Below are 57,522 nucleotides of genomic sequence, written 5' to 3'. Positions count from 1 at the left end.
GCCGGGCATCTTCCTCACCCGGGCGCTCGTCTACCTGGACAGCCGGGGCATCGACGGGCTGATCAACGGACTGGCCGCGGGCGTCGGCGGTGGATCGGGCCGGCTCCGGCGGTTGCAGACCGGCTTCGTCCGGTCGTACGCCACCTCGATCCTGACCGGCGCGCTGCTGGTGGTGGCCGCCTTCCTGGCCGTACAGGCGGGGTGGTTGGCGTGATCGACCTCTTGAGGCTGTCGGCCTCTCAGGCGGCCGTCGCCGGCGGACCGCACAGTGACGACGGAGGTAAGGCCGCATAATGTCCGACTTCCCGTTCCTCTCGGTGCTCACCGTGGCGCCGCTTGTCGGCGCCGTGGTCGTCGCCCTCCTGCCGCGCAGCCGGCCGACGCTGGCGAAGCAGGTCGCGCTCGGCTGGTCGCTGCTGGTGCTGGCGCTGTCGGTGGCCATGTGGGTCACCTGGCAGGTCGACGGTCAGCGCTTCCAGTTCCGCGAGTCGTACCCGTGGATCCCGAACTGGGGGGTCAACTTCACCTTCGCCGCCGACGGCATCGCGCTTGTCATGCTGATGCTGATCGCGGTGCTGGTGCCGCTGGTGATCCTGGCCTCCTGGCACGACGCCGAGTCGTCCAAGCGGTCGGTGCCGGTCTACTTCGCGCTGCTGCTGGTCCTCGAATGCACGATGCTCGGCGTCTTCGCCGCCGCCGACGTCTTCCTGTTCTACGTGTTCTTCGAGGTCATGCTGGTGCCGATGTACTTCCTGATCGGCAGCTACGGCGGCCACCAGCGGCAGTACGCGGCGGTGAAGTTCTTCCTCTACTCGCTTGTCGGTGGCCTGTTCATGCTGGCCGCCGTGATCGGCCTGTGGGTGGTCGGCGGCAAGACCTTCGACTGGGTGGCGCTGTCGGAGGTGGACATCTCCACCGGCGCCGAGCGCTGGTTGTTCCTCGGGTTCTTCATCGCGTTCGCGATCAAGGCGCCGTTCTTCCCGTTCCACACCTGGCTGCCGGACGCCGGTGGCGCGGCCCCCGCCGGTGCCGCCGCACTGCTGGTCGGCGTCCTGGACAAGGTCGGCACCTTCGGCATCCTGCGGTACTGCCTGCCGCTGTTCCCCGACGCGGCCCAGTGGTTCGCGCCGTGGGCGCTGGGCCTGGCGGTCATCGGGATCATCTACGCGGCGCTGCTGGCCGTCGGGCAGAACGACCTGAAGCGGCTGGTGTCGTACACGTCGATCGCCCACTTCGGCTTCATCGGCGTGGGCATCTTCGCCTTCACCACCCAGGCGGGCACCGGTGCCGTGCTCTACATGGTCAACCACGGCCTCGCCACCGGGCTGCTCTTCCTGGTGGTGGGCATGCTGATCGCGCGCCGGGGCTCGGCGCTGGTAAGTGACTTCGGTGGCGCGGGCAAGCTGGTGCCGGTGCTGGCCGGTGTGCTCTTCTTCGCCGGTCTCGCCTCGCTGGCACTGCCCGGCACCGCGCCGTTCGTCTCCGAGTTCCTGGTACTGATCGGCACGTTCACGGTGAACAAGCCGGTCGCCGTGATCGCCACGCTGGGCATCATCCTGGCGGCGGCGTACGTGCTGTGGATGGTGCAGCGCACCACGCAGGGCACCCTCAACCCGGCGCTGACCGAGATCGACGGCATGAAGCGCGACCTCAACCTGCGCGAGAAGGTCGTCGTCGCCCCGCTGATCGCGCTGATCCTGGTGCTCGGCTTCTACCCGAAGCCCGTGACGGACGTGATCAACCCCGCCATCCAGGCGACCATGGAGGACGTCGGCCGGACCGACCCGGCCCCGTCGGTAGACACCGTGCAGGAGGCGATCCGGTGAGCGCGAGGAGTGAGCTTGCGAGCCCCGCAGTCGCGAACGAAAGGCTGGTCCGGTGAGCGCGAGGAGTGAGCTTGCGAGCCCCGCAGTCGCGAACGAAAGGGCGGTCCAGTGACCGAGCTTGAACTGCCGCCGATCGACTACGCGGCGATCGCGCCGATCCTGATCATGCTTGGCGCGGCGGTGGTCGGGGTGCTGGTCGAGGCGTTCGTGCCCCGGCGTCTGCGGCATCCCGTGCAGCTGCCGCTGGCGCTGCTTGCGGTTCTCGCGGCGTTGACGATGGTGGTGGTCAACGCCGACAAGCGGGTGATCACCATCGGGGTGATCGCCGTCGACGGGCCGACGCTGTTCCTCCAGGGCGCGATCCTCGCCCTGTCTGCGGTGGCGCTGCTGCTGCTCGGCGAGCGGGTGGTCGAGCGGGGCGGTGCGTTCGTGGCCCAGGCCGCGGTGACCGCCGACTCGCCGGAGGACCGCCAGCAGGCGGAGAACGCCGGCGGCGCGGGTGAGGTGTACCCGCTTACCACCTTCGCGATCGCCGGCATGCTGATCTTCGTTTCGGCGAACGACCTGCTGACCATGTTCATCGCGCTCGAGGTCTTCTCGCTGCCGCTCTACCTGCTCTGCGCGCTGGCCCGTCGTCGGCGACTGCTGAGCCAGGAGGCGGCGATGAAGTACTTCCTGCTCGGCGCGTACGCCTCGGCGTTCTTCCTGTTCGGCCTGGCGCTGATCTACGGCTTCACCGCCGGTCTGGGCGACCGGCAGGCGGGCGTCGACTTCGCCACCGTCAACGCGGCCGTGGCGAACTCGACGGCCAGCCCGGTGCTCCTCTTCGCCGGTATGGCGCTGGTCGCCATCGGTCTGCTGTTCAAGGCGGCCGCCGCGCCGTTCCACGTCTGGACGCCGGACGTCTACCAGGGTGCGCCGACGCCGTTGACCGGGTTCATGGCGGCCTGCACCAAGGTTGCCGCGTTCGGTGCCCTGCTGCGGGTGTTCCACGTGGCCTTCGAGGGGGCCCGCTGGGACTTCACCCCGGTGCTGGGCGCTGTGGCGGTGCTCACCATGCTTGTCGGCGCGCTGTTCGCGGTGACCCAGACCGACATCAAGCGGCTGCTGGCGTACTCGTCCATCGCCAACGCCGGCTACCTGCTGGTCGGTGTGCTCGCGCCGGGCAGTGAGGGCCTTTCCGGCACCATGTTCTACCTGGTCGCGTACGGTTTCACGGTGTTGGCCGCATTCGCGGTGGTGACGCTTGTGCGCGACGCCGACGGTGAGGCGACCCACCTGTCCCGCTGGGCCGGGCTGGGACGGCGGTCGCCGGTCTATGCCGCCGTCTTCACCTTCGTCCTGCTCGCCTTCGCGGGTATCCCGATGACCAGCGGCTTTACCAGCAAGTTCGCGGTCTTCGGCCCGGCGCTGGACGGCGGGCAGGTGTGGCTGGTCATCGCGGGTGTGTTGACCAGCATGGTGTTGGCCTTCCCGTACCTGCGGGTCGTGGTGCTGATGTGGCTCTCCGAGCCGGGTGACTCGACGCCGACGGTGGCCGTTCCCGGCGGGCTCACCTCGGCGGCGCTGGTGATCGGGGTGCTCGCCACGCTGGTGCTCGGCGTCGCGCCGTCGCCGCTGCTCGATCTCGCGTCCTCCGCCGCCGACTTCGTCCGGTAGCGGCTGACCTGCCGATCGAGGGCCGGTCCACGCTCTGTGGGCCGGCCCTCGCCGTGTATCCCCGGTCCGGTGCAGGTAGAACGTGTGTGGCATGGTGGAGGCGTGGTGATTAGGGGTGGCGAGGGTTCAGGTGTCACCGGCTCCGGTGCTCGCCGGAGCCGCTCCAGCGCGGGTCAGTTCGGCGCGCTCGGGCTTCACCTCGCCGATCCGCGCAGCGAGGAGTCCGTACTCGGCGTGCTGGCAGCGGTGGAAACGGAGCTGTTGGCCAGCATCGCCAGCGCCGACCCGTTCGTCACCGAGGCGGCGCGGCATCTGGTGGAGGCCGGCGGGAAGCGGTTCCGGCCGCTGCTGGTGGCCCTGGGCGCCCAGTTCGGCGATCCAACCCGAGCCGAGGTCGTCTCGGCGGCCGTGGTGGTGGAGCTGACCCACCTGGCCACGCTCTACCACGATGACGTGATGGATGAGGCATCGGTGCGCCGGGGCGCGCCCAGCGCCAACTCCCGGTGGACCAACTCGGTGGCCATCCTGGTCGGCGACTACCTCTTCGCCCGGGCCGCGGACGTGGCGGCCGAGCTGGGCCCCGAGGCGGTACGCCTGCAGGCGCGGACGTTCGCCCGGCTGGTCCACGGCCAGATCGCCGAGACCGTCGGCCCCCGGGCCGACGACGATCCGGTGGCGCACTACCTGCGGGTGATCGCCGAGAAGACGGGCTCCCTGATCGCCACCAGCGCGCACTTCGGCGCCCAGTTCAGTGGGGCGACGCCGGAGCACGTGGCGGCGCTGGCCGGGTACGGCGAGACCATCGGGGTGGCTTTCCAGCTCTCCGATGATCTGCTCGACATCGCCAGCGAGTCGACGGAGTCGGGCAAGACGCCCGGCACCGACCTGCGGGAGGGCGTGCCCACCCTGCCGGTGCTCTACGCCCTCGCCTCCGACGACGCGGACGCCGCGTCGGTGCGGCTGCGGGAGATCCTGGCCACCGGGCCGCTGACCGACGACACCCGGCACGCGGAGGCGCTCGGCCTGCTCCGCGAGAGCCCTGCTCTCAAGCGCGCCCGCGAAACCGTCCGCAGCTACGCCGAGGACGCCCGCGCCCAACTGGCACCCCTGCCGGCCAGTCCGGCCCGCCACGCCCTCGAATCCCTCTGCGACCACATCGCCGACCGCACCAGCTGACCCACCCCCACCTCCATCGGCGTGATCAAGAAGTTTTGGTCGCCGTCCGCGCGGATCCAGACGCAAACTTCTTGATCAACCGCTTGGGCGCGGGTGTGGGTCAGCGGGGGTGGGGAGTAGGCGGGTGGCCGTCAGCATCAGGGTGGCGGCGACGAGCATGGCGACGGCGGCTGCCAGCCACATCGCGGGGTAGCCGGCTGCGGCGGCCAGGGGGCCGAGGGCGAGCGGGCCGAGGCAGCCGCCCGCGTACACCCCGGTCTGGGTGATCGAGGTGGCCGCGGCCGGTGCCTGCGGATGCAGTTGGACCACCGCGAAGTTCATCAGCCCGGGCCAGGACCAGCCGAGACCGAAGCCGAGCACCACGCCCACCACCAACGGCCCGGGGCCGGCCACCGCGAGCAGGCCCAGCCCCACCGCACCGGCCACCAGCAGAGCGGCGATCACCGCGATGTGTCCGCCGGTGCGTCGGTCGGCCAGCCAGCCGACCCCGATCCGCGCCGCCACGCAGACCGCGCTGCCGAGGGTCAGGGTGAGCCCGGCCATTCCCGGACCGAGACCCCGATCGACCGAGGCGTCGACCACGAAGGTGCCCAGCGCGTTCGCCGCACCCGCGGCCAGCGTCGCGGCCACCCCGACGAGCACCAGTCCCGGGCTCGCGCCGCCGGTCCGTCCGGTGCGCCGCCGTGCGGGCTGGGCGCCCTGCGAGGGTACGGCCGGCAGCGCGGCCAGTGCGGCACCGGCTGCCGCCACGAAGGCCCACCGCCAACCGACGGTCAGCGCGACGGTGGGCACCGCCACGCCGGCAAGCAGGGTGGAGACCGGGATGGCCGCCTGCTTGACGCCGAACGACAGGCCCTGCCGACGGGGCGGGACGTGCCGGGCGAGCAGGGCGTTGCTGGACAGTTGACCGAGTGCGTTCGCGGTGCCGGCCACGGCGAGCAGACCGACAAGCACCGGATACGACCGGGCGGCCACCGCAACGGCCAGCAGGGAGCCAGCGGACACCACGATGCCGGCCCGGGCCACCACGGCGGCACCCCACCGCTCGACCAGCGCGCCGGAGGGCACCGAGGCGAGGGCACCGACCGCGAAATAGACCGCCACGACGAGTCCCAGGCCGGCGGGGGAGAAGCCCAACTCCTCCCGCATCTGCACGGCGAGACCGCCGACCAGAAAGACCGGCAGGACACAGACGATCGTGACGGTGACCGCGACCGCACTGGCCCGGACGGGCCGTGCGACAGTCGCCGAGGTACGTGGAGGGGCGATGTGGGTCATGGTGCGGCCAACCTACGCCAGCCGCATCTCGGCAACAGAAAGTGCGGTGCACCTCACATCGCGTACTCGATTACCTTGGATCATCCACCCGATCAGGCGTTTCGCGGCGGGCCGCTTTTTCATATGGTGTAAGTCCCCGGTGGCGGAGGTGGTTGTGCGTGACCCCCTGGCGGAACCTTCGGACCTGATCCGAAGTGTCTCCCGCGCGCTTCGAGTGCTCGAGTCGGTCGGTCGTGCCCCGCGGGGCCTGACGGTCAAACAGATAGCCCGCCGTTGCGAGCTGACCGTGGCCACCACGTACCACCTGGTCCGCACCCTCGCCTACGAGGGCTATGTGATCCGTCGGGAGGACGGCACGTACATCGTGGGTCTGGAGGTGGCCGACCGCTACCGCGAGCTGGTCGCCGCGTTCCGCGGCTCACCGGCCATCGGGGAGAGCCTGCGGCGGGCGGCCCTGGAGACCGGCTGGAGTCACTTCCTGGGCCGGTTCGTGGGTGGCCAGGTGGCGATCACCGCCGTGGCGGAGGGACACCGCTCGCCGTACCTGGAGGATCTCGTCCCCGGGTTCGACGAGGGCGCGCATGCGACCGCGCTCGGCAAGGCCCTGCTCGCCACGCTCACCGCCGAGCAGCGCCAACGTTACCTGCGCGAGTACGGCATGCGTCCGTTCACCAGCGCCACCCTCACCACCCCGGAGGCCTTCGAGGCCGACCTGTCGGCGGGGGACCGACGCGGGATGCAGCTGGAGTTGGGCCAGTTCCGGCAGGGCGTGGCCTGCGCCGCCGTACTGGTGTGCCCGGACAAGGACATGGAACGGCGCACGGTGCTGGCCTGCGCGCTACCGGCCAGCGAGATGATGACCTCCGCCCGGGTGGTGCGGACGAAACTGCTCACCGCCGCGCGCGCCATCGCCGACGGCCTAGCCGCCGACAACTGACCCTCGGCACCTGCCGAGACGGCCCCCTCCCTGGTGGGGAGAGGGCCGTCGGATGGGCGGCCGGCGCGATGCCGGATCGGGGTCAGCTACCGACCGGTCCGCCGTCCAGCCGCCAGGTCACCACCACACCCGGCTTGGCGTAGTCGCCGTCCGGCCAGGTGGAGGCCGGGTTGTCGACCGTGGCACCGGTGATCTCACCCGGGTGCTGCACGGCCACGAAGACCGAACGCTCGTCTTCGGTGAAGAACGGGCCGCAGGTTTCCGCGCCGACCGGCACCGTCAGGAACTGCTTCAGGTGGCCCTTCTCCGGCCCTTCGATGGGCGTAGCGAAGAGCCCGTCGTTGCTGCCCAGGGCGTTGCCGTCGGTGGAGATCCACAGGTTGCCGGCCCGGTCGAAGAGCAGGTTGTCCGGGCAGGAGATCGGCGACACCTTGGTCTTGTCGTACCCGGCGAAGTAGGTCGACGGGTCCGCCGGGTCGCCGCAGACGATCGGCAGCGACCACCGGAACGTGTCGGAGGTGTTGTCCCCCCGGTCCTCGACCAGTTCCAGGATCTGCCCGTGCCGGTTCGCGGTACGCGGGTTGGCCTCGTCCGGCGCCGGGTTGCTGCCGACCCCACGGGCGGAGTTGTTGGTCAGCGCCACGTACACCTTGCCGGTGCGCGGGCTGATCTCCACCTCCTCGGGGCGGTCCATCTTGGTCGCCGCGGCCTTGTCGGCGGCGATGCGGGTGAAGGTCAGCACCTCGGCGGCGGTCATGCCGTCCACGTAGGAGCGGTTGCCGCTGACCAGCTTGATCCAGCGGCCCCTGCCGTTGAAGGCGCCGTCGCTGGGCAGGCTGCCGGAACCGTCGATCTCACCGGCGCTGGTCTGGTCGAGCTTGGCGACGTAGAGGGTGCCCGACTCCAGCAGCGTCAGGTTGTGCTTGCGGGCGACCCAGGAGTCACCCTTCATGAACTTCTTGTCCGAGACGAACTTGTAGAGGTAGTCGAAGCGCTCGTCGTCGCCCATGTACGCGACCACGTGCCCGCTGCGCGCGACGATGACGTTCGCGCCCTCGTGCTTGAACCGGCCGAGCGCGGTGTGCTTGCGCGGGCGGCTCTCCGGGTCGAACGGATCGATCTCCACGACCCAGCCGTGCCGGTTGGCCTCGTTGGGGTGCTTGGCGAGGTCGAAGCGGTCGGCGGCCCGGTCCCACTTGCGGCTGCCGCTGGGGTAGCGGGCGGTGGTGGAGATGCCGTAGCGCGCCAGCCGGGCCTTCTCCGACTCCGGCGCCGCGTCGCCGCCGACGAAGTACTGGTTGAAGTTCTCCTCACCGGACAGCACGGTGCCCCAGGGGGTGACGCCGCCGGCGCAGTTGTTAAGCGTGCCGATGACCGTACGACCCTTCGGGTCGGCGGCCGTCTTCAGGAACGACGAGCCGGCGGCCGGGCCGGTCAGCTCGAACTTGCTGCTCAGCGCGTCGACGCGGCGGTTGTACGGCCGGCGGCCGGAGTCGACGACCTGCCACTGGCCGGTGCCGGCGACCCGCTCGATCTCCACCACGGACATGCCGTGTGCGGCCATCGCCACCTTCACCTGCTCGACGCTGAGCGCGTCCTGGCTGGTGAAGCCCGGGAACATCAGGTCCTCGTTGGTGTACTCGTGGTTGACCACCAGCAGCGCGCGCTTGCCGCGCTTGTCCAGCGGCAGCACGCCGACGAAGTCGTTGTTGTAGCCGAACTGCTTGGCCTGCGCGGCGGCGGTCTGCCGGCGCAGGTTGAACTCCGGCGCACCGGGCACCACCGGGTCACCCCAGCGGATGACCACGGCGTGGTCGTAGCCGTTCGGAACGACGAACGTGTCGAGGGTGTTCGGCGGGATCGGCTTGAAGCTCAGGGCACCGCTGCCCGGGCGACGGCCGGCCGCCGCCGGCTGACCGGCCGGGGGCACCGGGGGGACCGGGGCTGCGGCGGCGGGAGCCGCGCCGGCCAGCGCGCCGGCCGCAGCGCCGCTGAAACCGAGCACCAGGGCGCCGACCGCCCCGGCGCGGACCACACCGCGGCGGCTGACCTCGGCGTTCACCACATCACCGAAGTACGGGTTGTCGGAGGTGTTGGGTACCGGGTGGTCACAGGCGTTGCCGCAGCGGTAGAGGCAGGTCATGGCGTCGCGGCTGCCGTGGCGGGGGGTGCCCAGCAGCGGGAGCAGCCGGGGACGGTCGCTCATGGGGAGGATCCTCCTGAGGGTCGGTGCACGTCGGTGCAGGTCACCGACGCGTACCCGCCGGACGCTAGGGCGGCGCGGTGAGCGCGGGTCAGCGTCGATGTGAACCAGCGATGAACTCCACCTCGGGAATCCCAGGTTTGAGCTGGGAATGAACCGATAGGCGTGACAGCACGTATCTCTGGTCGTAACACCGCGCCCGCTCGCGCCGAGAGCGAGGAGAAGACCATCAGCGACCACGACGCCCACCTGCTGCGCGCCCTGCATGACGAGCATGCCGAGGCGCTGTACGCGCACGCGCTGCGGCTGGTCAACGGCGACCGGCAGCGCGCCGAGGACCTGGTGCAGGAGACGCTGCTGCGGGCCTGGCGGCACCCGGAGTCGCTCGACCCCCGGCGCGGTTCGGTACGTGCCTGGCTCTTCACCACCGCGCGCAACCTCGCGATCGACGCCTGGCGGCGGCGATCCACCCGGGTCGGCGAGGTCTACACCGACGAACTGCCCGAGCCGCCGGAGGTCGTCGACGAAACCGAGCGCGCCGTCGAGGCGTGGACGGTCGCGGAGGCGCTCAACCGGCTCAGTCCCTCGCACCGCGACGTCCTGGTGGAGTGCTTCTACCAGGGGCGATCGGTTTCCGAGGCAGCCTCCCGGCTGGGCGTGCCGCCGGGCACGGTGAAGTCCCGCACCCATTACGCGCTGCGCTCCCTGCGGCTGGTCCTGGCCGAGATGGGGGTGACCGGATGAACCGTTGCGAGTTCGCGTACGACGACGGGGCGTACGTGCTTGGTGCGCTCTCCCCAGCCGACCGCGTGGCCTACGAACGGCATCTCGTCGACTGCCCGGCCTGCCAGCAGTCGGTTTCCGAGATCGCCGTGCTGCCCGGCCTGCTCGGCCGGCTGGATCCGGCCAGCCTGGAACAGTTCCTGCCGCCGCCGGAGAACCCCCGGGTGCCCGAGCTGCTCAACGCCGCGCGGGACCGCCGCCGCCGCGAGCGGCAGGCCAGCCGGCTGCGGTACGCGGTCATCGGGCTGGCCGCCGCCGCGTTCGCTCTGGTGGTCGGCTTCGGGGTGGCCACGGTGCTGCCCGGGCAGGGCCCGAACGCGCCGGGCGGCCAGGTGCGGATGGTGCAGATGCAACCGGTCGCCGGAACGGTCCCGGTGCACGCCGAGATCGGCCTGACCGGCACCAACTGGGGCACCGAGGTCACCATGCACTGCGGCTACGACGAGCGGGCCGGGTACGGCAAGGCGAACGCCTTCCGGCTGGTGGCGCACGCCGGGGACGGTTCGCAGGAGCAGATCGGTTCCTGGCTGGCAGCACCCGGCGACGACCTGCGGATCACCGGGGCGACCCGCTTCACCAACGCCCAGCTGGTCCGGCTGGAACTGATCCGTGCCGACGGCACTCCCGTCCTCGCCTACGAGGTCCGCTGAGCCGGAACGACAGCGGCTGGCTGGTGACCTCGGCGGCTGCTGGCCGGTGGCGACCTCAGCGGCTGGTGGCGACCGCCGCCGTGGGTGGCACGGTGCCGTCCAGGCGCAGGCGGCGGGTGTGCCGCGCCTGGCGTACCGCGTCGGCGGTGAAGACGATCAGGGCGAGCCAGACCAGGGCGAAGCCGGCCAGCCGGGCCGGCGGCATCGGCTCGTGGAAGATCAGTACGCCGCAGCCGAGTTGGAGGATCGGCGCCACGTACTGGAGCATGCCGAGCGCGGTCAGCGGCAGCCGGTTGGCGGCACCGGCGAAGAGCAGCAGCGGGATGGCGGTCAGCGCCCCGGCGAGCACCAGCAGGGCCGTGTGTCCGGCCGAGACGTGGCCGAACGCGGCGTCACCGGTGGCGGCGAGCCAGCCGAGGTAGCCCAGCGCGGGCAGCGACAGCACAGCCGACTCGACGAACAGGCCCTCCGCTGCGGGCAGGCCGAGGCGCTTCTTCACCAGGCTGTACCCGCCGAAGGTGAACGCCAGGATGAGCGCGAGGTACGGCAGCCGGCCGTAGTCGACGGTGAGCACGGCCACGGCCAGGGCACCGACGCCGAGCGCCAACCATTGCGCCGGGCGCAGCCGCTCGCGTAGCACCAGCACCCCGAGCAGGACCACGACCAGCGGGTTGATGAAGTAGCCGAGGGCGGTCTCCACCACCCGGTCCGAGTTGACGCCGTAGATGTAGGTGAACCAGTTGACCGCGATCAGCGTGGCGGCGGCACCGATGCCCGCCAGCGTCCGTGGCCGGCGCAGCAGGGACCGCAGGAAGCCGACGTTGCGCAGCGCCACGAGCAGCAGTGCGACGAAGGCGACGGACCACACCACCCGGTGCGCCAGGATCTCCAGCGGGCCGGCTGGGCGCAGCAGCTTGAAGTAGAGCGGAAAGAACCCCCACAGCAGGTAGGCACCAAGTCCGTAGAGGTAGCCGAGGCGGAGCGACGTCACGGCTCCACCGTAAGGGGCGTCCGGGGTTGTCGATCCTTGCTGGTGAGCGGGCTCACGGCCTCGTCGCGCTGGTCCGCCCGCACCCGGCCGGTGGGTGACCACCGGCCGGGTCGGCGGTGTGTCGGGAGGCGGTCAGTCGCGGTCGAGGATGGCGCCGAGGATCCAGGTGACGACGCCGACGAAGAGCGCCCCCAGCACCGCGGCCGGCCAGAAGCCGTCGACGTCGAAGGGCAGCCCGGCCTGATCCGCGATCCAGCCGGTGAGCAGGAACAACAGGCCGTTGACCACAAGTGCGATCAGGCCGAGGGTGAGCAGGTAGAAGCCACAGCCGACGGTCTTGATAATCGGCTGTAGCACCCCGTTGACCACGCCGAAGATGACCGCGACGAGGACCAGGGTCAGGATCGTCTCGGAGACCGATTCCGTGTCGAGCGAGATGCCCGGAATGAGCAGTGTGGCCAGCCAGAAGGCCACCGCCGTGGCGCCGACCCGGATCAGTAGACCTTTCAGAAAACCCATGGCGGGCATGGTGCCACGGCGGGCGCGTGGGCGGAACCCGCGAGATCATTGTGCCCGGCGCAGAGCCCGGCCGTCGATGAGCTGCGCCTCGATCGGGGTGCAGGCGAGCAGCGCCCAACGCAGGGCCCGCCGGTTGACCACGGCGACCATGTCGTGCCGGATCCGGGTCAGCAGCTCCGCCGCGTCGCCGAGCCCCAGCGCGTTGCCGGCGACGGTGGCTTCGGCCGGGCTGAGCGGCTGGAACACCGCCAGGTCGGCCCGGCCCAACGCGTCCGCGTCGGCCGGGGCCAGCACGTCGCGGACCAGCAGCGTGGTGTGCCAGGCCGTGCCTGGCCGTGGACCGGCCGGCGCTGGCGCGTCCAGCACCACGAGCACCGGGGCCAGCGGCGTGCCGGATGCTCCCGCCACCGGGCGGTCCGGCGGTGTCAGCGGAACAGGCCCGCCCGGCCCGCCGGTGCCCCGGACGAACCGCTCCCAGGCGTGCGGCCGAGCCGTCTGGACGATCACCCGGGCACCGAGTGCCATCGCGCGCACGGCGATCAGTTGAGCGGCGGGCACCCCACCGACGAGCACCAGTCGGGTGCTCTCCGGCCGGAACAGCCGGACGGTGACGGCGTGGCCGTGCCGGTTGACGCCGAGCATCAGTCCGGCGGCACCGAACGGCAGCTCCCGCTCCAGGTCGTCGCGACCGAACGACACCTCCCGCTCCGGTCTCCCGGCAGCGGTCAGCGTCGGCGCCCCGGGCAGAGCCAACGGCAGCGTTGCGGCGAGCCCAGCCAACTGCCCGCCGTCGAGCCGCTCCACCGCCGCGCCGTCGGCGGCCACCGTCCGCCGCAACTGCCGGGCCGCCTCCGACAGCTCGGAGGGCGTCGCCGCGGCCAGCCGTACGAGCAGCCCAGTGGCTGCCGGCCGCTCCGTCCCGGTGTGCAGCGACACCGTGATCGCGGTCGCCGGCAGCCCCCACAGCCGGGGCACGAGCGTGGCCGTGTCCCCGCCCGGCCATCGACTCAACCGGAAGGTGGTCTGCAGCAGGCCGCCGCAGCGGACCGCCTGCCAGGACTCCCGCACCGGCCGTCCGTCGTGGTGGGCGAACTCGGCGAGCACCCGCCGGATCGGCTGCTCGCCCATCGGTCGCACGGTCAGGGGCCGCAGCCGTCGGACGAGCCGCCGGACGGTGCCCCCGAGAGTGTGCCGCAGCGCCTCCTCCGGCCAGCCCGGCGCCCGCGACACCCGTACCGCCAGCACCGCCCGCTCCCGGCCGGCCAGCTGCCCGTCGGTGAGCTGGCGGTAGGAGACGGCCGCCGCGCCGCCGGCACCGACCACCGGCGCCGGCGTGCCGGTGAGGAGAAGTTGCACGCGTACGGGTGGCGTCTGGTCGGTCTCGACCGGGAGCAGTGACGCGGGTGGCGGTAGTGACCGGCTGCCCGCATCGAGCAGGTCGGCCGGGTCGCCGATCTCCAGCAGCGCCACCAGGCCGCCCGGGTCGTCCAGCACCGGTGCCGGACCATCGCCCAGCTCGACGGGACGGATCACGGCGTGCGGGTCCACCAGGCCGAGCAGCTCGGTGGGGCCGGAGTGGGGTCTGGTCACCCGCCGCCGGACCAGATAGCCGAGGCCGATGACCAGCCACTCGTGCAGCCATCGCCGACGAACCCGGCACCAGGTCACGGCGAGCAGCGCGACCACCACCAGCGTCGTGGCGGCCGTCGCCAGCGGACCCCGGCCCGGTACGGCGACGAGCGTCGCCGCCACCACCTGGGTCGTGACGATCTGGCCGGAGCGAAACCGGGTCGTGCGCCCCCGACGGCCGGTGCGTCGTCGCGGCCCGGTGGGGCGGATCCGAGGCCCGGAGCCGCAAGACGGGTCGCCGGAGCGGGGGAGAGCGACCGCGTCCGGGCGGGTGGGAGTGAGGGTTGTCGCCACCACACCCTCCCAAGCCGGTCACCTATCGCGACTTTGCCGCCGCCCATCGTAATTACCGGCGAGCGATCGCGTTGTCCACAGGGGAACGCGGTGGGGTAGCAGAACCGCGATCGTGTCGCTACTCTCAGCGACGAGTTCTCGTTGGCCCATCCCGCGTCGTGCTCGCCTCCGGCGTCGTGGGTGGTGCGTTTCCGCCGTAGGGCCAGCCACGATCGAGGAGACGAGGTGACGTCCAAGGTGTCCCAGACCCAGGCAGAGGCCGCGGTGATGCAGCAGACCGCGGCGAAGTTCGAGCAGACCGACCAGTCGTTGCAGTCGATGCTCAGTGGACTGTTGGTCCAGCTGGAGATCCTCCAGCAGGCCTGGCGAGGGGCTGGTGGCCGGTCGTTCGAGCAGGTCAAACGGAAGTGGGCGGAGGACCAGGCCGGGTTGCAGCAGGCGTTGCGGGAGACGGCGGGTGCGATCCGCACCGCCGGTACGCGGTACGACGCGTCGGACACCGAGGCGGCCGCTCGGGTGGCCGCCACCAACCGCGGCGGCATCCAACTGCCGCTCTAGCCCACGACCCCAGGGAGAAGAATCCGATGGAGCACGGTGTGCTGGTCGTCAACTTCGCCGCGCTGCAACAGGCCAGCGCGGACATCCAACGGGCGCTGAACACGCTGGACGCACAACTCGGCCAGTTGGAGCGCGACGCGGCGCCGCTTGTCGCCAACTGGTCCGGTGCGGCCCAGCAGGCCTACGAGCAGCGGCAGGCACGGTGGCGTAACGCCTCGCAGGACCTCCAGGTGATGCTGCGGGACATCAAGCTCGCGGTGGACGAGTCCGCGGCCGACTACCTCGACACCGAGAAGCGGAACACCAGCCTCTTCCAGTGACCGCTCCGCGGGGTGACGCCGATCGGCGTCACCCCGCGTCGTGTTCGTGGTCGGCCGGACGCCATCGTCGGCGCACGCCTCGGGGCAACACAATCGCGGCCAGCACGACGGCAGCCACCAAAGGCACCCCCACGCCGGTCAGCAGCAGTGCACGGCTGCGCGCGTCGCTCCGGCGGTCCTGCTGCGCCAGCAGCGTCGGATCGGGCCGGTCGTCGGCCAGCCCGGTCGCCGGCCGCGCCTGCCCCGGCACCGACCCGGTCTCGGTCACCGCCCGGTACGGATTGAGCACCCCCGCGCCGTACCCACCACCGGGCGCCGGATCGGCGGTGGCGACGATCCGCCGGGCCACCTCGACCGCGCTGAGGTCGGGGCGGTACTGCCGCAGCAGGGCTGCGGTGGCGGCGACGAAGGGCACTGCGTAGCTGGTTCCGTCGGCGCTGCGGTGACCGTGCCCGGTGGCGGCGATCAGCACATCGACACCGGGAGCGACGAGATCCACGTGGGCGCCGGTCTGCGAGAAGTCGGCCCGCACCCCGTCCGCGCCGACCGCACCGACCCCGAGCACGCCGTCATAGGTGGCCGGATAGGGGCGGCGTTCGTCACCACCAGGCAGGTTGCCGGCGGCGGCCACCACGACCACGTCCCGGCTGAGGGCGTACGCGACCGCCGTGCGGACCGTGGGATGGTCGGCGTAGAGCACCACGGAGAGGTTGACCACGGTGGCGCCCTGGTCGACCGTCCAGCGGATGGCCCGGCCGAGGTCCCGGGGCGCCGCCGTGCGTCCCGTCCCGCGCCCGTCCACGACCTGCTGTTCACTGACCCGGACCGGCAGGATCCGGGCCTTCGGCGCCAGCCCACGGAAGATCGTCCCGTCGCGTGGCGCGGCGGCGATGATGCTCGCCACGCCGGTGCCGTGACCGACACAGTCGAGGCCGCCGTCGCCGCCGACATCGAGCAGGTCGGTGCCGGCGAGCACCCGCCCGGCCAGTTGGGGATGCCGCCGGTCCACGCCCGAATCGACCACCGCCACGGTCACTCCGGCGCCGGTGGCCAGCCGGGCGAGGCGCTCCGGGGCGTACCGTTGCTGTGCCCACGGGGTCGCGGAGACCGGCCGGGCCGGTGCCGGTGGCGACGCGCACCCCGGCGCGGCACGGGCCGGCGTCGCCGCGACCGTGGTCATCGAGCCGGCCAGCAGGGCTGCGAGCGGAGCCGTCAGGTGGAGGTACGGCGAGCGTCGAGCACCTCGCCGGTGTCGCGGCGCGCCTGGTACCCGGTACATCGACCGCCTCCGTATCGTGTCGACACCGGAACGGGATGTTATCGGTTGCTGGTGAACCGGGCGGGCCACCGCCAGCCTGACATTGTGATCTTGTGATCACCTTGTAGGTTGTATCCGATACCTATGGCCTGTGCCCGGGAGGAGGGGTGGCCGTGACCGACTGGGAGCCGGCCACCGGGGCCGAGGCGGCGATGCGCGATGCGCTGCACGGCAATGACCAGCAGCTTTACTTCCGCATCCTGTCCGGTGTCGAGCTGCTGCTGCCGGTCTCCGCCCAGGCGGCCGCAGGGCGCACACCGGTGGGTTGGGGCACCTGGACAACCGGCGGCCGCACGCACGTGCTGGCGTTCACCTCCGCCGAGGCGATGCGCGCCTGCCTCGGTGAGCACGCCGGCCCCAGCCGACGCACCGGCTACCCGGAACTCGCCGCGAGCTGGCCGAACCACGAGTGGTGGCTGGCGGTGAACCCGGGCCTGCCCATCGAGGGTTACCTGCCCGCCTGGTACGTCTCCCAGCTGTCCCGAGGTGATGTGCGGCTACCCGGCCGTACGGTGGGCGCTCGCGCCCGGTTGGAACGCGTGGAGGCGCTGAACCGGGCCCGCGACGCCGCCTCGGCGTCGTCCGCCCCGGTGACGCCGAACCCGCCGTCCCCACCGCGATCGCCGGGCCCGGTCCGGCCGACTCAGCTCTCCCCGGCACCACCGGTGGTGCCGGCGGCCTTTCATCTGCCCGAGGTGCCGTCGGCGGCGTCGGGCACGGTCGCCGGTCCGCACCGACCGGAGCCCGCCGACCGGGCGCCCGGCCCGCCCCGCCCGGCCCAACCCGACAGCAGCGGGACGGGCCGTGCCGGTGTGGCCGGCCCCCAGCGGCCGGGTGATCTCGGCGGTGCCCGCCCGGACGGCCCCAGCAGGGACGGCATGCCGCCGCGGCGGCCGTCGCCAGGCCGGAACGAGGAGTCGACCTCCGCCGGGCCGGGATGGCCGATGGCACCGGAGCGGCCCGGAGCTCCCAGCAACGGACGTCCGGCCGGGTCCGGCCCCGAACCGACAGGTCAGCGATCCTTCTTCGAGCCCGCGAACGGTCACTCGACGCACCGAGGTGACCGCCTCTCCGAGCGGGCCGCACCACCGTCCCGGTTCCGGGGCGGTCAGCCTTTTCCCCGGCGCGGACCGGCCGGCGAACCGCCGTCCGACGGGCCGACCCGCGCCTTCGTGTTCAGCGAGAACGAGCAGGCCACCACCCGGACGCGACCCGTCCCGAACGAGGAGGCGACCCAACCACTGCCGCCGCCCGACGGGCCGGTCCGGCCGCTGCGGGTGAGCACCCCCGCTGGCTGGGCGGCACCGGGCGGCGGTGATCCGACCGCCGGCGGCGGTGACCCGACCGAGGCCCTACCCCGTCGCCAGCCGGTGGAGGAACAGCCGACCTCGGCGGCCGAGCCGGTCTCCGCTCCGCCCGCGCCGCGCCGCGGTTTCACCCCGATCGTCATAGAGGGCACGATCATCGAGGCCCGCGACCTCACCCTGACCAACGGTCACCCGGGTCAGCCCGGCGGGGCGCCGGACAGCGAGGGGCGGACGGGAAACCAGGCGGGCGCGCCGTCGGCCCGTACGACACCCGAGGACGCCGAGGTGGCGGCCCCGCCCGGGCCGGCACCGGAGCCGTCGGCCCCCGATCCCGAGCCGACGGTACGCTTCCCGGCCCCCCGCCCGGAGCCGACGATGTCGGGATCCGAGCCGACCGTCACGGCGCCGGCAGCGACGCCCGAGCCGACCGTCACGGCGCCGGCAGCGACGCCCGAGCCGACCGTTCCGGTCCGGACGGTGACCCCCGAGCCGACGGCCGCTGCTCCGACGGCCAACCCGGCACCGCCCAGCCAGGTCGGGACGGACACCGGCGTTGAGGTGGCGCCACCGGCCGACGCCCACCCGGCCGCCCCGGTCACGGAGACGCCCTCGCTGTTCACGCCGGTGTCCGCACCGTCGTCAGCGACGTCGCCGTCCCCGGCACCCGCGTCAACCGCGCCGGCCACGGAGGCGTCCGCGGCTGCCGAGTCCTCGGTGCCGGACCCCACGTCCGGTACGACCACCCCGCCCGTCGCCGGTCCGCCCTTCCGGCCCGCCAACGAGGTGGAGGACGACCTGTACGGCGCCGCCGAGGCCGGCAGCACCGATACCTTCCTGTCCACGCTGCTGCTGGCCCGGGTCCTCATGCCGGTCGCCGCCGACTCCGCCCCCGGCAGCCGCCCCGGCGACCCGGGCTTCGTCTGGCCGGCCGTGCAGCTGGACGGGCAGACCTTCGTGGTGGCCTACACCTCCCCGCAGCGCCTCGCCGATCACACCGATCCGGCGGCCGAGACGGTCCAGGTCCGCTTCGTCCAGCTGATCCGTAGGTGGCCCGACCCCTCGTGGTCGTTCGCGGTCAACCCCGGCACCCCGGTGGGCGCGAAGCTGCCCGGCGAGCAGATCGTCGGCCTGGCGAACTGGGCGGCCGAACTCGGCCTCGGCGACGACGCCGAAGGCGAGCCCGAGCCGACCGTCGAAGCCTCCGCACCGGCGAGCAGTCCACGGCAGGCGGCGCCGGCGGGTGACCTGGCCCGGCCGATCGTGATGCAGAAGGCGATCGCCCCGAGCCAACTCGGCTACTACCTGGAACGGGGCTACGACCGGGTCTCCGGATTCGTCCACCGGGCGGGCGAGCTGGCGCATCTGACCACCCCGACCGCCCTCTACCAGGCGCTCGGCCTCAACCATCCCGAGTCGCCCTTCGCGCCGGACGCTGAACAGATCTACGTGCTCCGGTGGCCGGCGTACCGGCCGAGCCTGTACCGCATCCCCTACGGCGGGCAGAACGAGGCAGCCATGCGGGCGATGGAGGGTTGGGTCATCGAACGGCCCCCGTTCCGGGGCAACGGCTTCGCCCCCGGTTCGGGCAGTGAGGTGCTGGCCGAGTTCAAGGTGGACAGCGTCCGGCTGCCGCACGGTGCCCAACTGGTGCGCATCGACGCCTCGGGCACCGAGCGGCTGATCGCCGTGCTCGACGCCGACACGCTCTCCTGGCAGGAGGTCGGTGAACGGTGATGCGCGACGGGTACGTGGCGCGCTGGCGCGGACGGGAGTTCCAGGCCAGCCCGGACGGCAGCGAGGTTCGGCTGTACCAGCTGGAGGCAACCGAGGGTTTCACCGAGGTGCGCCCCGGCCGGCACGTCCGGGTCGTCCCGGCCAACGAGATCGAGGAACTGGCGTACGTCCGCACGACCTGCACCTGGAAGGGGCAGCCGTTCATCGTGCTGGCCGAGCACGACGGGTGGCTACGGGTCGAGTACACCGGTGGACGCTGGCCGGTCGCGCAGGCGATGCGGCTGGAGGCGTTCGACTTCGGCGTCTACCAGGGTTGGGCTCCCGCCGGCGAGGTCACCGACGTACGCGAGCAGCGGGTCTGAGCCCGTCCGCGCGGGTCAGGACTTCGCCCAGCGCAGGATCTCGCCGAGCACCAGTTCCGGTGTCTCCAGGTGTGGGAAGTGCCCGACCTCGTCGAGCAGTCGCCACTCGTACGGTGCGCTGACGTAGCGCCCGGAGCCCTGGGCGGTGCGCGGCAACGCTGCCACGTCCCGCGCGCCATGCAGTTGCAGGGTGGGAGCGGAAAGCGGCCGCTGCATCAACTTCACGAACCGGTAGCCGTGCAGCCGCAGTACCGACCGGAACGCCCACCGGTAGCCCTCCAGCGCGCAGAAGGCGGCCTGCGGGATCCGCATGGCCTCCCGGTAGCGCTGCGCGTAGTCGGCGAAGTCCGCTCCGGTGACCCAGCGGGGGCCACCCCAGCGGCGCATGATCTCCTCCACCGCCCGGCCGTCGTCGCGGGTGAGGAGGTGTTCGTACCGGGGCAGCTGGAATCTCAGCGCGGGGGTCGACGCGGCGAACTGACCGCGTGGGTCGGCGAAGATGGCCGCCCGCAACCGCAGTGGGTGCGGGGCGCCGAGCACCACCAGCCGACGCACCAGGTTGGGGTGGAACGACGCCGCGGTCCAGGCGATCATCCCGCCGGCACCGGTGCCGACCAGGGTGGCGGAGCGCTCGCCCAGCGCCCGGATCAGCCCGGCGACGTCGGCCGCGAGGGTGTAGCCGTCGTACCCCCGGGGTGGTTTGTCGCTGGCGCCGTAGCCTCGCAGGTCCATCGCGACGGCGCGGAAGCCGGCGTCGGCGACCGCCGGCAGCATCCGGTGCCAGGCCCACCAGTGTTCGGGGAAGCCGTGCAGGAAGAGCACCATCGGCCCGGTACCGGCCTCCACGACGTGGAAGCGGCTGCCGTTGGCACCCACGAACCGATGCGTCCACGGCCCCTCGGTGAGTACGCAGGACTCGTCGACGGCCTCGTCACGCTGCTCGGTCATGCCCGACAGCCTAGGCCCTGTCCTGCCGATCATCACCGGGCTGCGGCGGGCCCCGGCGACGACCGGCGGCGTTGTCGGAGTGTCCGGACAGGTATCCGGACGGTCAACCGACCGGGCTCATCTTGAGGATGCTGACCGGGACTCCCGGGCCGCAGTCCACCTCGGCCGTCGCCGCAGCGGTGGTCACCCGCACCCAGGCGCCGGTGGCGAAGGTGCCCTTGTCGGTGCCGTGCAGCGCGTACTCGCGGCCGTCGTCGGTGACCAGGGTGTAGCAGGGACCGCTGCCGCCCCGGCTGAGTCGGCCGGCCAGGACGTTCGTCTTGCGTAGCTCGGTGGGATGGCTCGGCGGCGCCGTCGGGGTGCCGATCAGCGGCGGTTCGGTGGGTGACAGCGTTCCGCCGGTACGGCCGGCGGGAGGTTGCCCGGTGGTGTCGCCCGCAGGCGCGTCGCCGTCCGGGCGGTCGGGGCTGCCAGCCGGAGAGCTGCCGGTTGCGGTGGGGCTCTGGTCTGCGGTCACGGTGCCTCCGTCCGGCTCGCCGCAACCGGCCAGGGCCAACAGCATGGCGAGGCAGGCCGCCGGCAGTCGGGTGCGGTTGGTGGTGGGCACGAGGGTACGACGCGAGCAGCCTCGCATCGGTTCCCCTCCGGTCGTGGCCCGCGGCGGGTGCCGAAGGGGTGATGCCCCGGGCAGCTGGCCTGCCCGGGGCATCACGTCGTCGGTCGGGCGGATCAGGAGAAGCGGACCTTGGTGTAGATCCCGTTCTGCTTCAGCACCTTGATCTTGGTGCCGGTGGCCGGGAGCTTGACGCCGTGGTTCGGCAGCTCCGGGAACCAGTACTTCTTGGTGTCGTCGAACAGCGGCTGCGCGGCCTGCCCACGGATGTACTGCGGCTGGCTGTTCAGGTGCAGCGTGAACGAGTCCGCCTTCTTGAGACTGAACGGCGCGTCGTAGACCTGGATGCGGGCCCGCCAGGGCTGTCCGCTCAGGTTGTAGATCGGCCGCGGGTGGGCGTCGATGATCATGTTGCGGCCCTCGCCCGGGTGCGCGAACGTGTCGTTGTCCGCCCACCGGGTGTTCCAGTACGAGATCAGCAGCCCCTCCTGGTACGCGTAGTGGTCCACGTAGTCCGGCTTGGTGTTCTCGTACCCGAAGAAGTACGGGCCGGTCTTGAGGTACTTGTCGTACGAGACGTACTGCCGGGTGCCCGCGATGTAGTAGTTCGCGAAGCTCCGCGTGTACGTTGCCTCGACCACCTCGAACCCGCCGGCCAACGTCCAGCCGTCCGCGTCGGACTCCGCACCGTCGGTGAAGACCGTCTCGCCGTCGGCGGTCAGGGTGACGGCGTCACCGAAGAAGCCGCCCTCGGAGACACCGCCGTCGGTCTGGTAGCGCATCCGGAACGCGACGCTGTCCCCGGCCACCTGGTCCAGCGGGATCTCGATGTCGACCCACTCGTCGTCGGAACTGCCGTCCAGCGCGAACCGCCCGGGGGAGATTTCCTTCAGCGGTTCGCCGTCGACCGTGCCGGGCTGCGGCGTCCAGCTCTGCCCGCCGTCGACCGAGGTCTCGAAGAAGAGGTAGTCGTAGTCGGCCTCGATGCTGTAGCGGCCCTTCATCGACAGGGTCGCCGACGACTTCCCGGTCAGGTCGAACGTCCGGGTCATGGTGCTGTTGAGGTCGTCCGCGTTGCCGGAGAAGAACTGCTTGTCACCCTCGAACGGTGCGCCGTTGTCGAAGGTGTACTCCCGCTCGGGCAGCACCACCACGGCGGCCTGGGCCTCCTTGGTGTTGTACTCCTGCGGGCCGAGGGTCAGCGTCCGCTTCTGCCCGGCCACGATCACCTCGTAGTCGAGCCAACCGAGCTGGAGCTTGTTCCAGGCGCCGAGGTCGCCTCCGCGCTCGCCGATGCCACCGTCGTGCTTGGCACCGAGCCGGCTCTGGGCCATCAGCGTCCAGTGCTCGTTGTTGTTGTCACCGCCGCTGACGACGTTGTAGTCGTCCGGCAGGCCGAGGTCGTGGGCGTACTCGTGGTAGAAGACGCTGCGACCGCCGTTCTCCGGCTGGATGGTGTAGTCACCGATCCAGATACCGGTGTCGCCGATCTGGGTACCGCCCGCCGGGAAGTTCGACGGTCCGGTGCGGCCCTGGTCGGAGGCGTACGCGTACCAGCGGTGGCTCCAGATGGCGTCCTCACCCTGGATCGGGTCGCCGTCGGCCATGTCGCCGCCGGCGTGCACGATCTGGAAGTGGTCGATGTAGCCGTCCGGCTCGTTGAAGTCGCCGTCACCGTCGTGGTCGTAGCGGTCCCACTCGTCCATCGCCCGCACGTCAGCGGCGATCTCCTCGTCGGTCCGCCCGGTCGCCTTCTGGTCGGCGACCCACTTGTTGGCGGCGTCGCGCACCAGCGCCCAGACGTTGTTGCAGACGATCCCGCCGCAGGGGTAGCCGCTGGAGCGGCCGTAGCGGGCCTCGTTGTACTGGACCTTGACCCAGTCGGTGACCACGCCGTCGACGCTGTACCGGCCGGAGGACTGGGCCTCGTAGTACTGCTTCACCGACTCGTCACCGGGGTCGGTGCCGAAGTAGAGCTTCCGGTAGTGGTCGGCGTCGTAGTCCGCCTGCCAGACGGTGGAGTTGTCCACCGACCGGTCCGGCTCGGGGATTTCGTTGTGCAGTGGCCCGTCGAACTTCGTCGGGCCGGGGATCTCCGGATCGGTGTCCTGGTCGGGATAGTCGGGGTGCCGGTCGTTGCCGAACTCGGCGAGGATCACGAAGATCCGGTCGGTCTGCTCCCGGGACAGCTCGACGTACTGCTTCTCGGTGGGGCCTCGGCCGCGCTTGGTGGTCTTGGCGTTGCGACCGGCCGCACCGCCACGGGTGGCCCGCTCGCCGACCTTGACCACCGTGCTGCCGTTGATCCGTTCGGCCTTGGCTCGGCCCGAGAGCACCTCACTGAGGCCCTCCTGGCGCAGGGCGCGGCGCTTGGCCTCCAGCGGGTTCGGCAGGTCGTGTTCGGCGTGGGCGGGCTCCGCGATGGACGGGGCGGCCGCCGGCGTCTCCGGCTGCGGCGCGGCGGCGGCGGATGTGCCGACCGTCAGTCCTGTCGCCGTCAACGAGAGCCCGAGCAGACCCACTGCGACTTTCCGCACGTGGTACCTCCGGATTGAGGGAACCGGCCCGTCGGGGGTTGTGGGCCGGCGAAAAAGGCCCCCGTGAATGGGGCCAGTGGTGAACTTAGGCACTGGTGGGGCTGGTGGGAAGAGTCGCGGCCGAATTTGTTGCACCTTTTTGTTGACAGGCGTTTTCACTGTCACATCTCGATCCGGTTGCGGCGCCCGCAACGTGACGAGGGGTGGCGGTCCGCTGCCGGACCGCCACCCCTCTGGTCGTACGCCTGTGCTCAGTCCTCGTCGGACTTGCCGCCGCTCATGCCGGAGGCGATCAGGTCCATCACGGACGAGTCCTGCAACGTGGTCACATCGCCCAGCGAACGGTTCTCCGCCACGTCCCGGAGCAACCGCCGCATGATCTTGCCGGAGCGGGTCTTCGGCAACTCCGGCACCAGCATGATCTGCCGGGGCTTGGCGATCGGGCCGAGCGTCTTCGCCACGTGGTTGCGCAGCTCGGCGATGAGCTGCTCACCCGCGTCGCCGGAGATCTCGGTGCTGCCCCGGGGAATGGCGAACGCGACGATCGCCTGTCCGGTGGTCGGGTCGGTCGCGCCGACCACCGCCGCCTCCGCCACCGACGGGTGCGACACCAGCGCCGACTCCACCTCCGTGGTGGAGATGTTGTGCCCCGACACCAGCATCACGTCGTCGACCCGGCCGAGCAGCCAGACGTGCCCGTCGTCGTCCTTCTTGGCACCGTCACCGGCGAAGTAGATCCACGGGTCGTTGGCGTCGCCACTGGCCCCCGCGCCGAACCTCGACCAGTACGTCTCGATGAACCGGTTGTCGTCGCCCCAGATGGTGCGCAGCATCGACGGCCACGGCTCGCGCAGCACGAGGTAACCGCCGCCGCCGTTGGGCACCGACTGGCCCTGGTCATCCACCACGTCCGCGACGACGCCCGGCAGGGGGGCCATCGCCGAACCCGGCTTGGCGGCGGTCACGCCCGGCAGCGGCGAGATCATCATGCTGCCGGTCTCGGTCTGCCACCAGGTGTCCACGATGGGCAGCTCACCCCGCCCGACGTGCTGCCTGTACCACATCCACGCCTCGGGGTTGATGGGCTCGCCGACACTACCGAGCAGCCGCAGCGAGGAGAGGTTGTACTCGGCCGGGATCTCCTCGCCCCACTTCATCATGGTGCGGATCAACGTCGGCGCCGTGTAGAGAATGGTCACCCGGTACCGGTCGACGATCTCCCAGAAGCGGCCCTTGTGCGGGGTGTCCGGGGTGCCCTCGTACATCACCTGGGTAGCGCCGTTGGAGAGCGGGCCGTAGACGATGTAGGAGTGACCGGTCACCCAGCCGATGTCCGCTGTGCACCAGTAGACGTCGGACTCCGGCTTCAGGTCGAAGACCGCGTACGAGGTGTACGCCGTCTGGGTCAGGTAACCGCCGGTGGTGTGCAGGATGCCCTTCGGGCGGGCGGTGGTGCCGCTGGTGTAGAGGATGAACAACGGGTGCTCGGAGTCGAACGACTGCGCGGCGTGCTCGGCCGACGCCTGCTCCACCGTCTCGTGCCACCAGTGGTCCCGCTCGGACCAGCCGATCTCCTCACCGGTACGCCGGACCACCAGGACGTGCTCGACCGACGGGCAGTTCGCCACCGCCTCGTCGACGGTCGGCTTGAGCGCGGAGGGCTTGCCGCGCCGGTATCCGCCGTCGGCGGTGATGACGACCTTCGCCGAGGCGTCCTGGATCCGGTTGGTGAGCGCGTCGGCGGAGAAGCCGCCGAAGACCACGCTGTGCGTGGCGCCGATCCGGGCACAGGCCAGCATCGCGACCGCGGCCTCCGGGATCATCGGCAGGTAGATCGCCACCCGGTCACCGGCCGTCACCCCGAGGTCGGTGAGCGCGTTCGCGGCCTGGCAGGTCATCCGGTGCAGGTCGGCGTAGGTGATGGTGCGGCTGTCGCCGGGCTCGCCCTCCCAGTGGATCGCCACCTTGTCGCCCCGGCCGGCCTCCACGTGCCGGTCGAGACAGTTGTAGGCCACGTTCAACTGCCCGCCGACGAACCATTTCGCGAACGGCGGCCGGGACCAGTCCAGCACCTGATCCCACTGCTTCGTCCAGGCCAACCGGGCCGCCTGGCGCTCCCAGAAGGCGAGCCGGTCGGCCTCCGCCTCGGCGTACGCGTCTGCGGTGACGTTGGCGTCAGCGGCGAGTTCGGCCGGCGGCGGGAACTGGCGCGTCTCGTTCAGCAGGTTGGCCAGTGCCTCGCTCATGCCGGTACTCCGCTTCGCTTCGTGCCGGCATGAGGCACCAGCGCGCTGCATTGATGGTTCGCTCGCTGCCGCTCGCTCATGCGGTGACTCCTCGTTGCTCGGGTGACCTGGGTCTCTTCCGGGCAGGTTAGTCGCGGCGGCCGAGCGAGGCGACCGATCCCCGACGCGCCCGTCGCTCAACGGCCCCTCCCACGCGCCGAGGTGCAGGGCAGGGCTGCTCCGAGCGGCTGCTGCGGATGGCGTGCCCGTTCGACGCCCGGGCCCGTCACGCGTTGCCGCCGGGGTCTGTCACGGGTTGCGGCCGGGGTCTGTCACGGGTTGCGGCCGGGGTCTGTCACCGACTGAAGGCGGGGTCTGTCACGGATTGCGGCATGCCGGGCTTTCCCGGCGGCGTGAAAGCCCGAGATGCCGCATGTCGCGACTGCGGCCCTCCCGGCGCGGCCCCATCAGAGGGCCGCCCGCCCGGCCGGTGGATGGCCCCCGCCCGGCCGGGCAGGTGGTCCCCGCCCGGCGCGGTGGATGGGCCAGCCCCCGCCCGGCCGGTGGGTGGTCTCCGTCCGGGCCGGACGGGTGGCGGGGATCGCGTTGCCGGTGACTCGCGCCCGGGCGTACCGGCATCGTCGCTAACGTGTCGGGGTGACCGCCGATCCGCTCGCGCCGCTGCTTGACCTCGCCGACATCGCCGCCGCCGTGGAGCGCGCCCGCGACCGGTTCGACGCGGCCCTCGGCCACCGGGCGTTGCGCCGCCACGGCGGCCAGGTCGCGGCCGAGGTGAGCCTGCGCTCCGCGGTGGCCAGCGCCGGGCTGGAGGGCCATCACCACGAGCGGGAGACGGTACGCGCCGGCACCGTCACCGAACCGGTGCTCCAGGGCGCGCTGCGGGTGGCCGGAGCCCTGCCCGGGCTCAGTGAACTCTGGCCGAAGGCCCCCCGGCAGGCGCTGGCGAAACTGCACGTGCTCGCCGCCCGCGAGGTGGTCACCGAGGCCGAACTGGGCCGCCCGATCGACGACCCGGTGGTCGCTGCCCGGCTCGACGCGTTGGCCACACTGGTGGCCGGCGGCACCCGGGTCACCCCGCTGGTGCTGGCCGCCGTCGTGCACGGTGAACTGCTCAACCTGCGGCCGTTCGCCGGCCCGTCGGGTGTGGTGGCCCGGGGCGCGGCCCGTCTCGTGCTGCTCTCCACCGGATTCGACCCACGTGGCCTGCTCGCCGTCGACGTCGGGCACCGGGAACGTGAGCCGGAGTACGTGGGCGCGGCCGGCGCCTTCGCCACCGGCACACCGGACGGACTGCGCTCCTGGCTCCGCCACTACATGTCGGCCGTCGAGGTGGGCGCCGACCAGCTCACCGCGATCGGCGACGAGATCCTGGCCGCCTGACCGTCCGGTTGCGGGTGTCCCATGAGCGCACCTGGTCGGCCTGCAACGCGGCACCGGCAGAGGGCTGCTTGGCGAGGGGGCTGTCCGCGGCCGGCCACGTTGGGCGGAACGAGGGCGTGCGGCCGGGTCAGGCCGGCGAGGCGCTGGCGCGGGTGCGGCGGTGCCGCCCGTACCAGGCGATGCCGATGGCCACCCCGACGCCCACGCCGAGCGCCGCCGCGGCGACCGGCACGGCGGGCCGTTCGCGCAGTCGCCGGCCCAGCGGCACCGGGTGCCGGAACTCGAGCACCGGCCAGGCGTTCTCGACCGCCAGCCGGCGTAGCTGCCGATCCGGATTGACCACCGACGGATGACCCACACACTCCAGCAACGGGCGATCGCTGTACGAGTCGGAGTAGGCGTACGAGTCGGCCAGGTCGTAGTCGCGGGCGGTGGCAAGTTCGCTTACCGCCTCGACCTTGCTGGGACCGGCGGCGTAGAACTCGACCTCGCCGCTGTACCGACCGTCGACCACGCCCATCCGGGTGGCGATCACGTCGGTCACCCCGAGCAACGCACCGATGGGGCGCACCATCTCCTCGCCCGAGGCGGAGACCAGCACCACGTCCCGACCGGCGGCCTGATGTTCCTCGATCAGCGCGGCGGCCTCCGCGTACACGTAAGGGTTGATCAGCTCGTGCAGCGTCTCCGCGACGATCTGGCGGACCTGCTCCACCGGCCACCCCTTACAGAGCGTGGCGAGATAGTCGCGGGTTCGGGCCATGGTTTGCTCGTCGGTGCCGCCCAGCCGAAACATCAGCTGCGCGTACGCCGACTTGACCACGTCACGCCGAGTGATCAGGCCGTCCCGGTAGAACGGCCTGCCGAACGCCAAGGCGCTCGACTTGGCGATGACGGTCTTGTCCAGATCGAAGAAAGCGGCACTTCGGCCCACGGCGCGAAAGTCTAGCCCGATGGTCTATGGTCGGCGGGTGCCCGGGGGCTGAAGAACGCTCGGACCTGCGGGCCGACCCTCACCCGCCTGCGAACAGTGACCGCGGTCACACGCTGCGAGCAGGATTTCGCAGGGAGTGGAGGCTACACCACTCGACGTACACAGGTCCGCTCAGGCAGACTTGTTCACAGCACGAGCATTCATATCTCGTACACCGGCAGACCCTCGGCGGTTGCACCCCCCGTGACCGCTGAGTAGGTTCGGCTCGACCCCCCCGGAGCCGAACCTCCGACGACCCCCGTCTCCCCCCGACGGGGGTCGTCCCTTTCCCCCGGGTAAGCGCTCCACCGCAGGTCACAGGTCGTCCCCGATCCCGTCGGTGGCTTCATCCTGCGCCGTTTCCAAGTACCGAGGTCCGATCGGGATCGCGACATCCCCGCTGACCAGACGATCAGGGTGGATCATCAGCGCTGGAAACGATCTCCATACTGCCGTTCTGTACGTTGCCGGGATGAGCGAGAGCGCCTTCGTGATCCCTGCTGTGTCACGGTCAGCAGTCGTGCGACTTCTCGACGAGCTGGCGGTAGCGGGCCACGGCGGCTGGTCTACAGACACTCGGCTGTCCATCTGGCTGATGGAGGAGGCGAGCGGCCTGTACCAGGACTGGGAGCCGGAGGACATCGCGAACCTTGAGCAGGCTGTCGGTCGGCGGCCTGAGTGGGCCGTGCAGATCGACTACCGACTTTCGCGCCGGGCGGACCTGGCGGCGCTGACCTCCGCCCTTCTCAAGGATGGCGGTGTCGCGGTCGACGACTTCTGCTCCCACGTTTGGACGGCTGCCGAGATCGAGACTGACACCGTGATCAGCGGGGGCCGGTTCGGCGGAGGCCCTGTCCGCTAAGTGGGCATCGCGAACTGTCGGGCCGGATCGGCGCGGAAGGCGGGTCGGGCCGGACTGGGGGTCAGCACGAACTCGTACGTACCGTCGTCGGCTCCCTCGGCTTGAGGGTGTCCTCGGACTTCGGCTTCGTACCAGCCGGTGGCACTGTCACCCGGCGGTGTTCCGGATGGTCGGGCCTCCAGTGACGGAGGTAGCCGATGCCGCAGAGCAGCAACGAGCCAGTGTCCGACCCCAGGATCCAGCCGGGCGAGGAGGGCGCCGGAGCAGGCCATGGTGGATGATCCGCGGCGTGTCGCACCAGCACGGTGTAGTACCCGGCAGTCAGACCCGTCAGCGGTAGCGCTATTCCCTCCCGGGCGATGGTGTCACCGGCCTCGGTGGTACTGAACAGATCCAGCAGGTCGCGACCCGTGCTGTCCGCACCGAGGTGTCGGTCGAGGCGCGCGGGGTCGAGCAGCACAAAACCGTGAGCTTCAGGAAAGCAGCCCGTCAGTTGGACGGCTGGGAAGACGGTCACCTGATCACGGCGCGGGCGGGTGTGCGCTTCGGTTCGAAGCAGACCAGGGCGCGACCTCGCCGGTCGGTCACCACCCAGGGGTGACCGACGTAGGTGTGCTGCCGATACGACTCGCTCGGGGGCAGCACGGCGTACTGCCGCCGGTGCCCACGGTGGTCCAACCAGTACACGATCACCGATCGCGAGCGAAGGTTGACGAACTCGATGCTGGTTTCGCTGCCGCCGCTGACCGAGCGCAGCTCACGCTCCCGCCATGCCGGCACAGGGGGCAGGTGCTCCGGCTGGGGTGGCCGGGTGGTCGCTGGCGGTTTCGCCGGCCGGCTCGGCGTGGGAGTGGGGCGGGTGTCCGGCGTGGCGGGCACTGTCGATGAGTCGGCCCGGGTGGGCGACGGGGCCGGCGTCGCCCTGCGACTGAGTTGTGGTCGGGAGGACGAGACCCCGCCGACGGACGACGCGGCGGACGGCGACGGGGCGCCGGCGGACGCGGTTCCGTCCAGGTTGGACCCGGGGCCACCCGGAGGCGGCGGTACCCAGTCCGACGGCACGTCGGGGGCCGCGACCGTCGGTGGCTCGGTTGCTGGCCACAGCACGGTGAGCATGAGCCCGAGCGTGGCGGCCGCGAGGCCGGCCAGCACCACCCGGTGCGACATTCGGCCGGGTGCGCGGTGGGCGGGTTCGACGGAGACGGCGGCTGCCCGTAGGGGCGGGGGCGGAACGGCCGGCCCGCCAGGTGTCTCCGGCGCGGGCGGAAGTGCCCGCGGAGCCGGGCGCGCCGCCAACTGCCGGGCGCGGGAACGTGGGTCGAACAGCCAGGGGCCGACCCGCAGCCTCGGCTCGACACGGGCATGTTCGTGATCTGGCGACTGCGTCATGACCTCGATCCGGCGAGGAATGCCGTTCTGCCGACGGCACAGGACGTCGATTATGCGTGTTGCGCGTCACGTTCCGCCACGGTTGGCGAGGGTCGAGATAGGTGCGATGTGCGGCCCGTCCCCATAACAGATCAACGCCCCTTGTGGGCGTTGTCCACACAGCGGTTCGTTGTCCACAGGCCAGCCGGCAGGGGCGGCGTTCGGGGCGGCAGCGGCGGCAGGGTTCGACCCAGTGAACCCGCGCCGACCGCTTGGAGGCCGCGATGCCATCCCGTACCTCCGTCCCACCTGACCGGCGCCTGCCGCTGGTCGTCACCTCGGACGGTGACCTGCTCGACGACCTGCTCCGGCTCGCTGCCGCAGGCGGAGTCGAGGTGGAGGTCGCCGCCGATCCGGCGGCCGCCCGCACCCGTTGGCGGCCATCCCCGCTGGTCCTCGTCGGCAGCGACCAGGCGCAGCCCTGCCTGCGGGCGCGGCTGCCCCGCCGTTCCGGGCTGGTCCTGGTGGGACGGGCCGGTGACGTCGAGTCCGGTTGGCAGATGGCCGACCTGCTTGGCGCCGAACACGTCGCCGTGTTGCCGGCGGCCGAGCCGTGGCTGGTGGACCGGTTCGCCGAGTGCGGCATCGAGGGCGCGGCCACGGCCTCGGCCCGGATGGTCGCGCTGGTCGGCGGCCGGGGCGGAGCCGGTGCCAGCATCCTGGCCGGTGGCCTTGCCGTCACCGCCGCCCGGGCACGGCTGCGTACCCTCCTGCTCGACGCCGATCCGCTCGGCGGTGGCCTGGATCTGGTGCTCGGCTGGGAGCAGATGGAAGGGCTGCGCTGGCCGGCACTGACCGGGGCCGACGGGCGGGTCGACGCGCCGGCCCTGGTGCGAGCGTTGCCCAGCCGGGGTGATCTGGTGGTGCTCTCCTGGGACCGTGGCGACCTGATCGCGGTACCGGCCGAGGCGGTGGCCGCCACCCTGGACGCCGCCCGGCGGGGCCGGGACTTCGTGGTGGTCGACCTGCCCCGCCAACTCGACGACGCCGCCGTGACCGCACTTCAGGCTGCCGACCGGGCGTTCGTGGTGGTACCAGCCGAGCTGCGGGCGACCGCCGCCGCGGCCCGGGTGGTCACGGCGGTCGCCCCGCACTGTTCCGACCTGTCCGTCATCGTCCGGGGGCCCGCCCCCGGCCGGCTACGCGCCACCGAGGTCGCCAAAGCGCTCGGCCTGCCGCTGGCCGGCTCGCTACGGCCGGAGCCGGGGTTGTGCCGGGGACTGGAGCGCGGCGAGGCCCCGGCGGCCGGTGGGCGCGGCCCACTGGCCGAGCTCTGCCAGCGGATCGTCACCGAACTTACCGGCCAGCCTGCGGCGGGCGCGGCATGACCGGCGAGAATCTCGCGGCCCGGGTACGGCAGCGGATCGCGGCCACCACCACGCCGGTCACCCCGGCCGCGATCGTTTCCGCGGTACGCGCCGAACCCGACGCCGCCGTACTCGGTGACAACGCCCTGCTGCGGATCGCCGACCGGGTACGCGACGACCTGGTGGGCGCCGGTCCGCTCGCCGTGCTGCTGGCCGACCCCGAGGTGACGGACGTACTGGTCAACGGGGCGCGGGTGTGGGTCGACCGTGGGCAGGGGCTGCACCAGGTGCCGGTGCCGGTGGGCACTCCGGACGACGTCCGTCGCCTCGCGCAGCGGCTCGCGGCCGCGGCCGGTCGTCGGCTGGACGACGGTTCGCCGTGCGCCGACGCACGCCTGGCCGACGGTACGCGTCTGCATGCGGTGCTACCGCCGGTGGCGACCGAGGGGCCGTACCTGTCGCTGCGTACCTTCCGGCAGCGGCCGTTCACGCTGGACGAACTGGTGGCACAGGGTGCGGTGGCCCGGCCGGTGGCGCCGGTGCTCGCCGCCGTGGTGGCGGCCAGGCTCGCCTATCTGGTGATCGGCGGCACCGGCTCCGGCAAGACAACCCTGTTGAACACGTTGCTCGGCCTGGTACCGACCACCGAGCGGATCGTGCTGGTCGAGGACGCCGCCGAGTTGCGGCCGGTGCACCCGCACGTGGTGGGCCTGCAAACCCGGACGGCCAACGTGGAGGGATCGGGCGCCGTCGGCCTGAGCGAGCTGGTCCGGCAGGCGCTGCGGATGCGACCGGATCGCCTGGTGGTCGGCGAGTGTCGGGGTGCGGAGGTGGTCGACCTGCTGGCCGCCCTCAACACCGGGCACGAGGGCGGGGCGGGGACGCTGCATGCCAACACCCCGCCGGACGTGTCGGCCCGGCTGGAGGCGCTCGGTCTGCTCGGTGGGCTGCCGCGTCCGGCCCTGCACGCCCAGGTGGCGGCGGCGCTTCAGGTGGTGTTCCAGATCCGCCGTACCCCGCAGGGCCGCGTGCTGGAGTCCATCTGCCTGCTGCTGCCGGAAGGGCCCGACCGGCTGGTCACCGCCGTCCCCGCCTGGGTTCGCGGTCGGGGACTCGGCGTGGCGGCACGGGCGCTCGGCACGCTGATCCGCAACCGCGACGTGCCGGTGCCGCCGATCCTGTGCGAGCCCTGGCCCACATCGGCGGTGTCGTCATGAGTGGCGCGTGGTGGTGGGCGGTGTCGGTGTTGCCAGTCCTGGCGGCACTGGCACACCGGATGCGTGGCCGACGTGTGCTGAGCTGCTCCGGGGACGGCGCGACAACGGCCGACGATCCGCTGGTCGCGTGGGTCGTTGCCCTGCGCGAGACGAGCGACGTCGGCCGGGCGGGCGATTTGGCAGGCAGCAGCCCGTTGGCCCGATCCGTCGGGCCGGTCGGCTCGGCCCGCACGGTGCGGCGTCGTCAGGTCGGCGTTCGCCTGCTGGCCCGGAAGCCCGGGCCACCGCCCCCGTCGGTCGTGGCCCGACCGTCCAGGCCGCCGGCTTCCCCGATCGTGTTGTCCGGGCCGTCGACATCACCTACGGCGTCCCGTCCGCCGGGGCCGCGAGGAAGCCAGCGACCGGGTCGGTCCGCCGGCGTACCCGGTGGCGTCGGGTCGGGAACAGCACCCGCTGTCGCGGCGTCGGCGGCACGGATGGTCGGCACACCGGCACCGGCCGAGGATGAGATGGTCGCGAGCGGGAACGACCACAGCGACCAGAGCGACCGGCGCGTACCTATCGACCACCGGGATCAGACTGAGCAACGCCCACCGGGGGTGAGCCGACCGACGGCGCGGCTGGCGACACCGCGAAGCGTCTTGGTGTTTACCTGCCTGCTCGGTGCGGGGGTCGGTGGGCTGCTCGCCGGTCCGGTGGCGGCAGTGGCGCTGGCCGGTTACGGCGTACTGGGTGTGCGGGCGCTGCTCCGTCGGGCAACCGTGAGCCGGGTCGCCCGGGATCGCCGGGAGCGGTTGGATCAGCTGTGTGCCCTGGCCGCGGATCTGCGGGTGGGTCTGCCGGTGCCGGTGGCCGCGCAGGCGCTGACCAGCTCGTTCCTCAACGCCACTTCGGCCGCGGCGCAACCGGTTCGGACGGACGAGGCCGTCGACGGCCGACCCACCGGGTCCGAGCAACGCTTGCCGGACGGGGCAGGACCCGGTTCCGCGGAGGACCGCCTCGGGCGACTGGCCGGGGCTGCGGTACGGCTGGCCGAGCGTACGGGGGCGCCGCTGGCCGATCTGGTGGAGCGGATCGAGGCCGATGCCCGGTCGACCGACCGAGGGCTGGCCGCGGCCACGGCACAGGCGTCCGGTGCCCGGGCCACCGCCTGGTTGCTGGCTGCCCTGCCGCTGGGCGGGATCGGCCTCGGATACGGGATCGGGGTGGACCCGCTCCAGGTGCTGCTGCACACCCCGATCGGTGGCGCTTGCGCGACCGCTGCCGTGGGTCTTCAGGTGATCGGGTTGCTCTGGGCGGAGCGTCTCTCGGTCACCTCGGTCGGGGACAGCTGATGTCCGGGCCGCCCCTGGTCGCCTGTGGTCTGACCGGCGTCGCCCTGGCCGCCGCGCTCGTGGTCGGCCGGTACCGGCCTCGGCGTCGGTTGCGTCGGCTGTCCAGCGGGGCGTCGCCGGCAGTCCAGCGGGACGGGCGAGCCGGCGAGCCAACACCACGGGCTTCGGCAGCCTCGCCACGGGGTTCGGTCCCGTGGCGGCCGGACCTGGTCCGGTTGGCCGCCGGGCTGTCCGGCCTGGCGGTGGCGGTACTGGTCGAAGGCTGGCCCGGCGCGGTGGCGGCACTGCCCACGGCGGTGCTGCTCGACCGGCTGCTCCGGCGGATCGAGCCGCCGGCCGTCCGCCGTGGCCGGCTGCGCGCCGCAGCCGACCTACCACTCGCCGCTGACCTGCTGGCGGCGGCGCTGCGGGCCGGGGCACCCCTGGAACGCTCGGTGCTCGCAGTGGCCGACGCGCTCGGTGGTCCGCTGGGCCGGCAACTTGCCCGGGTCGGCCGGACGCTGCAACTCGGCGGTGGGCCCCAGGAGGCGTGGGGACATCTGGCGGCGGTACCGGGAGCGCACCGCGTGGCCACCGCCGCGATCCGCTCGGCGAGCAGTGGCGCGGCGCTGGCCGGAGCGCTGGCCCGGCTCGCCGAAGACCTGAGATCAGACCGGGCCGTGGCGCTTGAGGCGGCCGCCCGCCGTTCCGGCGTGCTGATCGTGCTGCCGCTGGGCCTCTGCTTCCTACCCGCCTTCATTCTCGCCGGTCTGGTGCCGGTGATCGTCGCTGTCCTTGGCGACGTGCTGTGAACCCAACGAGAAAGGACGAACACGTGCGCAGAATCCTCGCCCGCCTTCGCGGGGACGCCGGGATGAACACGGCGGAGTACGCGGTCGGAACGCTCGCCGCAGTGGCCTTCGGCGGTGTCCTGCTCAAGGTGCTGACCTCCGACGGTGTGCAGTCCGCGTTGACCGCCGTCATCGACCGGGCACTGAAGTGACCGGGCGCCGGCCGGCCGGCCACGACCGGGGATCGTTCACGGCCGAGATGGCGGCCGGCCTGCCGGCGCTGGTGCTGCTCCTGCTCACCGGGCTGACCACGATCAACGCGGTGAGCACCAAGGCGGCGTGCCTGGACGCGGCCCGGGAGGCGGCGCTCGCCGCCTCCCGGGGAGAGCCGGGCACCGCCGCCGGCAGCCGGCACGCACCGGCCGGTGCGGAGGTGGTCGTCGTCTCGGACGGTGAGCACGTCCGCGCGACGGTCCGTGCGTCTGTCCGCGCCCTCGGTACTGATCTGCCCACGATCAGCGTCGCGGCCACGGTCGTCGCTGCGGTCGAACCGGGTGCCCCGGAGCCGCAACCGTGAGCGCCGTCGTAACTTGCCCTGCCACCACCGCCCGGGGGCGCGGCCTTCACGCCCGTCGACTGCGTCGTCCGTCCAGGTGGCAGCGGCGGCCGGGGTGGAAGCTGGGCCGGTGGCGGAGTCCCATCGCCTGGGTGCTGGCTCAGACTGCCCGCCGGCCACCGTCTGCCCCGCCGCCTGGTCGGACGCTCTGCTGGTGGGCGGGTTGGCGGGCGACCGGGGGTGGTGAGCGGGGCGGGGCCACGATCTGCCTGCTCGGGGTGGGGCTGTTGTTCGTCGTGGCAGGTCTGTTTGGTGCGGGCGTGGGAGCGGCCCGGGTGGCGCGACAGCAGGCCCGGGTCGCCGCTGACCTCGGTGCCCTCGCCGGTGCGGCTCGGGCTCTTCAGGACGAGCCGGTGGCGTGCGCACGGGCAGCGGAGTTGGTCGCCGCGAACGGGGCCCGGCTGGTGTGGTGTCGGCTCGACGGGCTGGATGTGCTGGTCACCACGGAGGTGGTCGTGGATCCGTTACCGGGGATGACGCGGACCGCCAGGGCCACCAGCCGGGCCGGGCCGCTACGCGGCTGACCGGGTACGGGTCGACTGCGGCCGGTGGGCTACGGCACCGACGACGCCCGGGGCGCCGGGGGAGGCGTGGCGCTGCGGCAGCGGCTGGTTGAGCGCGGCACGACGTGGTGGGGCCGGTGGGAGGCGGGAGCGCGGCGTGGTGCGCCCGTGTGTCCGGGGCCTGGCGCGCGGCGACCGGTGGGCCGGCCCGCTCGGCCTGGCGCGCGGCGACCGGTGGGCCGGCCCGCTCGGCGTGTTCGTCGAGCGGGCCGGCCAGGCGGTATCGGCTGTGCGGGTGGGGTGGGCGGCTGAGGCCGGACGCGGCGTCAGCGGCCCTGGAGGGCGTCGAGGGCGACGGCCATGGCGATCACCAGGCGACGGTCGATCTGCGGGTTCTGGATCTCGACGACGTACCGGTCGCGCAGACCCCACTTCTTGACGACGGAGAAGACGGGCTGGCCATCCGCGACGAAGTCGAAGTGGTACGGCAACCAGGACAGCGAGTCGACGAAACGGCGCAGCAGTGCCACCGGCATGCTGCGCTCCTGACCGGTGACGTTGGGCAGGCCGGCCTGCTCGACGTGCCAGGTCGAGCGGAGCAGGGACTGCGCGAAGTCCTTCCGGAACAGGCCGATCGGGTTGCCGGCGTGGTCGGTGACGTCGTACGTGGCGCCGAGGTCGAGACGTTGGCGCGCCTTGAAGCCGAGCAGCGGCTGCTGCTTGGACTCGTCGGTGTAGATCGTCACCTGCTCCTTGAAGGCGAGCCGCTTCTGCTGGGCGAATGCCAACAGCCCGCCCTCGGAACCGTCCGGCGCGACGCTGTGCACCTCGTATTGGTTGACCATGAACCGCACCCGCTGGCGGATGTGGAACTGTTGCTGCGCCTGCAAGCTGTCGAGCTGCATGAGAACTCCTCGATTGTGGTGCGCCGGAGTGTCGCACAGTCGGACAACGGCTGCGTCCAGGGTCCGCCCGTCAGCGGATGCCGTCGGTGGCCGACCGGTGCGTCATGGTGGTCAACAGCTGCTGAATGGTGCGTAGGCGTTCGTTGATCTGATCCAGCCGTTCGGCCTGGGCCAGGGTGGCGAGCGCGGTCCCCAGCGCGATCTGCTGGTTGATGTCGAGCTTCTCCTGGTCAATGGTGTAGAGCAGGTCGACGGTCTCGGCGATGGTGTCGGCCACGGCCTCTCCTCCATGCTGGCAAGGACAGCGAACGGCAAGCACAGCGCTCGATGGAAGCGCTCCCACCATCATTGCCCGGCGGCTGCGGTTTTCATACCCGGCCAGGTCATTCCGGCAGGTTGGTGAGCACCACGTCGAGCACCCGGATCGCGTCCGGCTTGGACAGCGGGTTGTTGCCGTTGCCGCACTTGGGTGACTGCACGCAGGACGGGCAGCCGGCCTCGCAGCCGCACTCGGCAATCGCGTCACGGGTGGCCCGGAGCCAGGACGCCGCCATGCCGTACGCCCGTTCCGCGAAGCCCGCACCCCCCGGATGGCCGTCGTAGACGAAGACGGTCGGGGCCTCGGTGTCCGGGTGCACCGCCGTGGAGAGCCCGCCGATGTCCCACCGGTCGCAGGTGGCGACCAGCGGCAGCAGCCCGATCGCGGCATGTTCGGCCGCGTGCAGCGCCCCCGGCACCTCGGCGGGATCCACCCCGGCGGCGATCAACGACTCGGGGGAGAGGGTGAACCAGACCGCGACGGTACGCAGCTCGCGCGCCGGCAGGTCCAGCGGGCGGGTGTCGATCACTTCGCCGGTGGCGATCCGTCGCCGCTGATAGGAGACCACCTGGCTGGTGACGTCGACCTCACCGAGGAAGAGCCCGACCGGTCCGGCGTCGACGTAGGAACGCACCGAGACCACCGACAGCGAGGTGACGTCGCGGGCGTGGGTGGACCAGTCCGGCTCCTCGGGGTGCACCAGCGCGCATCCGTCGTCCAGGTCGAGCGAGTCGACCACGTACGACACGCCCTGATGCAGGTAGACCGCGCCGGAGTGCAGCAGGAAGTGCGCGGAGCCGCCGTCGACCGTACCGAGCAGCCGACCGGTCGCCGCCTCCACCACGCAGACCGGCGCACCGCCCTCGCCGCGCAGATCCACAGCGGGCCGTTCCCGGTGCCGCCAGTACCAGCCGGTCGGCCGTTGTCGCAGCGCACCCGCCTCGACAAGCGCCGCCACGGTCTCCTTGGCGCCGTCGCCGAAAAGCTCCAGGTCGGCCGCGGTCAACGGGGCCTCCGCCGCCGCGCAGGCCAGCTGTGGACCGAGCACGTACGTGTTGGCCGGGTCGAGGACGGTCGCCTCCACCGGCGCCCCGAAGACCGCCTCCGGATGGTGCACCAGGTAGGTGTCCAGCGGGTCGTCCCGGGCCACCAGTACCGCAAGGGCCTCCTGGCCGGAACGCCCGGCCCGGCCCGCCTGCTGCCACAGCGACGCCCGGGTGCCCGGATACCCGCAGATCACGACCGCGTCCAGCCCGATCAGGTCGACCCCCAGCTCCAGGGCATTGGTCGAGGCCAGCCCCAGCAGGTCGCCGTGCAGCAGCGCCCGCTCCAGCTCGCGGCGCTCCTCGCGTAGGTAGCCGGCCCGGTAGGCGGCCACCCGGTCGCCGAGCCCCGGCACCGCCTCGTCGAGGCTGCGCCGGGCGCTGGTAGCCACCACCTCGGCGCCCCGGCGGGAGCGGACGAAAGCCAGCGTGCGTACCCCGGCGGCGACGGTGTCGGCGAGCAGGTCGGCGGTCTCCCGCAGCGCCGACCGGCGAACCTGGGTCAGATCGGACCCCGCAGCTGGCTCGCCGGACGAGGATGGGGCACCCGGGAACGGCTCCGGCTGTCCGGACGTGACCCGCCGATCGGCCTGCGCCATTCGGCTGGACGGCTCCCGGCGTGGTGTCGGCGTGGGCCCGGCGGCGGACGAGGCTGCCGGGAGCAGCGGCGGCTCCCAGAGGGCGAAGGTGACCCCCGCACGCGGCGAGGTGTCCTCGGTGACGGCCGTTACCGGGAGGCCGGTCAGCCGGCCGGCTGCCGCGGCCGGATCGCCTGAGGTCGCCGACGCCAGCACGAACGTCGGTCCGGCGGCGCGACCGTACCGTGCGCACTGCCGCCGCAGCCGGCGCAGCACGTGGGCGACGTGCGAGCCGAACACGCCCCGGTAGACGTGGCACTCGTCGACCACCACGTACGCCAGCCGACGCAGGAAACCGGACCACTGGGCGTGCCCGGGCAGGATGCCGTGGTGCAGCATGTCGGGGTTGGTCAGCACGAATCGGGAGTGCCGCCGGATCCACTCCCGCTCGGCGCGCGGGGTGTCGCCGTCGTAGCAGGCCGGGCGTACGCCCTCGATCTCCAGCGCGGCGACGGCGCGCAACTGGTCGGCGGCGAGCGCCTTGGTCGGTGCCAGGTAGAGCACGGTGGCGCGCGGGTCGGCGAGCAGCGTGGCCAGCGCTGGCAACTGGTACGCCAGGGACTTGCCGGACGCGGTGCCGGTGGCCACCACGACGTGCTGGCGGTCGTACGCCAGGCCGGCCGCCTCAACCTGGTGCTGCCACGGTGTTACCACTCCGCGCCGGGCGTACGCCGCGCGCAGCTCCTCCGGAGCCCAGGACGGCCACGGTGCCGGCGCCCCGACCCGGGGCGGTACCCGCTCGACGTGGGTGACCGGATCGGCGGGGTGTCGCTGGCGTAGCCGGCGCAGCAGCTCCCCCGGCGACACGACCGGCGGGCCGGCCGGGACGGCATCCGGCGGGTTGGCCACGGGAACCGGACCCGGCGGGTCGGCCGGGACCGTGCCGGGCGGTCGCTCGGGGCCGCTGCCGGCGGATACGGTGGCTGCCGAGGTCACGTCCTGCACTCTCGCACTGGTGTTCGGAAATGGGAAATCGGCGTGCCGGGTACGGATGGACCTGCCCCGGTGAGTGGTCGGCCCGACCCTGGGGTAGTGGTTAGATGCCAAGAGAGTTTACGGCTGCCTGAGGAGGACGGATGGAGCTGTCACTGGCGACCCGGACCGTGGGTGAGCACACGGTGCTCGAGGTCGGCGGTGAGGTGGACGTCTACACCGCCCCTCGGCTGCGCGAACGGCTCCTGGAACTGATCGACGCCGGGGCCCGGCACGTGATCGTCGACCTGGGTCGGGTGGATTTCCTCGACTCCACCGGGCTGGGTGTGCTGGTCGGCGCGCTCAAGCGGCTGCGTACCGCGGACGGCACCTTCGCCCTGGTCTGTGACAAGGAGCCGCTGCTCAAGATCTTCCGAATCACCGCGCTGGACCAGGTGTTTCCGCTGTACCCGACGGTCGAAGCGGCGACCGGCGCCGGCCAGTGATGGCCACGGTCCGGCTCTCCTTCTCGCCCGCGCCGGTGCACGTGCGTACCGCCCGGCTGGTCGGCGTCGCGGTGGCCCGGCGCGCGGGCGTTCGCGAGGATCTGCTCGACGAGGTCCGCCTGGCCATCGGCGAGGCGTGCACCCGTGCGGTCGCCCTGCACCGCCAGTACGGCGTGGCCGAGCCGGTGCTCGTGGAGATGTCCGACTCGGGGGCGTACTCGGTGCGGGTGGTGGATCGGGCGCCGATCGAGGCGAGCATCGGTCTGGCCGCGCTCGACGCCGACCAGTTGGCCAACGAATCACTGAACGAGGACGATCTGACCACCGGTGTCGGCTTCGCTCTGCTCGCCGGATTCGTCGAGGACCTTCAGGTTCGTCCCGTCGACGAGGGCGTCGGCACCGAGGTGCGGATGGTCTGGCCGGTCAACCACTGAATCGAGGGCCTGGCCGCTGCCGGATCACCATGGACCGCTTCCTATATCAGATTCCGGTTCATAACACAGCGACGGAGATCATCCAGACCCGCCGCCACCTCGGTGTGACCTCGAACACTGGAGAGGGCTAGAGTACGCGGGTTGTCAGCAAGTGATCCACCCGGCAGCCAGCACAGATGGGCGTGGAGTCGCTGGTTCGCCGGGTGGATCGGCGCGCGCTTGCGAATTCGCATCCAGGCGCCGGACGGTGCGTCTCCACCGGCCGGCGCGTTGTTCGGCACAGGAGGACACAGATGTCCGACACCTTGGCCGCCGAGGGCGGCGGGATCTCCCTCACCGGAGCCAATGTCACGTACGTCGTCATCGCCGCGGTGATCGCGCTGGTCGCGCTCGCCTTCGCCGCCGCGTTGACGAAGACGGTGCTGGCCGCCGGCAGGGGCACCACAAACATGCAGGAGATCTCCGGGGCCGTGCAGGAGGGCGCCTCGGCCTACCTGCTCCGGCAGTTCCGGACCCTGGCGATCTTCGTGGTGATCGCCGTGGTGCTGCTGTTCCTGCTGCCGGTGCACGACACCGACGGCAGCGAGATCGCGGTGAAGATCGGTCGCTCGCTCTTCTTCGTGGTCGGCGCCGTGTTCAGCGCCTTCATCGGTGGCGCGGGCATGTGGCTGGCGACCCGGGCCAACCTGCGGGTGGCGGCCGCCGCCCGGGAGCGTGAAGGTGGCCGCGAGTCGGCCATGAAGATCGCCTTCCGGACCGGTGGCGTGGTCGGCTTCCTCACGGTCGGCCTCGGCCTCTTCGGCGCCGCGCTTGTCGTACTGATCTTCAGGGGTGACGCGCCGACGGTGCTTGAGGGCTTCGGCTTCGGCGCCGCGCTGCTGGCCATGTTCATGCGGGTCGGTGGTGGCATCTTCACGAAGGCCGCCGACGTGGGCGCCGACCTGGTCGGCAAGGTGGAGCAGGGCATCCCGGAGGACGACCCGCGCAACGCCGCCACCATCGCCGACAATGTGGGCGACAACGTCGGCGACTGCGCCGGCATGGCTGCCGACCTCTTCGAGTCGTACGCGGTCACCCTGGTCGCCGCGCTGATCCTGGGCCGGGCCGCATTCGGCACCGACGGCCTGGTGCTGCCGCTGATCATCTCCACCATCGGTGTGCTCGTCGCCATCATCGGCGTCTTCATCACCCGGCTGCGCGCCTCCGACCGCAATGCCCTGACCGCGATCAACCGCGCCTTCTACCTCTCCGCGCTGATCTCGGCGGTGCTGGTCGCGGTGGCAACGTTCGCCTACCTCCAGCCCACCTGGGCGGCGCAGCTCGGTGACGACTGGCGGGAGACGCTCAACGTCAACGGCGGAGATCCGCTCTTCGGTCCGCGCGGTGTGGTCATCGGCGCGGTCGTCATCGGCATCGTGCTGGCCGCCGCCATCCAGGCGCTCACCGGCTACTTCACCGAGACCAACAGGCGCCCGGTGCAGGACATCGGCAAGAGTTCGCAGACCGGCGCGGCAACCGTCATCCTCGCCGGCATCAGTGTCGGCCTGGAGTCGGCGGTCTACTCGGCGCTGCTCATCGCCGCCGGTGTCTACGGCGCCTTCCTGCTGGGCGGCGGCTCCATCACGCTCTCGTTGTTCGCCGTGGCGCTGGCCGGTACCGGTTTGCTCACCACCGTCGGCGTGATCGTCGCGATGGACACCTTCGGCCCGATCTCCGACAACGCCCAGGGCGTGGCCGAGATGTCCGGCGACATCGACGAGCACGGCGCCCGTACGCTCACCGAGCTGGACGCCGTCGGCAACACCACAAAGGCGATCACCAAGGGCATCGCGATCGCCACCGCGGTGCTGGCCGCGACGGCGCTGTTCGGCTCCTACACCGACACGCTGCGCACCGCGTACGCCGACGCGGGTGTGGGCGACGTCAACGACATGATCCTCAACGCGTTGAACGTGTCGAACCCGCAGAACCTGGTCGGCCTGATCATCGGTGCGGCTGTGGTGTTCCTCTTCTCCGGTCTGGCCATCAACGCGGTCTCCCGTTCGGCGGGTGCCGTGGTGATGGAGGTCCGCCGGCAGTTCCGTGAGCTGCCGGGCATCATGGACCGCACCCAGCGTCCGGAGTACGGCAAGGTTGTCGACATCTGCACCCGGGACGCGCAGCGCGAGCTGATGACCCCCGGCCTGCTGGCCATCCTGGCGCCGATCGCTGTCGGCTTCGGCCTCGGGCCCGGCGCGCTGGCGTCGTACCTGGCCGGTGCGATCGGGGCCGGCACGCTGATGGCTGTCTTCCTGGCCAACTCCGGTGGTGCCTGGGACAACAGCAAGAAGATGGTCGAGGACGGCGCGTACGGCGGCAAGGGTTCCGAGGCGCACGCCGCGACGGTCATCGGCGACACCGTCGGTGACCCGTTCAAGGACACCGCCGGCCCGGCGATCAACCCGCTGCTCAAGGTGATGAACCTGGTCGCGCTGCTGATCGCGCCGGCCGTGGTGGCCTGGAGCGTGGGCGACGACCGCAACGTGGGCCTGCGGATCACCATCGCCGCGGTGGCGACGGCGATCATCGTCGCGTCGGTGGTGTTCAGCAAGCGCAAGGGCATCGCCATGGATGACGACACCGACAGCGGTACCGGCACTGCCGACCCCCGTCCGGAGTCGATCAAGGCCTGACGGGTAGGACACACCGGTCCCCGGTTGGCAACGTCTGCCGGCCGGGGACCGGTCGCCGCTCCGGACCCGGTACCGATGACCGGTGCCGACCGGGAAGAGAAGCCGTACGCTGCAACGCATGCGTACGTGCCGGGCGGCAGCCGCCGGAAAGTTCACGGTTGTCCTGGCCACGCTGATGATGTTGGTCGCCTGCGGCTCCAGCGGCCCCAGTCCGCGGGCCTGGGCCGCCTCGGTCTGTTCGGCGCTCACCCCCTGGCGGGCCGAGATCAGCAAGTTGACCAACAGCACCGATCAGCAGATGACCGCGCAGACCACCCCGGCGCAGGCCAAGGAGAACCTGGTTCGGCTCTTCGGCGGTGCCGAGCAGGCCAGCGAGACCGCCCGACGCAAGGTGGAGCAGGCCGGAGTGCCCGAGGTCGAGCACGGTGAGGAGGTCTCCGCCGGCTTCCGCGCCTCACTCGCGTCGATGCGGGACGCCTACGGTCGGGCCCGGAGCACCATCGACGGCCTCGGCACCGGCGAGGCCGGCACCTTCTACGACGGTGTCCAGGCCGCCGTGGAAACCCTCCAGCAGGAGTACGACGCCAGCGCGCTGGACACCAGCCGACTCCACTCCGAGGAGCTGAAGCGCGCCTTCGACGAGGTACCCGAATGTCGTTGAGCGGTTCCGGCGAGACACCGGCGGCGCAACCGCTGCCGGTGTCCTTCCCACCGCCCGTCGAGACGCCACCGTCGTCGCGCCGTCGTCGGCCGACCGGCCGCCGGCCCATGCCCGTCGACCCGCCGGCCGACGAGGACTCTCCGGACCGCCCGACAACCGTGCCGGCCGAGGCCACCGGCACCGACCGGCAACTGGTCTTCTTCGGCGCGGAGACCGGTGAACCCTCGGTGGCCGACCTCGCCGGGCTGCTCGCCGGCCCGGGCGAGGTGCACCGGATGGGCGGCACGGCCCGGTTGTCGGTGGTGGTGGAGGCCGCATGGCGGGTGCACGTGCTCATCGCTGAGCTGGCCCAGCGGGGCGTCCGGAGTAGCTGGGCACCCACCGAGGACCAGCGCTACGCGGTGCGGACCGCGTACACCCGGACGATCGTGCCGCTCGCGGCGGCCTGGCTGCGCGGTCCGACACAGCATCCGCCGCCCGGGTTCCAGCTCGACGGCCGGCGGCTGCGCCTCTGGCTCGCCGCGGCCGGAGTGGCCGATCCGCCCGATTTCCTGCTCCGCCTCGGCGGTAGTGACCCACGGCGGTGGGCAGTGGTGGGTGCCGCCCTGGCCACGGCCGGGCTGACCGGTGAGCTGATCGAGGCGGGCCCGGGTGGGCCCGCGTACCGGATCGCGGGCCGCCGCCGGACGCAGCGGCTGGCCGAGCTGGTCGGTGAGCGCCCGCCCGCGAGCCCGCCGTCGGCCTGGCCGACCCGGGCCTGACGGTCGGCGCGGCTGTCCGATCGGAGACAGCCGGGTGTCGGGGAACACAGGGAGAATCGGCCGGGTTTGACCTCCACCGAGGGGCTGCCATGGTCACAGCGGCCCGCTCGACACCCTACCCAGGGTGTACGGTGACGCCGTCTGGCGTGACCACAGATCGTCCGGGGCGGATCCTCGCCCCCGAAACCCGAAACACGGACGGCGCGTTACGTTGGACATCCGGACCGCCGGGTACCGGTGGGCCGAGTGCGCCCCAATCCGGCCAGGCGCGGCCATTGAGTGGGAATGAGGTCGAAACAGACGTGCCGAGCAACGCTGGAACCACCCGTCTGGTCATCGTCGAGTCTCCGGCGAAGGCCAAGACGATCTCGGGCTACCTGGGCCCGGGGTACGTCGTGGAGGCCAGCTTCGGGCACGTCCGTGACCTGCCCCGCAACGCCGCCGACGTGCCGGCGAAGTACAAGGGCGAAGCGTGGGCGCGGCTCGGCGTCGACGTCGACAACGGCTTCCACGCCCTCTACGTCGTCTCCGCCGACCGTAAGCAGCAGATCAGCAAGCTGGTCAAGCTGGCCAAGGAGGTCGACGAGATCTTCCTGGCCACGGATGAGGACCGCGAGGGCGAGGCGATCGCCTGGCACCTGGTGGAGACGCTCAAGCCCAAGGTGCCGGTGCGGCGGATGGTCTTCCACGAGATCACCAAGCCGGCGATCCAGGCGGCGGTGGCCAACCCCCGGGAGATCGACCGGGATCTGGTCGACGCCCAGGAGGCCCGGCGCATCCTCGACCGGCTCTACGGCTACGAGGTCTCCCCGGTGCTGTGGAAGAAGGTCATGCCGAAGCTCTCGGCGGGCCGGGTGCAGTCCGTGGCCACCCGGATCGTGGTCGAGCGGGAACGGCAGCGGATGGCCTTCCGCACCGCCGAGTACTGGGACATCCTGGCCACCCTCGCCGTGACCAACCCGGGCGAGGGGCCGCGCAGCTTCAACGCCACCCTGGTCGCGCTGAACGGCGACCGGATCGCCACCGGCAAGGACTTCGAGCCGACCACCGGCCGGGTCCGGCCCGGTGCCGGCGTGGTCCACCTCGACGAGGGTGGTGCCCGGGGGCTCGCCGCCCGCCTGGAGGGCCGGCCGTTCGCCGTCACCCGGGTCGAGGAGAAGCCGTACCGGCGCCGTCCGTACGCCCCCTTCATCACCTCCACCCTCCAGCAGGAGGCTGCCCGGAAGTTGCGGTTCTCGTCGCAGCAGACGATGCGCACCGCGCAGCGGCTCTACGAGAACGGCTACATCACCTACATGCGTACCGACTCGGTGAACCTGTCGGACACCGCCATCGCCGCGGCCCGCCGGCAGATCGTCGAGCTGTACGGCGAGCGCAGCGTGCCGCCGGAGCCGCGCCGCTACACCGGCAAGGTGAAGAACGCCCAGGAGGCCCACGAGGCGATCCGCCCGGCGGGGGACAACTTCCGCACCCCGGGTGACGTGGCCAAGGAGTTGTCGGCCGAGGAGTTCAAGCTCTACGAGCTGATCTGGCGGCGCACCATCGCCTCGCAGATGACCGACGCGGTGGGCTCCAGCGTCTCGGTGCGGATCCGGGCGACCACCTCCGGCGGCGAGGAGGCCGACTTCGGCGCCACCGGCAAGACCATCACCGACCCGGGCTTCCTGCGGGCGTACGTCGAGTCCAGCGACGACGAGAACGCTGAGGCCGAGGACGCCGAGCGCCGGCTGCCCAACCTGGTCAAGGACCAGCCGCTGACCGCCGACGAACTGGCCGCGCAGGGCCACCACACCCAGCCGCCGTCTCGCTACACGGAGGCGTCGCTGGTGAAGGCCCTGGAGGAGCTGGGCATCGGCCGCCCGTCGACGTACGCGTCGATCATGCAGACGATCCAGGACCGGGGGTACGTCGTCAAGCGTGGCCAGGCGATGATCCCGTCGTTCCTGGCCTTCGCGGTGATCGGGCTGATGGAGCGGCACTACCCGCGCCTGATCGACTACGACTTCACCGCCAGCATGGAGAACGAGCTGGACGAGATCGCCGGTGGCGACCACGCCGCCGTCGACTTCCTCACCGCCTTCTACTTCGGCAGCAGCAACGGCACCGGCGACCAGGCCATCGCGCACGCGGGCGGGCTGAAGAAGTTGGTCACCGAGAACCTCAGCGAGATCGACGCGCGCAGTGTCAACTCGATCCCGCTGTTCACCGACGAGGACGGGCGTGAGGTGGTGGTGCGGGTCGGCCGGTACGGGCCGTACCTGCAACGCTCGGTGCCCGGCGAGGAGCAGGCACCCGCTGCGGAGGGCGAGGAGGGCACCAGCCCGGGCGACCGGGCGCCGATTCCCGAGGGGCTGGCGCCGGACGAGCTGACCCCGGAGAAGGTGCACGAGCTGTTCCTTGGCGGCGGAGGCGAACGCAAGCTGGGCGACGACCCGGCGACCGGCGAGCCGATCCTGCTCAAGTCCGGCCGGTTCGGCCCGTACGTGGCAAGTGGCGAGCGCAAGTCGTCGCTGCTGCGCTCGCAGTCGCCGGATTCGCTCACCCTCGACCAGGCGCTCAAGCTGCTCAGCCTGCCCCGCCTGATCGGGGTCGGCCCGGACGGCGCGGAGGTGTTCGCCAACAACGGCCGCTACGGCCCGTACGTCAAGCGTGGTGACGAGTTCCGTTCACTGGACTCGGAAGACAAGATGTTCACCGTCACGCTTGACGAGGCCCTGGCGTTGCTGGCCGCACCGAAGACCCGCCAACGTCGGGCCGCCGCCCCGCCGCTGCGGGAGATGGGCGTCGACCCGCTGACCGAGAAGCCCCTGGTCATCAAGGACGGCCGGTTCGGCCCGTACGTCACCGACGGGGAGACCAACGCCTCGCTGCGGCGCGGCCAGACGCCCGAGGCGTTGAGCATCGAGGAGGCCTCCGAGATGCTCGCCGAGAAGCGGGCGAAGGGTCCGGCGCCGAAGAAGAAGGCCGCCGCGAAGAAGGCCCCGGCCAAGAAGGCGACAGCCAAGAAGGCGACCAAGTCCACCGCCACCAAGGCCGCGAAGACCACCGCCACCAAGGCCACCAAGGCGACCGCGAAGAAGACCCCCGCCGCCAAATCCACCCCGGCGAAAGCCCGCACCACCGACTGACCGCGCCGATCTTGGTCCGAAACTGCCCCTGGAGGGGCGCTGGCGGACCAAGATCTCTCCGCTGTCCACAGGGGCCGGGGAGACGGGGGCGCGGCAGGGTGGGGGCGTGGAGTGTCGGAAGCCGGGGACGGGATGGCCACGCGCTTGGGAGCGTAGGCCAGGGCCTACGTCCCGAGATCGGGTACTGGCCCTGCCGAGGGACGACGCGGACGAGCTGACGTGGTTGCTGTTCCATCAGGAGCAGGTGCTCAGCCTCGATCAGGCCCGGCTGCACCTGTCGCTCAAGGCCATCCGGCATCGGGTGACCTCCGGTCGTTGGCGGCAGGTGCACTGGGCCGTTTACGTGACACACAACGGGCCGCTGACACCTGGGCAACTGCCGTGGATCGCCGTCCTGTCGGTAGGCCCGGCGGCGGTGCTTGGCGGGCTGAGCGCCGCGCGGGCGTGGGGCCTGCGCAGACACGGCGACGGAATCGTGCACCTGCTGATACCCGCGGAGCACCGGCCGCGATCCTTACCGCCCAGCATCCGGGTCCACCGCACCACCATTCTGGCCGCCGAGGACATCCTCGATGTCGGGCTGCCGCGTCGGACGATGCCCGCCCGTTCGATGGTGGACGCGGCGCAATGGGCGGCCAGCGACCAGGACGCGTGTGCCATAATCGCGGCCAGCTTTCAGCAGCGCCTTGTTGGCGGCGACGATGTGCAGCGGGTACTCGATCGGCTGCCTCGCGCCCGGCGGCGCGCCCTGATTCGACGGACCGCCGTCGATGCGGCTGGCGGTGCCCATTCCCTGCCGGAGTTGGATTTCCTCGCCCTCGTTCGTCGCGCCGGGCTGCCCGAGCCGACTCGGCAGGTGGTTCGGCGGGATGCTGCCGGCCGGCGCCGCTACCTGGACGCGTTCTTCGAGGAGTGGCGGGTGCTCGTGGAGATCGACGGCGGTCAGCACCTGGACCCGGCTACCGCCTGGGCGGACATGCGACGACAGAACGACCTTTGGCAGCGCGGTGACCGGGTGCTCCGCTTCCCGGCGTGGGCGATCCGCCACGCACCCACCCAGGTCATCACCCAGCTCCGCACCGCCCTGCTGACCGCGGGTTGGTGCCCGTGACCATGCAGATCTTGGTACGACAGCGCCCCCTGAGGGGCGGATTCGGACCAAGATTCGCGGTGGGTTCAGCCGAGGAGGGTGGTCAGGTAAGGGGTGGTGAGGGTGTGGTGGGGGTCGAGGTGGGCGCGGATGCGCTGGAAGTCGGGCCAGCGGGGGTAGGCGGCAGCCAGCGAGGCGGCGTCGCGCCAGTGCAGTTTGCCCCAGTGCGGCCGGCCACCCAGCCCGGTCGCCACCTCCTCGAAGGCCCGGAAGTACGGCTCGTACGGCATGCCGACGTACTGGTGCAGGGCGAGGTACGCCGAATCACGGCCGTAGGCGTGTGACAACCAGATCCCGTCACCGGCGCTGAACCGGACCTCGACCGGGAAGAGCACCTTGAACGGCAACCCGTCGATGATGCGACGCACCGCCTCCAGCGCCTCGACCAGCGCCTCCCGCGGTAGCGCGTACTCCATCTCCAGGAAGCGGACCCGGCGTGGGCTGCAGAAGACGGCGTCGGAGCGACCGGTGTAGCGGCGCTCGCTGAGCGCCCGCGCGGAGATCGCGCTGATTCCCGGTGCCAGGCCCGGCACGGCGCGGCCGAGCCGGCAGGCCCCGGCGAAGACGGTGTTGGCCAGGAAGTCGTCGTCCAGCCAACCGCGCCAGCGGGACAGCGGGCGGTCGTTGACGGGCACCCGGTCGTTGGTCTTGAGCTGTACCCGGTCGGTGTAGGGGAACCAGAAGAACTCCAGGTGATCGTGCGCGTCGACCAGGTCGGGCACCTGCGCCAGCACTGCGTCCAGCGACGCCGGACGTTCGTGTGCCAACAGGACGAAGGCGTCCACACAGCGCAGCGTCACCTCGACCAGTACGCCGAGCGCGCCGAGCGAGACTCGGGCGGCGTCGAACACCTCCGGATGCTGCTCGGCGGAACAGTGCAGCACCTCTCCGGCACCGGTGACCAGGGTCAGCGCCTCGACGAAGGTGGCCAGCCCGCCGTAGGCCGCACCCGTGCCGTGGGTGCCGGTGGAGATGGCCCCGGCCACGGTCTGCGCGTCGATGTCACCGAGGTTGGGCAGGGCCAGTCGGTGACCGGCAAGTAGCGCGTTCACCTCCCGTAGGGTCATCGCGGCCGGTACGGTGACGAGGCGTCGATCGATGTCCACACGTACGTCGATGGCGAGTCGGGTCAGGTCCATCCGCTGCCCGTCGCTGACCGCGACGGGGGTGAAGGAGTGGCCGCTGCCGACCGGGCGGATCCGCTCACCGGCTTCGGTGGCACGTCGGACCTGTTCGGCGGCCTCGTCGACCGAGGACGGCCGTAGTACGGCGGTGGCCGTGCCGCGTTGGTTGCCCGCCCAGTTCGACCAGGCGGCGGTCTCGGCGGCGGTGCTTTCGACCATGGGCCCGCTCCTCAAGGTGAATATGAACCGAATTCATATCAGGAACGTTGTCCCTGGTAAACACCGCAATCGAGGTCCGCTCGTTGTACCGGTAGTCACGGACTCGTGACGTGCAGATATGTTCATCCGTCGAGAGGGGGTGGCGAGTGTCCACTTCAGCCGCCACGACCGGGCCACTGCGTCGAGTACCAGTGCAGGGTCGTAGTGTCGCGCGGGTCCAGCGGATGCTGGACGCCTGCGCCGAACTCGTCGACGAGGTGGGGTACGAGGGGCTGACCACCACCCTGCTCGCCGAGCGGGCCGAGGTGGCGATCGGGTCGGTCTACCAGTTCTTTCCGGACAAGCGGGCGATCGTGCAGGCGCTGACGCTGCGCACGATGGAGTCCTACCTCCAGCGGCTCGATGAACGCTTCGCCTCGGACGACCTGACCCACTGGTGGGACGGGGTCGACGCGGGGATCGATGAATACATCACGATGCACCGCACCGTTCCCGGGTTCCGTACCCTGCACTTCGGCGACGTGGTCGACCTGCATCTGCTCGATGAGCAGCGGGACAACAACGGGGTGATCGCCGACCAGTTGGCCCGGGTGCTCACCGAGCGGTTCGGGCTGGCCGACGTGCCGGACCTGCATTTCCATCTGGAGATCGCGGTGGAGGCGGCCGACGCCCTGATCAAGCTGGCGTTCCGGCGCAAGCCGGACGGCGACGACCGGGTGCTTACCGAGGCGAAGGCGCTGATCCGGGAGTACCTGCACCGGCAGGTCAACGCTCGGGGTGACGCCGGCCGTCGGCCGGTGGTGCAGCCGGCGAAGCCGGCCGACGACCAGATCGTCGCCGACGCAGAACCCGCGCAGCCAGCGGCCCAACCCGCCTGACACCGACGGCCCAAGCCGGGCAGTCGAGGCAGCCGACAACCAGGCGGTCAGAGGAAGGCCCGACCCTCGCCCCGGTAGGTCGGCACGGTGGCCACCACCTGGTCGCCGTCCACCAGGTGCAGCTCGTTCACTCGTTCACACAGTTCGCCCGACTTCGCGTGCCGGAACCAGACCCGGTCGCCGATGCGCAGCTGGGCGGCGGTTGCGCCGGTCAACGGGGTCTGGACCTCGCCGGCACCTTCGGCGCCGAGCAGACTGAGCCCGGCGGGCAGCCATGGTCGGGGCAGCCGGCTGCGGTCGGCCGAGCCGGAGGCGATCCAGCCACCACCCAGCACGGTGGCCAGTTCGGGCGTCGGGCGCCGGACCACCCCGCAGGCGAAGAAGGCCGCCGGGGTGGGACGCCAGGCGCGGTAGGCGTCGAACAGCGTCGGCCCGTACAGGCCTGATCCCGCGGTGATCTCGGTCACCGCGGGATCGGCGCGGGTCGCGGCCACGCTGCCGGTGCCGCCGCCGTTGACGAATTCCAGGTCGGCGTGCTCGCGTACGGCGGCCACCGCCGCGCTCCGGCGGACCAGCAGCTCGCGGTACGAACCGCGCTGGGCCAACCGGATCGCGGTGCCGAGCGCCGTCCGCCCGGGCGGTGCGTCGCCCAGGCCGGCGATCTGCGCCTCGTACGACATCAGCCCGACCAGGCGGAAGCCGGGCCGTCGGGCGACGGTGGCGGCCAACCGGCCGGCCGCCCGGGCGCTGTGTACAGGTGACCGGCGGACGCCGACGTGCAACCGCCCGCCCAACAGTCGCCATGAGGCGTCCAGGTCCAGGCAGATGCGTAGCTCGGATCGGTGTCCGGAAGGCGACACCGTCTCGTAAAAGTCCAGTTGATCCGGGTCGTCGACCATCAGGGTGATCGCGTCGGCGAGCGCCGGGTCGGCGCCGAGTTCGGCAAGTGCGCCTCGGTCGACGGTGGGGTACGCCACCAGCACGTCGGCGCTGATCCCGCTGCGGACCAGCCAGATCGCCTCGGGCAGGGTGAACGCCATCACCGCGTGCCAGCCCGGCCGGGCCAGCGTGCGGGCGATCAACTCGCGACTGCGTACCGATTTGCTGGCGACCCGCAACGGCTTGCCGCCGGCCAGATCGACGAGCGCGGCGGCGTTGGCGTCGAAGGCGCCGAGGTCGACCACCGCGTACGGCGGGTCGAGGTGCGCGGTCGCCCGGTCCAGCCGGTGGCGCAAATTCTCGCTGTCGGTGGCCACGTGTGCACGCTAACTGTGAAACGGTGAATGCGAAATACCCTCGCGTCCGCGTTGCCTGGGTCGGGCTGGCCACAGCGGCCTAGGCTCGGCGAGCAGGCGGTGCAGGACGGAAGGACGTCCTTACCGGGTTTAGAGTGTTCCACCGGGGGTGCCCAGCGATGGGCCGGCACGTGGAGGTACGGCCATCGAAAGCGAGTTCAACGGCGAGTCGTCCGGCGTGTCGCCGTCCGCGGACCAACCCACCGGCGCAGCCGGACAGCCCACCGGCGCGGCCGGACGAGACGAGACCGGACGCGGCGCGACCGGCCAGTCCGGCGGTGCCGCGAACCAGCCCGGCAAGGCGGGGACGCAGAGCCCGCCAGGCGGCTCCGGCGGCCAACCCGACCTGACCGGGTACGGTGCGATCCGTTCGGTGCTGCGCATCCGGCCCTTCCGGCGGCTCTGGATCGTGCTCGGCGCCGCCTCCTTCGGTGACTGGCTCGGCCTGCTCGCCACAAGCGTTTTCGCCGCCGCCCAGGTGGAGGGGAGCACCGCCAAGGGTGCGGCCTTCGGTGGCGTGATCGCCATTCGGCTGTTACCCGCCCTGCTGCTCGGCCCGGTCGCCGGAGTGCTCGCCGACCGGTTCGACCGGCGCTGGACGATGGTCATTTGCGACCTGCTGCGGTTCGTGCTCTTCGCCTCCATCCCGCTCTACGCGCTGACCGGTGCCAGCGGCGCGCGGGTGGTCAGTTGGGCGGCGATCGCCACCTTCCTGATCGAGACGGTCACCCTGCTCTGGATCCCGGCCAAGGAGGCCGCGGTACCGAACCTCATCCCGCGGGCCCGCCTGGAGACTGCCAACCAGCTGACCCTGATCACCACGTACGGCCTGACCCCGGTCTTCGCCGCGATCGTGCTCTCGTCGCTCGACGGCATCATCCGGGGTGCCACCGGCGGCGAGATGCCGGACTGGGCCCAGCCGGCCCAACTCGCGCTCTGGTTCAACGCGTTCTCCCGGCTCGCCACCGCTGTCGTGGTGGCCTTCGGTATCAAGGAGATCAGCCAGGGTCAGACCGACGAACGGGAGCGCACCGAGCAGAGCATGATGCGCCAGTTCACCGAGGGCTGGAAGTACATCGGGCAGACCCCGCTGGTGCGCGGACTGGTCCTCGGCATCCTCGGCGCCTTCGCCGGGGGCGGCATCGTCATCGGCACCGCCCGGTTCTTCGCCGACTCGCTCGGCGCTGGTGATGCGGCGTTCTACCTGCTGTTCGGCGCGATCTTCATCGGCCTGGCCCTCGGCATCGGGCTCGGGCCGATGATCGTGCGGGAGATGTCTCGGCGTCGCTGGTTCGGCATGAGCATCGTGCTGGCCAGCGCCTCGGTGATGACCCTGGCCTTCGCCATCCACCTGTCCATGGCGCTTGTCGGTGCGGTCTTCGTCGGGGCCGGCGCCGGGATGGCCTTTCTCTCCGGCACCACCCTGCTCGGCGGCGAGGTCGCCGACGAGGTACGCGGCCGGGTCTTCGCCGTGGTGCAGATCGGCACCCGGCTCGTGCTGATCCTGGCGATCGCGCTCGGGAGCCTGCTGGCCGGTGTCGGTGGCTCCCGCACGCTGACCATCGCCGACCTCGGCATCTCCGTCTCCTCCACCCGCCTGCTGCTGCTCGTCGCCGGTGCGGCTGGAATCTTCGCCGGGATCAGCGCCTTCGGCCAGATGGACGACAAGAAGGGCGTGCCGGTCCTGGCCGACCTGTGGGGGTCGATCCGGGGCCGTCCGCTGATGCCGGCCGAGCCGTTCGTCTCGGCCGGACTCTTCGTGGTCTTCGAGGGTGGCGAGGGCGCCGGCAAGTCGACCCAGCTCGGCAAACTGGCCGAGCTGCTCCGCGGCAGGGAACGGGACGTGGTGGTCACCCGGGAACCGGGCGCCACCGGCGTCGGTGCCCGGATCAGATCACTGGTGCTGGACACCGCGCCCGACGAGGCACCCTCCCCGCGCGCCGAGGCGCTGCTCTACGCCGCCGACCGGGCGCATCATGTGGCCACCGTGGTCCGGCCCGCGCTGACCCGGGGCGCCGTGGTGATCAGCGACCGGTACGTCGACTCGTCCCTGGCCTACCAGGGCGCCGGCCGGACGCTGCCGGTCGACGAGGTGTCCTGGCTTTCCTCCTGGGCCACCGGCGGGCTCAAGCCCGATCTGGTGGTGCTGCTCGACGTCGATCCGCGTACCGGGCTGTCCCGGGTCGCCGCGCGCCCGGAGAGCGCCGACCGGCTGGAGGCCGAGTCGATCACCTTCCATGACCGGGTCCGTTACGCCTTCCTCGATCTCGCTGCCGCCGACCCGAAGCGTTACCTGGTGCTCGACGGTGCCCGCCCGGCCGAGGAGATCGCCGAGCGGGTCGCCCGCCGGGTGGAGGAACTGCTCGGCAGCGCCGACGGGGTCGAACACCCGGGCCCGGCGCACGGTCCGGACACCTCGGTGCAGCCCGAGTTATCCCCGTCGGAGCTGGTGACGACGGAGCGGACCTGATGCCGGACGCCTTCGCCGACCTGGTCGGGCAGGACGAGGCGGTGCAGACGCTGCGCCGGGCCGCTGCGGCTGCCGCCGCCGTGCTGCGCGCCACGGACGAGTCCGAGGTGGCCGCCGGCGCTGACCCGGGCGGGGGGATGACCCACGCCTGGATCTTCACCGGCCCGCCCGGCTCCGGTCGGTCGGTCGCGGCGCGAGCCTTCGCGGCCGCACTGCAGTGCGTACACGGCACCGGCTGCGGCGAGTGTCCCGGCTGCCACACCACCCTCGCCGGCACCCACGCCGATGTCCGGCTGGTGGTTCCCGAAGGGCTCTCCATCGGGGTGAACGAGATGCGGGCGCTGGTGCTCCGCGCGGCCAGTACGCCGTCCGGTGGGCGTTGGCAGGTCGTCATCATCGAGGATGCCGACCGGTTGACCGAGGCGGCCGGCAACGCGCTGCTGAAGGCGGTGGAGGAGCCTCCGCCGCGTACGGTCTTCCTGCTCTGCGCGCCGTCCACCCACCCCGACGACATCTCGGTGACCATCCGGTCGCGGTGCCGGGTGGTACCGCTTCGGCAGCCGGCGGCCGAGGCGGTGGCCGAGGTGCTCGTCCGCCGGGACGGGATCGACCCCGACGTGGCCCGCTGGACGGCCGCCGCCACGCAGGGCCATGTGGGACGGGCCCGCCGGCTGGCGCGTGATCCGCAGGCTCGTGTCCGGCGGGAGGCGGTGCTCGCGGTGCCGCGTCGGCTCACCGGGGTGGGTGCCGCCTTCGACGCGGCGTCCGCGCTGATCGAAGCCGCCGAGGCGGAGGCCGAGGCGTCGGTCGTGGAGGTCGATGCCGCAGAGCGCGCGGCGCTGGAGACGGCGCTCGGTGCTGGCGGCACTGGTCGGGGTGCGGCCGGCGCCGCCCGGGGATCCGCCGGGCAACTGAAGGATCTGGAACGACGCCAGAAGTCGCGGGCGACCCGGGCCCAGCGGGACGCGCTGGATCGGGCCCTGGTGGACCTCGCCGCCTTCTACCGGGACGCATTGACCATGGCGCTTGGTGCGCCGGTGTCACCGGTGCACTCCGACACCGCCGAGCTGGCCGAGGCGGGTGCCCGTAGCTGGCGGGCGGAGGGGTCGCTGCGGCGCCTGGAGGCGGTGCTCACCTGTCGCGCCGCGATCGAGGCCAACGTCAAGCCCCGGATCGCCGTCGAGGCGATGATGCTCGCCCTCTGGAAGGGCTGACCGCCGCCGCTCGACGTCCCTGGCAGCCCTGTAGCCGGACCGTTGCCCACAGCCATCGACAGGCGCAATTCGCGTGCGGTACGGTCCGGTGTGCCGTGGTGACGGTAGCGGCACGCACAGTGATGAAACCGGGAGGAGTCCGGCGATGCCGCGGGGTGAGATCGACGAGGCGTGGATCGAGGAGGCGGTCCGGCGCTACCGCCGTATCGAGTCTCTCCAGGCCGAGTTCGACCAAGCCGTGGCGACGGTCGAGGTCACCGTCCGCTCACCGGACGGCCTGGTCGAGGTGGTGGTCACCGCCGGCGGCCGGATCACCGATGTGCGGTTCCTCGGTTCGCTGCACGCCCGGGCACCGCGTGACGTTGCCGACTCGGTGCGGGCTGCGGTCACCGCCGCCGCCGACGCCGCGGAGTGGGCGAGGGAAAAACTGCACAACGAGACCTTCACCGCGTACCGACCGCTGACGGGGGCCTGAGATGGACAGCCTTCGCATCCTCGCTGGCCGCCTCGACGAGGCGAGCGCCACGCTGACCGCCCTCTCCCGATCGGTCACCGCCGGCGACCCGGCGCAGGTGGCGTTCGGTGCCGACGCGCCGGGCCGGCCGGGCGAGGTCGGTCGGGCCCTGCACCGGCAGTGGGTGGCCGCCACCGGCGATCGGGCCCGGGAGGCGCACACCGCAGCCACCCAGGTGGCTTCCGTGGCCGCCGCGCTGCGCAAGGCTGCCGACCGCTACTCCGACACCGACTCCGCCGTCTCCCGCCGGCTCGCCGGTGAGGCGTGATGGATTTCCTCGACCGGCTCGCCGAGCCCGGCCTCGACCTGCTGGGGCGGGTCGACACGCTGCTCGCCGCCGGTGCTCCCGAGGGGCACCGGGTCTGGCCGCTGCTGCGCCGGATGCAGGTGCTGCCCGGTGA

50 protein-coding genes and 1 pseudogene (2 of these 51 running past the window's edge) are annotated in these 57,522 nt (G+C 71.8%); 33 read left to right on the top strand and 18 right to left on the bottom strand.

From position 1 onward, the window contains the following. The 4 genes from nuoL to ACFY2A_RS00780 all read left to right on the top strand — a co-directional run. Nucleotides 1–214, top strand: the 3' end of a protein-coding gene (gene nuoL / locus ACFY2A_RS00795) for an NADH-quinone oxidoreductase subunit L (protein WP_387167474.1). Its footprint begins 1,733 nt before the window's first position; the window shows 214 of its 1,947 coding nt (coding positions 1,734–1,947); its start codon lies beyond the left edge, outside the window; the stop codon is at nt 212–214. 79 nt (nt 215–293) lie between these two features. Next, complete coding sequence (locus ACFY2A_RS00790) at nt 294–1,826, top strand: NADH-quinone oxidoreductase subunit M (RefSeq protein ID WP_363923699.1); 1,533 nt, start codon at nt 294–296, stop codon at nt 1,824–1,826. Between the two features lie 108 nt (nt 1,827–1,934). Continuing rightward, entirely contained in the window at nt 1,935–3,485 is a 1,551-nt protein-coding gene (nuoN, locus tag ACFY2A_RS00785) for an NADH-quinone oxidoreductase subunit NuoN (protein WP_363923697.1), read from the top strand. A gap of 108 nt (nt 3,486–3,593) precedes the next feature. After that, nucleotides 3,594–4,661 (top strand): polyprenyl synthetase family protein, encoded by a 1,068-nt coding sequence (locus ACFY2A_RS00780; protein ID WP_363923781.1) that lies wholly within the window; start codon nt 3,594–3,596, stop codon nt 4,659–4,661. Between the two features lie 75 nt (nt 4,662–4,736). On the opposite strand, the gene ACFY2A_RS00775 is transcribed toward ACFY2A_RS00780, so the two are convergent. Next, the gene (locus tag ACFY2A_RS00775) at nt 4,737–5,939 is read right to left on the bottom strand and encodes an MFS transporter (protein ID WP_387166742.1); all 1,203 of its coding nucleotides are present in this window, start codon (nt 5,937–5,939) and stop codon (nt 4,737–4,739) included. Nucleotides 5,940–6,093: 154 nt separating this feature from the next. Between ACFY2A_RS00775 and ACFY2A_RS00770 the strand changes: the two genes are divergently transcribed. Beyond that, nucleotides 6,094–6,876: an IclR family transcriptional regulator C-terminal domain-containing protein gene (locus tag ACFY2A_RS00770; protein ID WP_363923693.1), complete on the top strand. Its 783-nt coding sequence runs from the start codon at nt 6,094–6,096 to the stop codon at nt 6,874–6,876. 82 nt (nt 6,877–6,958) lie between these two features. Here ACFY2A_RS00770 and ACFY2A_RS00765 read toward each other — a convergent pair whose 3' ends face one another. After that, nucleotides 6,959–9,082 (bottom strand): PhoX family protein, encoded by a 2,124-nt coding sequence (locus ACFY2A_RS00765; protein ID WP_387166738.1) that lies wholly within the window; start codon nt 9,080–9,082, stop codon nt 6,959–6,961. Between the two features lie 246 nt (nt 9,083–9,328). Between ACFY2A_RS00765 and ACFY2A_RS00760 the strand changes: the two genes are divergently transcribed. Beyond that, on the top strand, nt 9,329–9,823 hold the full coding sequence (locus ACFY2A_RS00760; protein WP_232511229.1) for a sigma-70 family RNA polymerase sigma factor: 495 nt from the start codon (nt 9,329–9,331) through the stop codon (nt 9,821–9,823). After that, complete coding sequence (locus ACFY2A_RS00755; protein ID WP_363923689.1) at nt 9,820–10,512, top strand: zf-HC2 domain-containing protein; 693 nt, start codon at nt 9,820–9,822, stop codon at nt 10,510–10,512. The genes ACFY2A_RS00760 and ACFY2A_RS00755 overlap by 4 nt, the downstream gene beginning before the upstream one ends. A 55-nt stretch (nt 10,513–10,567) precedes the next feature. Here ACFY2A_RS00755 and rarD read toward each other — a convergent pair whose 3' ends face one another. From rarD to eccE, 3 genes are all read right to left on the bottom strand, one after another. Further along, a complete protein-coding gene (gene rarD, locus ACFY2A_RS00750) occupies nt 10,568–11,503 on the bottom strand; it encodes an EamA family transporter RarD (RefSeq protein WP_363923686.1) in 936 nt (311 codons plus the stop codon). Between the two features lie 132 nt (nt 11,504–11,635). Then, the gene (locus tag ACFY2A_RS00745; RefSeq protein WP_363923684.1) at nt 11,636–12,022 is read right to left on the bottom strand and encodes a phage holin family protein; all 387 of its coding nucleotides are present in this window, start codon (nt 12,020–12,022) and stop codon (nt 11,636–11,638) included. Between the two features lie 45 nt (nt 12,023–12,067). Then, entirely contained in the window at nt 12,068–13,945 is a 1,878-nt protein-coding gene (gene eccE, locus ACFY2A_RS00740) for a type VII secretion protein EccE (RefSeq protein ID WP_387166734.1), read from the bottom strand. Between the two features lie 237 nt (nt 13,946–14,182). On the opposite strand from eccE, the gene ACFY2A_RS00735 reads away from it, so the two are divergent. Both ACFY2A_RS00735 and ACFY2A_RS00730 read left to right on the top strand, forming a co-directional pair. Continuing rightward, on the top strand, nt 14,183–14,503 hold the full coding sequence (locus ACFY2A_RS00735; protein WP_357581596.1) for a WXG100 family type VII secretion target: 321 nt from the start codon (nt 14,183–14,185) through the stop codon (nt 14,501–14,503). Nucleotides 14,504–14,529: 26 nt separating this feature from the next. After that, nucleotides 14,530–14,823: a WXG100 family type VII secretion target gene (locus tag ACFY2A_RS00730; protein ID WP_363923680.1), complete on the top strand. Its 294-nt coding sequence runs from the start codon at nt 14,530–14,532 to the stop codon at nt 14,821–14,823. A 28-nt stretch (nt 14,824–14,851) separates the two neighbouring features. On the opposite strand, the gene mycP is transcribed toward ACFY2A_RS00730, so the two are convergent. Further along, on the bottom strand, nt 14,852–16,003 hold the full coding sequence (gene mycP / locus ACFY2A_RS00725; RefSeq protein WP_387167469.1) for a type VII secretion-associated serine protease mycosin: 1,152 nt from the start codon (nt 16,001–16,003) through the stop codon (nt 14,852–14,854). Nucleotides 16,004–16,254: 251 nt separating this feature from the next. On the opposite strand from mycP, the gene ACFY2A_RS00720 reads away from it, so the two are divergent. Both ACFY2A_RS00720 and ACFY2A_RS00715 read left to right on the top strand, forming a co-directional pair. Next, a complete protein-coding gene (locus ACFY2A_RS00720) occupies nt 16,255–19,182 on the top strand; it encodes an SseB family protein (RefSeq protein WP_387166731.1) in 2,928 nt (975 codons plus the stop codon). Next, a complete protein-coding gene (locus ACFY2A_RS00715) occupies nt 19,179–19,544 on the top strand; it encodes a hypothetical protein (RefSeq protein WP_387166728.1) in 366 nt (121 codons plus the stop codon). Before ACFY2A_RS00720 ends, ACFY2A_RS00715 begins: the two co-directional genes overlap by 4 nt. Before the next feature lie 15 nt (nt 19,545–19,559). Here ACFY2A_RS00715 and ACFY2A_RS00710 read toward each other — a convergent pair whose 3' ends face one another. The 4 genes from ACFY2A_RS00710 to acs all read right to left on the bottom strand — a co-directional run bounded on the left by ACFY2A_RS00710 (nt 19,560) and on the right by acs (nt 25,888). Beyond that, entirely contained in the window at nt 19,560–20,492 is a 933-nt protein-coding gene (locus tag ACFY2A_RS00710) for an alpha/beta hydrolase (RefSeq protein ID WP_363923674.1), read from the bottom strand. 103 nt (nt 20,493–20,595) lie between these two features. After that, a complete protein-coding gene (locus tag ACFY2A_RS00705; RefSeq protein WP_387166725.1) occupies nt 20,596–21,126 on the bottom strand; it encodes a DUF5818 domain-containing protein in 531 nt (176 codons plus the stop codon). 95 nt (nt 21,127–21,221) lie between these two features. Then, entirely contained in the window at nt 21,222–23,627 is a 2,406-nt protein-coding gene (locus ACFY2A_RS00700; protein ID WP_387167466.1) for an immune inhibitor A domain-containing protein, read from the bottom strand. Nucleotides 23,628–23,893: 266 nt separating this feature from the next. Further along, entirely contained in the window at nt 23,894–25,888 is a 1,995-nt protein-coding gene (gene acs, locus ACFY2A_RS00695; RefSeq protein WP_387166722.1) for an acetate--CoA ligase, read from the bottom strand. 636 nt (nt 25,889–26,524) lie between these two features. Between acs and ACFY2A_RS00690 the strand changes: the two genes are divergently transcribed. Further along, nucleotides 26,525–27,268 (top strand): oxidoreductase, encoded by a 744-nt coding sequence (locus ACFY2A_RS00690; protein WP_387166719.1) that lies wholly within the window; start codon nt 26,525–26,527, stop codon nt 27,266–27,268. Nucleotides 27,269–27,395: 127 nt separating this feature from the next. Here the strand turns inward: ACFY2A_RS00690 and ACFY2A_RS00685 are convergent, their stop codons facing one another. Continuing rightward, a complete protein-coding gene (locus ACFY2A_RS00685; protein ID WP_164446469.1) occupies nt 27,396–28,202 on the bottom strand; it encodes an HAD family phosphatase in 807 nt (268 codons plus the stop codon). Between the two features lie 511 nt (nt 28,203–28,713). Between ACFY2A_RS00685 and ACFY2A_RS00680 the strand changes: the two genes are divergently transcribed. After that, nucleotides 28,714–29,103 (top strand): hypothetical protein, encoded by a 390-nt coding sequence (locus ACFY2A_RS00680; protein ID WP_387166716.1) that lies wholly within the window; start codon nt 28,714–28,716, stop codon nt 29,101–29,103. Between the two features lie 61 nt (nt 29,104–29,164). On the opposite strand, the gene ACFY2A_RS00675 is transcribed toward ACFY2A_RS00680, so the two are convergent. After that, nucleotides 29,165–29,620, bottom strand: a complete 456-nt coding sequence (locus ACFY2A_RS00675) for a hypothetical protein (protein WP_387166713.1) — start codon at nt 29,618–29,620, stop codon at nt 29,165–29,167. Next, complete coding sequence (locus tag ACFY2A_RS00670) at nt 29,617–30,492, bottom strand: hypothetical protein (protein ID WP_387166710.1); 876 nt, start codon at nt 30,490–30,492, stop codon at nt 29,617–29,619. Before ACFY2A_RS00670 ends, ACFY2A_RS00675 begins: the two co-directional genes overlap by 4 nt. 263 nt (nt 30,493–30,755) lie before the next feature. Here ACFY2A_RS00670 and ssd point away from each other — a divergent pair, with 263 nt between their 5' ends. The 7 genes and pseudogenes from ssd to ACFY2A_RS00635 all read left to right on the top strand — a co-directional run bounded on the left by ssd (nt 30,756) and on the right by ACFY2A_RS00635 (nt 36,299). Further along, on the top strand, nt 30,756–31,859 hold the full coding sequence (gene ssd, locus ACFY2A_RS00665) for a septum site-determining protein Ssd (RefSeq protein ID WP_387166707.1): 1,104 nt from the start codon (nt 30,756–30,758) through the stop codon (nt 31,857–31,859). Further along, entirely contained in the window at nt 31,856–33,055 is a 1,200-nt protein-coding gene (locus ACFY2A_RS00660; RefSeq protein WP_387166704.1) for a TadA family conjugal transfer-associated ATPase, read from the top strand. The genes ssd and ACFY2A_RS00660 overlap by 4 nt, the downstream gene beginning before the upstream one ends. Before the next feature lie 623 nt (nt 33,056–33,678). Continuing rightward, nucleotides 33,679–34,389: pseudogene (locus tag ACFY2A_RS00655) on the top strand (type II secretion system F family protein); the annotation flags it as partial. Then, entirely contained in the window at nt 34,389–35,180 is a 792-nt protein-coding gene (locus ACFY2A_RS00650) for a type II secretion system F family protein (protein WP_387166701.1), read from the top strand. The pseudogene ACFY2A_RS00655 and the gene ACFY2A_RS00650, both read left to right, overlap by 1 nt. 62 nt (nt 35,181–35,242) lie before the next feature. After that, nucleotides 35,243–35,371, top strand: a complete 129-nt coding sequence (locus tag ACFY2A_RS00645) for a DUF4244 domain-containing protein (RefSeq protein WP_205808979.1) — start codon at nt 35,243–35,245, stop codon at nt 35,369–35,371. After that, nucleotides 35,368–35,736, top strand: coding sequence for a TadE family type IV pilus minor pilin (locus ACFY2A_RS00640; protein ID WP_387166698.1), 369 nt, complete (start codon nt 35,368–35,370; stop codon nt 35,734–35,736). Before ACFY2A_RS00645 ends, ACFY2A_RS00640 begins: the two co-directional genes overlap by 4 nt. A 242-nt stretch (nt 35,737–35,978) precedes the next feature. Further along, nucleotides 35,979–36,299 (top strand): Rv3654c family TadE-like protein, encoded by a 321-nt coding sequence (locus tag ACFY2A_RS00635; protein WP_387167463.1) that lies wholly within the window; start codon nt 35,979–35,981, stop codon nt 36,297–36,299. Between the two features lie 305 nt (nt 36,300–36,604). On the opposite strand, the gene ACFY2A_RS00630 is transcribed toward ACFY2A_RS00635, so the two are convergent. From ACFY2A_RS00630 to ACFY2A_RS00620, 3 genes are all read right to left on the bottom strand, one after another. Beyond that, entirely contained in the window at nt 36,605–37,183 is a 579-nt protein-coding gene (locus tag ACFY2A_RS00630; protein ID WP_164446463.1) for a hypothetical protein, read from the bottom strand. A 70-nt stretch (nt 37,184–37,253) separates the two neighbouring features. Beyond that, nucleotides 37,254–37,460, bottom strand: coding sequence for a hypothetical protein (locus tag ACFY2A_RS00625; RefSeq protein ID WP_387166694.1), 207 nt, complete (start codon nt 37,458–37,460; stop codon nt 37,254–37,256). A gap of 106 nt (nt 37,461–37,566) precedes the next feature. Beyond that, a complete protein-coding gene (locus ACFY2A_RS00620) occupies nt 37,567–40,032 on the bottom strand; it encodes a DEAD/DEAH box helicase (protein ID WP_387167460.1) in 2,466 nt (821 codons plus the stop codon). 227 nt (nt 40,033–40,259) lie between these two features. Between ACFY2A_RS00620 and ACFY2A_RS00615 the strand changes: the two genes are divergently transcribed. The 7 genes from ACFY2A_RS00615 (at nt 40,260) to ACFY2A_RS00585 (ending at nt 49,368) form a co-directional block, all read left to right on the top strand. Then, entirely contained in the window at nt 40,260–40,601 is a 342-nt protein-coding gene (locus tag ACFY2A_RS00615; RefSeq protein WP_363923656.1) for an STAS domain-containing protein, read from the top strand. After that, nucleotides 40,601–41,035, top strand: a complete 435-nt coding sequence (locus ACFY2A_RS00610; RefSeq protein WP_093404069.1) for an ATP-binding protein — start codon at nt 40,601–40,603, stop codon at nt 41,033–41,035. Before ACFY2A_RS00615 ends, ACFY2A_RS00610 begins: the two co-directional genes overlap by 1 nt. Nucleotides 41,036–41,328: 293 nt before the next feature. Beyond that, on the top strand, nt 41,329–43,707 hold the full coding sequence (locus tag ACFY2A_RS00605; RefSeq protein WP_387166691.1) for a sodium-translocating pyrophosphatase: 2,379 nt from the start codon (nt 41,329–41,331) through the stop codon (nt 43,705–43,707). Between the two features lie 118 nt (nt 43,708–43,825). After that, nucleotides 43,826–44,368: a hypothetical protein gene (locus ACFY2A_RS00600; protein ID WP_387166688.1), complete on the top strand. Its 543-nt coding sequence runs from the start codon at nt 43,826–43,828 to the stop codon at nt 44,366–44,368. Continuing rightward, nucleotides 44,359–45,129: a hypothetical protein gene (locus ACFY2A_RS00595; RefSeq protein ID WP_363923650.1), complete on the top strand. Its 771-nt coding sequence runs from the start codon at nt 44,359–44,361 to the stop codon at nt 45,127–45,129. The genes ACFY2A_RS00600 and ACFY2A_RS00595 overlap by 10 nt, the downstream gene beginning before the upstream one ends. Before the next feature lie 302 nt (nt 45,130–45,431). After that, the gene (gene topA / locus ACFY2A_RS00590) at nt 45,432–48,257 is read left to right on the top strand and encodes a type I DNA topoisomerase (RefSeq protein WP_387166685.1); all 2,826 of its coding nucleotides are present in this window, start codon (nt 45,432–45,434) and stop codon (nt 48,255–48,257) included. A 223-nt stretch (nt 48,258–48,480) separates the two neighbouring features. Continuing rightward, nucleotides 48,481–49,368, top strand: coding sequence for a DUF559 domain-containing protein (locus tag ACFY2A_RS00585; RefSeq protein WP_387166682.1), 888 nt, complete (start codon nt 48,481–48,483; stop codon nt 49,366–49,368). A gap of 65 nt (nt 49,369–49,433) precedes the next feature. Here the strand turns inward: ACFY2A_RS00585 and ACFY2A_RS00580 are convergent, their stop codons facing one another. Then, nucleotides 49,434–50,750, bottom strand: a complete 1,317-nt coding sequence (locus ACFY2A_RS00580; RefSeq protein WP_387166679.1) for a D-arabinono-1,4-lactone oxidase — start codon at nt 50,748–50,750, stop codon at nt 49,434–49,436. A 224-nt stretch (nt 50,751–50,974) separates the two neighbouring features. Here ACFY2A_RS00580 and ACFY2A_RS00575 point away from each other — a divergent pair, with 224 nt between their 5' ends. Continuing rightward, nucleotides 50,975–51,628 (top strand): TetR family transcriptional regulator, encoded by a 654-nt coding sequence (locus ACFY2A_RS00575; RefSeq protein WP_363923773.1) that lies wholly within the window; start codon nt 50,975–50,977, stop codon nt 51,626–51,628. A gap of 47 nt (nt 51,629–51,675) precedes the next feature. Here the strand turns inward: ACFY2A_RS00575 and ACFY2A_RS00570 are convergent, their stop codons facing one another. Next, the gene (locus ACFY2A_RS00570) at nt 51,676–52,884 is read right to left on the bottom strand and encodes an amino acid deaminase/aldolase (protein WP_387166676.1); all 1,209 of its coding nucleotides are present in this window, start codon (nt 52,882–52,884) and stop codon (nt 51,676–51,678) included. A gap of 148 nt (nt 52,885–53,032) precedes the next feature. On the opposite strand from ACFY2A_RS00570, the gene tmk reads away from it, so the two are divergent. The 5 genes from tmk to ACFY2A_RS00545 all read left to right on the top strand — a co-directional run. Beyond that, complete coding sequence (gene tmk / locus ACFY2A_RS00565) at nt 53,033–55,393, top strand: dTMP kinase (protein ID WP_387166673.1); 2,361 nt, start codon at nt 53,033–53,035, stop codon at nt 55,391–55,393. Beyond that, nucleotides 55,393–56,607 (top strand): DNA polymerase III subunit delta', encoded by a 1,215-nt coding sequence (locus tag ACFY2A_RS00560; protein ID WP_387166670.1) that lies wholly within the window; start codon nt 55,393–55,395, stop codon nt 56,605–56,607. The genes tmk and ACFY2A_RS00560 overlap by 1 nt, the downstream gene beginning before the upstream one ends. Nucleotides 56,608–56,752: 145 nt before the next feature. Then, nucleotides 56,753–57,082 carry a YbaB/EbfC family nucleoid-associated protein gene (locus ACFY2A_RS00555; RefSeq protein WP_387166666.1) on the top strand — a complete coding sequence of 110 codons (330 nt, stop codon included), beginning with the start codon at nt 56,753–56,755 and terminating at the stop codon, nt 57,080–57,082. Between the two features lies 1 nt (nt 57,083). Continuing rightward, the gene (locus ACFY2A_RS00550) at nt 57,084–57,389 is read left to right on the top strand and encodes a type VII secretion target (RefSeq protein ID WP_363923637.1); all 306 of its coding nucleotides are present in this window, start codon (nt 57,084–57,086) and stop codon (nt 57,387–57,389) included. Continuing rightward, nucleotides 57,389–57,522, top strand: the 5' end (the start) of a protein-coding gene (locus ACFY2A_RS00545) for a hypothetical protein (protein ID WP_363923635.1). It continues 571 nt past the right edge of the window; only the first 134 of its 705 coding nucleotides appear in the window; it begins with the start codon at nt 57,389–57,391; the stop codon falls past the right edge of the window. Before ACFY2A_RS00550 ends, ACFY2A_RS00545 begins: the two co-directional genes overlap by 1 nt.

Origin of the sequence: Micromonospora sp. NPDC000442 (assembly GCF_042898635.1) — a bacterium.
Taxonomy (GTDB): domain Bacteria; phylum Actinomycetota; class Actinomycetes; order Mycobacteriales; family Micromonosporaceae; genus Micromonospora.
This window is presented reverse-complemented; position numbering and strand designations above follow the sequence as displayed.

Bases quoted from the DNA above. Each gene is read 5' to 3' on its own strand.
- ACFY2A_RS00555 (WP_387166666.1), top strand. From the start codon at position 56,753: ATGCCGCGGGGTGAGATCGACGAGGCGTGGATCGAGGAGGCGGTCCGG.
- ACFY2A_RS00615 (WP_363923656.1), top strand. From the start codon at position 40,260: ATGGAGCTGTCACTGGCGACCCGGACCGTGGGTGAGCACACGGTGCTC.
- ACFY2A_RS00610 (WP_093404069.1), top strand. From the start codon at position 40,601: ATGGCCACGGTCCGGCTCTCCTTCTCGCCCGCGCCGGTGCACGTGCGT.
- ACFY2A_RS00710 (WP_363923674.1), bottom strand. From the start codon at position 20,492: ATGACCGAGCAGCGTGACGAGGCCGTCGACGAGTCCTGCGTACTCACC.
- ACFY2A_RS00745 (WP_363923684.1), bottom strand. From the start codon at position 12,022: ATGGGTTTTCTGAAAGGTCTACTGATCCGGGTCGGCGCCACGGCGGTG.
- ACFY2A_RS00575 (WP_363923773.1), top strand. From the start codon at position 50,975: ATGCTGGACGCCTGCGCCGAACTCGTCGACGAGGTGGGGTACGAGGGG.
- ACFY2A_RS00705 (WP_387166725.1), bottom strand. From the start codon at position 21,126: ATGCGAGGCTGCTCGCGTCGTACCCTCGTGCCCACCACCAACCGCACC.
- ACFY2A_RS00730 (WP_363923680.1), top strand. From the start codon at position 14,530: ATGGAGCACGGTGTGCTGGTCGTCAACTTCGCCGCGCTGCAACAGGCC.
- ACFY2A_RS00550 (WP_363923637.1), top strand. From the start codon at position 57,084: ATGGACAGCCTTCGCATCCTCGCTGGCCGCCTCGACGAGGCGAGCGCC.
- ACFY2A_RS00580 (WP_387166679.1), bottom strand. From the start codon at position 50,750: ATGGTCGAAAGCACCGCCGCCGAGACCGCCGCCTGGTCGAACTGGGCG.
- ACFY2A_RS00755 (WP_363923689.1), top strand. From the start codon at position 9,820: ATGAACCGTTGCGAGTTCGCGTACGACGACGGGGCGTACGTGCTTGGT.
- ACFY2A_RS00660 (WP_387166704.1), top strand. From the start codon at position 31,856: ATGACCGGCGAGAATCTCGCGGCCCGGGTACGGCAGCGGATCGCGGCC.
- ACFY2A_RS00645 (WP_205808979.1), top strand. From the start codon at position 35,243: ATGAACACGGCGGAGTACGCGGTCGGAACGCTCGCCGCAGTGGCCTTC.
- ACFY2A_RS00765 (WP_387166738.1), bottom strand. From the start codon at position 9,082: ATGAGCGACCGTCCCCGGCTGCTCCCGCTGCTGGGCACCCCCCGCCAC.
- ACFY2A_RS00775 (WP_387166742.1), bottom strand. From the start codon at position 5,939: ATGACCCACATCGCCCCTCCACGTACCTCGGCGACTGTCGCACGGCCC.
- ACFY2A_RS00650 (WP_387166701.1), top strand. From the start codon at position 34,389: ATGTCCGGGCCGCCCCTGGTCGCCTGTGGTCTGACCGGCGTCGCCCTG.
- acs (WP_387166722.1), bottom strand. From the start codon at position 25,888: ATGAGCGAGGCACTGGCCAACCTGCTGAACGAGACGCGCCAGTTCCCG.
- ACFY2A_RS00600 (WP_387166688.1), top strand. From the start codon at position 43,826: ATGCGTACGTGCCGGGCGGCAGCCGCCGGAAAGTTCACGGTTGTCCTG.
- ACFY2A_RS00595 (WP_363923650.1), top strand. From the start codon at position 44,359: ATGTCGTTGAGCGGTTCCGGCGAGACACCGGCGGCGCAACCGCTGCCG.
- ACFY2A_RS00670 (WP_387166710.1), bottom strand. From the start codon at position 30,492: ATGACGCAGTCGCCAGATCACGAACATGCCCGTGTCGAGCCGAGGCTG.
- ACFY2A_RS00680 (WP_387166716.1), top strand. From the start codon at position 28,714: ATGAGCGAGAGCGCCTTCGTGATCCCTGCTGTGTCACGGTCAGCAGTC.
- mycP (WP_387167469.1), bottom strand. From the start codon at position 16,003: ATGACCACGGTCGCGGCGACGCCGGCCCGTGCCGCGCCGGGGTGCGCG.
- ACFY2A_RS00630 (WP_164446463.1), bottom strand. From the start codon at position 37,183: ATGCAGCTCGACAGCTTGCAGGCGCAGCAACAGTTCCACATCCGCCAG.
- ACFY2A_RS00605 (WP_387166691.1), top strand. From the start codon at position 41,329: ATGTCCGACACCTTGGCCGCCGAGGGCGGCGGGATCTCCCTCACCGGA.
- ssd (WP_387166707.1), top strand. From the start codon at position 30,756: ATGCCATCCCGTACCTCCGTCCCACCTGACCGGCGCCTGCCGCTGGTC.
- ACFY2A_RS00560 (WP_387166670.1), top strand. From the start codon at position 55,393: ATGCCGGACGCCTTCGCCGACCTGGTCGGGCAGGACGAGGCGGTGCAG.
- ACFY2A_RS00790 (WP_363923699.1), top strand. From the start codon at position 294: ATGTCCGACTTCCCGTTCCTCTCGGTGCTCACCGTGGCGCCGCTTGTC.